The following is a 57082-nucleotide window of genomic DNA, read 5'->3' as shown; positions in this document are numbered from 1 at the left end:
TCTTTCTTGCCTATACTCGCCAGCCTAGAGGTCTCTTCGCTGTTAGTCTTAACGTGACTAAGTTCGGTATATACTTTCTCCAGACTTGCGGTTATGTTTTCTACGAGGCCCAGTATTTCCTGCAGATGGCTTGATTGGTCCGAGGCCCCCGCGGCCACCTGCTGGATGGCCTTGGCCACCTCGCCGGAAGATGAGGCGATCTCTTCTGAAGACGCACTTAGGTTCTCCGAGTTGCTGGCCAGGGTTTTAGCGTCGTCTCTAAGGCCCGAAAGCAGCGGTCTGAGGTTGGCCTGCAGGCGGTCGACGGCCTGGGCCACTTTCCCTATCTCGTCCTTCATGCGGAGGAAATTGTCGGGAACTGTCCGGGTGAAGTCGCCGCTGGCTATGAGCCCCAGAAGGTCAACCGCCAGGATTAGTGGTGTAGTGATGGTTCGAGTAAAGAAATAAGTGATTACGGCCAAAATCAATAAAACAATAATACTTATAGTAACCAAAGAACCGGAGAGTGCCTTCCTGGACTGTGCAATCTCTCGAGCTACATCATTTTTGGCAATTTCTACCATGGATAAATAAGTGCCCGTCCCAACCGCTAACTCGAGGTTACCAAGTTTAAGGGGGGCTATATAAGAGAGTTTTTCCTCTTCTTTGTTAGTTTTAGGGTTGAGCCAAAGGTAAGCAAAAAGAGACCTTACAAAAAATCCCATATATGCCTCGGACCTTTCCCGGCTCTGGAGTATTGTGCAGTAATTCGCTGCGCCTGTCAAGGTTAAAGCCTGCGGCCGCTTACGGCGACCTTGACAGGCTTCGCGAATTACTGCCTGCTCTAATTAAGCCGAATCGGGATCATTATACCATCGGCTTCGATAAATAGTACCGGTACTTTTTTCTTTTTGCCTTGGGGCTCTTCCCCGCTCACGAATAGTTTGTTGCGCAGGGCTTCTTACATTCCTTTTTGCATCCCTGCTTCGGCCATTATTTCCGCTGCCTGCCTGAAGGGTAACCGGGTTGCCAGCGATACGGCTAATTTGAGCAGTCTTCCTGTCAGGCGCTTTCCTTGGCGTAATGTGGCCAGTGTACCGCGTATTACCCCGAGGGACCAGTCCGGCATAGCTTGTCAGTTTTTTGGGAGAAAAGAAGCGCTTGATATCCCCAATTTCAACAAGGATTGTCATTATTAAGGTAGGTGTTGAAGCGTGCCGCCAGGCTTCCTGGGCACATTTGCCAGGAATAACATATTATATAATATGAACAGGAGGTGTTTTCTAAGTATGGCCTTGCAGGAACGGCATGTAGAAAACAACTGGTATTATGTTCCTGATCCTCTGGGGTTAGCTTCCTTACGCAGCCATGGCGGCCAGTTAAGATATATCCTACCTTTCTGGTTTGGCGTAACCGAGACAGGAAGCCTCGTGGATCAAGCCGATACCGAAGGCCTCGCTGCCATCCGGCAATATAATCTCCCTGTGCTGGCCATCGTCCACAACTATTCCAGTCCCCAGTACGGCCCCCTGATACACCGCTTGCTGACTACGCCAAGCTTGCGCCAGACCTTGGTAAACAATATCTTAACCCTCATGTACCGCTGGGGTTTCGCAGGCGTCAATATCGATTTTGAATTTGTGCCTCCGGAGGATCGTCCCTTCTTGACCGGCTTTATGCGTCAGCTCTCCCAAGCCCTCCGCGCGGCAGGCTTTTTAACCACCATTTCCGTACCGGCAGAACTGGAGGATAACCCCCACCACCCCTTCTCGGGCGCTTTTAGTTACCCGGAACTAGGAGCCCTTAGTGACCAGGTCTATATTCTAGCTTACGACGAACATTTCGCTACACCCGGCCCTATCGCTTCCATGGGTTTTGTCCGTCGGGTTCTGGACTATGCTGTAAGCGTTATCCCCCGGGAAAAAATACGCCTCGGTATGGCTGTTTATGGTTACGACTGGGCTGAAGGAGCGTCCATTCCCGTAACCCTCTCCCACAGCCAAGCCGTAGAGCTGGCTCGCCGCGTGGGTGCCACTATCTATTATGACCAGGCGGCCCAGGAATCCACCTTTAGTTATGTAGAGGATAATATTTCCCATGTAGTATGGTTTGAAGATGTGCGGAGCTTTAGCACAAAGCTAGGCCTGGTGTGGGAGTATAACCTCCCTGGCATCGGTGTCTGGCGCCTGGGCCTGGAAGACCCGCGCATCTGGGAACTGCGAGCCGGAGGGTAGAGGCTAGTAACTATCTCCTTCAGTCTCTAGTTTTTTCTATTTTAGCTTTTTCGCGCCTAAGTCTAAAGAATAAATAAAAACCAGAATCTCAGCTACCAGCTGGTACAGTTCGACCGGAATTTCCGAGCCTATATTTATTCTTGCTAATATCTCCGCCAGATAGGCATCCTGATGAACAGGGACGCCAGCTTCCCTGGCAGTGGTAATGATTTTATCAGCTATAGCCCCCCTACCGGAAGCCACTACCCTGGGTGCTTTATCTTGCTCGCTGTTATATCGCAGGGCTACCGCCTTTCTTACCCCTTCCTGCTCCTTCATGGCCGTGCTTTCCCTTTCCCCCGTTCCGTTGAAACAGGTTAAACCCTCTTATCCAGAAAACCGATCTGAAAGCCGGTTTCCCTGGAAGCTGTTTCTAAGGGCAAAAGACACCGGGGTACAATACCTTGTTTCCAGTTATACTCATGCAAATGGTAGCCCAGGCGGGCAAAGGCTTCCTGTAGTGCCGGCCAGGATTCTTTTATCAACCGGCCCACCCATTCTTCTTCCACCTTTCCCTGAACCCTGACCTCCCTCTGCCGGATACTCATTTCCAACAACAGACAGCCCAAACTTTCCGTATTAACCAGGATAGAGATATTAAAATTCTGGCGATCAGGGCTGTTTCCCCTTCCCTCTTTTTTAATCACCAGCTGTCCCCAGGTAGTTACTTCATTGTTTTTCAACATCGGCAGGGTAAAATAAAAGCAGCTTTGAAGTTCATCATTCCTGATGCCACATTGAAAAATCTGCTGCCCGACCAGCTGCCTGGCTATATCTTTGCCTGTCTCCAAAAGTTTGCTGTCTGCAGACTGGCCTGCTTCCCGGTTGCTTTCCTGTATAGCCTGTAAAAGACGCTCCAATTTTTCTATTAAATCATTCAAATAGATGGGCCTTGACGGGACGACTCCATCCCTGGCAGGCAGCTGGGAAGAGATAAGGTTTAGCAACTGCTCCGCTACCTTTTCTACACCTTCCTCCGGATTAAGGACTAACGAAGACACAAAAGTCCTGAGTTCCTGGTAAAGAAGCCTGGCCTCCTCTCCCCTTTTCCCGGATAAACCGTAAATTAAATCTGTCAGGAGAGGGATAAAACGGGCCAGGCGCGTTATACCTGATTGCTCCGGGTTTTTCTCCCCCAGCATAAACTCCTGCAAAGGCTTCAGGGCATCTGTCCGCTGCAAAACTCCCATTTTAATGGCCTGCAGAACCACTTCTATCCCTTCCTTATCCTCACTACCAAGGAGTGCCAGGGCCTGTTTTGCCTGCCCCAATAATTCCTGTTGCAAGGGGAGCCTGTGATCGATAAATTTCTGCACCAGGGAACGTTGCAGGGGCGTGTCTTTAAGGCCCAAACGGGCAAGAATATCTCCAAGTGTGTCATTCGTCGTTAACTCGCCCTCGGAAAGGAGTTTGACCATGTAAAGGTTCCCCTGGCGCTCCTGGACCTGCAGGCGGACCAAATCACCAGGAGATAAGAAAAGGGAAGTACGAGCCAGGATCTCCCGTCCTTCGAGCTCCAGAATGAAACAGCCCGTTCCCCGCTGGCCGAGCACTTTGCCCTGGAGTATCTGTCCTACCTCCCAGTCCAGCTTCTGATTGTCTTTTACAGTCTCTATCCAGCTGGTACCTATGGCTTTGTCGGCCCCGATCCCCAGGTGACTTAAGATCAAATTCAAAGCAAAGTACCCCCAAGTAGTAGATTAGGAACAGGCACTAATCTATCATATCGGAAAAGGGGGCTTGGTTTTTAACCTTAAATAAAGAAATCATCTTTGTTCTCTTGTTCATCCAGAATTGTTAGCTGGGACACCTTATATCCTGTATATTTTGCCGCACTCTCTTCTGGCGGTTCTTCTCTTGATACTTTTAAAATAGTTTTCTTTTTACTGGCCCTACCGTGCTTTTTTACCTCGCTTATCTCCCACTCCAAATTGCTGGCTTCAACACCGACTTAAGCTTCTACTTCAGTACTGGCTCCGGCTTGCTACTTCAGCTTTGACTTCTTCAGTACCTTGGTTAAACTCTGGACTGGTTTCTATTACCGGACTTTCGTTAACCGGCACTTCTTCTACTGGCTGAGATAACTCATTACCCTTGTACCGCCACCTGTTCTTATCCCACTCGCTCAACTCTAGCTTCACCAACTGCGGCGGCTGCGGCTTCCCGTCCACCACAACCTTCACTACCCCGTGGAACGCCGGCATCTCCATCAGGTCGGACACCAATCTTCGCCCCGCGCCCGCCCCATCTACTCTACCGCCCCTTGGCAACCTGGGATTTCTCTTTGTGTTGCCAGCTCATCCGAGCGGTCTAGCGTCGTATGGGGTTCCTTCGGATCCCACCTCGCGATAGGCCCCCTTTTGCCTTTGGCTAGCAGACTGGTGCTGCCTCGCCTGCAGTGGACTTTTTCACCACCAAGTTAACGCCCATGCCGGGCGCACAAAAAAACCGCCCTACTGGGGCGGTTTAATGTTGATGCGCTTCTTTAAGTCGCAGAAGTCAACTGTGGTTAGTCAGTTTATCCGGGACGCCGGCGGAGGGCGCTTCAGGGAGACTTTGATTTTAATCCTTTTTTCCCTTCAACTCCTTCACCGCCGCCACGATGTCTCGTGCTGTCAGGCCGTATTTGGCCATCAGCTCATCGGGTTTGCCGGACTCGCCGAAGGTGTCGCGGATGCCGACCATGGCCATGGGGACGGGCCTCTCCGTGGCCAGGACCTCGGCTACGGCACTCCCCAGGCCGCCGATGACCGTGTGTTCTTCAGCTGTTACCACCGCCCCGGTGGCCGCCGCCGCCAGGACCGCCTCCCGGTCCAGGGGCTTTATGGTCCCCATGTTGACGACCATAACGTCTATTCCTTCCGCCGCCAGTTCCTCGGCAGCCCTCAACGCTTCATGAACCATAACCCCGCAGGCGATGACGGCCGCATCCTTTCCCTGCCTTAAGACATGGGCGCGGCCGATCTGGAATTGGTAATCTTCGCCGTATATCACCGGTACGGCCGGCCGGCCGAGGCGCAGGTATACCGGCCCCTGATGGGCGGCGGCGGCAAAAACGGCCTGCCGGGCTTCTGTGGCGTCTGCCGGAACGATGACCGTCATATTGGGTATGATGCGCATGAGGGCGATGTCTTCGATGGCCTGATGGGATGCCCCATCTTCGCCGACAGTCAGGCCGGCGTGGGTGGCGGCTATCTTTACATTTACCTTGGGATAGGCGATGCCGTTGCGTACCTGGTCGTAGGCCCGGCCGGTGGCAAAGACGGCAAAGGTGCTGGCAAAGGGGATCTTGCCGCTCAAGGCCAGCCCTGCGGCCGTGCCCATCAGGCTCTGCTCGGCAATGCCCATATTGAAAAAGCGCTGGGGAAATTCTTTGGCAAAGTAGGCCGTCATGGTAGACTTGGACAGGTCGGCGTCTAAAACCACTACCTGTTCGTTCTGCCGCCCCAGCTCCACCAGGGCCTTGCCGTAGGCTTCCCGGGTTGCCATTTTGGTCATAGATATCTTCCTTCCAAAAATCGTTCTACTTAAAACGAAAAAATGGTGTCGCCAGCCGGCACCAGGGCGGTTGTTAGCCCCGTGGGGGAGCGATTAGGCCAGCTCGGCCAGGGCTTTTTCTACTTGTTCAGGCCCCGGGGCTTTGCCGTGCCAGCCGGCCTCGTTTTCCATGAAACTTACCCCTTTACCTTTGACGGTTTCGGCGATGATAACTGCCGGCCTGCCCTTCACTTCCCGCGCCCAGGCAAGGGCGTCTAGAATCTGCCCGAAAGCGTGGCCGTCTATGGTCTTTGTTTCCCAGCCGAAGGCGCGGAATTTGTCGGCCACCGGCTCCGGCGACATGACGTCTTCTACGCGGCCGTCAATCTGCAGATGATTGTGGTCGACAATGGCCGTCAGGTTGTCCAGGTGATAATGGGCGGCGGCCATGGCCCCTTCCCACACCATGCCTTCCTGCAGTTCGCCGTCGCCGAGGAGCACGTACACCCGGTAGTCCCGCCCATCCAGGCGTCCAGCCAGGGCCATTCCGTTGGCCACGGCCAGGCCGTGGCCTAGGGAACCGGTGGATACCTCCACCCCCGGCAGGGCTTTACGGTCCGGGTGCCCCTGCAGAGGGCTACCCAGCCGGCGCAAGGTTAAAAGATCGTCTACCGGGAAAAATCCCTTTTCCGCCAGGGCGGCGTAAAGGACGGGCGCCGCGTGTCCTTTGGACAGGACGAACCGATCCCGTTCTGGCCAGTCCGGCCGGGAAGGATCCAGGCGCATTACTTTAAAATACAGGGCCGTGACGATTTCTACCGCCGATAATGAACCGCCCGGGTGTCCCGACCCGGCCGCGCCTACCATCCTGATAATGTGCTGCCGCAGCCGCCGGGCCGTGGCCGTCAATTCTGGATAAGCATCAGACAAGGGTAATCATTCCTCCCGTCGTTTATTAATGATGACGTTGGGCGCCGTCATTCGCGCCACTGACGAAAGCCTTCGCCAAGAACCTCATGGACGTTGCTGACGATGACAAAAGCCTTGGGGTCGATGTCCGCCACCAGGTTTTTCAGGCGGGTGACCTCAGAGCGCTGCACCACCACCAGCAGTATTTCCCTGTTCCTGCCTGTATAAAGGCCGCGGCCGGAAAGGCCCGTCACACCGCGGTCCAGCTTCTCCATTATTTGCCGGGCAATGGTTGCGGCATGATCGGAAATAATGAGCGCCGCCTTGGCGTAGCCGCCGCCCTCCTGGACGGCGTCAATGGCCCGGCTGGTTAAAATAAGTGCCAGCAAGGCGTAGAGGGCCAGTTCTACGTTAAAGGTGAGCCCGGCCAGACCGATCACCAGGGCGTCAACTAAAAGCAAACCCACTCCCGAACTGATATGTAAAAAATGGTTAAACAGGAGGGCGGCAAGGTCGGTACCACCGGTGCTGCCGCCGTAGCGAAAAACCACCCCTAGCCCTACACCGCTCATGAGCCCCCCGTATATAGAGGCCAAGAGGGCGTCGGCGGTGGGCGCGTGGAGCCACAGGGCCAAAGTATCGGTAAAAAAAGAAAGTATGATGGTCCCATATATGGTTTTAAGGCCGAATTGCCATCCTAAAACTTTAAGCCCGGCTAAAAAAAGGGGGATATTGAGGACCAGCATGGTTAAGCCCACCGGCCAACCGAAGACATAATGGAGTACCGTGGCCAAGCCGCTGACGCCGCCGGCGGCGATCTTATTGGGAACCAGGAAAAGAACCAGTCCCAGGGCGGTAATCAAAGTGCCGGCTGTAATTCCCAGGTAGTCTAACCATTCTCTGTGCTTCACCCTTCCTGCCTCCCTGGAACGCTATTACATTTCGCCAGAAAAAGCCATTTTCCTCCCCCGCGATGCTTTAATCCTGCCAAACAATAGCCCCTGCAGGGCAGACCTCCCGGCAACAGCCGCAGCCGTCGCAGGCATCAGTTATCCGAAAAAAGGCGGCCGGACTTCCCGGTGAAGTGTTTCCGGCGGCGGCGTCGTCCTTTCCTTCCCGGAAACCGCCCTTACGTCCAAAGCGCCTGTCTTCCTCCACAATGGCCCGGCACGGGCAAACAACGGTACAGTCGCCGCAGGCAATGCAGGCATCGGTTATCCTGTACGGCATGGCTCATCCCCCGCTTTTACCACCATTGTTCGCCTTTGGCGGCGTCATTATTCAATCGCGGCCGCCCCGCCAGATGGCCGCCAGCAGCCATATAAGCATGAGGCCCGCGGCTCCAAAACCGATTTCTAGGGTGGGCAGGCGGAAAAAGATGCTGTTGCTCGGCGCTCCCAGGGCCGCGCTAATGATCAAACTGGCCATGATAATGCTGAAGGCCAGAAGGACTATGCTGACGGTAAGTTTGTTGACAATACGATCTAAATGGTTAACCAGGGCGCGCAAGTTTTGGTGTTCGACTTTTACGGTCAACCCCCCGCCTTCCAGCCGATCCACAATGTCCTCGAGGCGGCGGGGAAGGTGCTTTAACATATCCCATGTAAGGGACAGGTTGTCAGTCAGGGCTTGACGTAGGGCGCTGGCGCTGAAACGCCGACGCAGGAGCTCACGACCGTAAGGCTCGGCCAGTTCGGCCAGCTCCAGGTCGGGATCCAGTTTTCGCGCCAACCCTTCCAGGGTGATAAGGGTTTTGGCCAGCACGGTCAGCTCCGGGGGCAGGCGTAGGTGATATTTAAAAGCGAGGTGCATCAGTTCCTCCAGGGCCCGTCCGAGATGGATCTGGCTCAAAGGAACGTGATAGTAACGATCGCGCAGGACGTCGAGGTCGTGCCTCAAGGCCCCTTTATCTACCCCCTCGGGGACCATGCCCATGGCCGTAATTGTCCGCAGCACGTCCTGACTGCGCCGGCGGACGATGCCCAGCAGAAGGTCGATGAACTGTTCCCGGCGTTCTTCGCTTAAGATACCCATCAACCCGAAGTCCATAAAAACAATCACGTCTCCCGGCAGTACCGCCAGGTTGCCGGGATGGGGATCGCCGTGGAAAAAACCGTCTATAAATATTTGCTGGTAAACGGCCCGGGCTAAATTTACGGCTATCCGCCGGCGGTTATAACCCTGCCGGTCGATTTCCTCCAGGTCGTTTAATTTTACCGCCTCGACATATTCCTGCGTCAAAACCCTGACGGTGGTATAATCCCAGTAGACTTTGGGGATATAGACCTGAGCGTTGCCGGCCATGTTCTCCCGCAGGCGGTCGGTATTGCGGCCTTCGACGGTATAATCGAGCTCTGCCTCCATGGAGCGGGCAAATTCTTCGACCATGCGGGGAAAATCATAGATGCGGCCGTAAACAGTGTGGTGCCGGGCCAGTCGTGCCAGATCGAAAAGAATTTCCAGATCTATGCGCACCCGTTCGGCAATACCCGGCCGTTGAACCTTAACGACGACCTGCTTATCACCAGGCAGGGCGGCCCGGTGTACCTGGCCGATGGACGCAGCCGCCATGGGCTCGGCGCAAAATTGAAGAAAAACCTCTTCCAGCGGCCGGCCCAGTTCTTTTTCCACCGTATCTTTCACTTCAGCAAAGGAAAAAGGAGGGACGCGATCCTGCAGCCGGGCCAGCTCGGTGACGATGTCGGGAGGTAAAAGGTCGGTACGGGTGCTGAGGAGCTGTCCCAGTTTGATAAAAGTAGGGCCGAGTTCGGCCAGGGCCAGGCGCAGGCGTTCCCCCGCCGATAAAGCAGACTGCTGTCGCTGCCGCTTTAAGATTAGTTCCCCCAGCCCCATCTGATCGAGGAGATAGCCAAAACCGTAACGGGCCAGGACATTGACGATCTGGCGATAACGATTAAGGTGGATATAGCGCCGTCGCAGGGACATGGTCGTCCTCCAATTATTTTAAAAAGCCCGGGCGTCACAGCACCGGGCTTTCCACCTTTTTAATTGCCCGTTCCAGGGCTTCGTGGAGAAATTCAAGGAGTAATTTATGCTCGCCGCCGTTTAAAGCCTCTATCTGCTCCTGAAGGCGGCTCAAATAGGCGGCCAGCTGTCCGGCCAGGCTCCCCTGGGGCCCCATGTTGGCCGCCAGGCCCAGGCCCGTGCCTGTAGCCAAAAGCAGGCCGGCCTCCGGCCGCCGCGCGTTTTTCAGGGCGCCGCGGACCAGATGCAGGGCTTTTTCTCCCAGGGACTTCAAATACACCAGCAGGACCGTCAGGGTATAGGCGCAGGTAATCACGGGATGGGCTTTGCCCGGTATTTCTTCCAGGAGTTCCCGGGCCACCCGTCCCGCTTCCCTGGGCAAAAGGTTGCCCACAGTTTCCAACAACCTGGCGCGGGCTTCCTGCCAGTCAACGGCAAAGTTCCCCTCTCCCGCAGCCAACGGAGTGGGTACGAACATGATCATGGAACGTCCGGGCGTTTTTTCGTTGCTGTTGACTATATATTTTCTTTCCAGGAAACCGTCTTTCTCTAGCTCCTGGAGGATGTCATAGGCCGTCCACTTACTGACCCCCAGGGCCTCGGCCACGGTTATATAATGGACTGGTTCCCCGGTTTCCTGGTATATCTCTTTTATTCTCTCCAGGAACTGGGTCCGGCGTCTGGTAAGCATCGGCGTCCCTCTCCCACAGCTTGCTACCCCCAGCATATCCCTTTATTTCCCGGCTGTCAATTCCTTTTTCTCTGCCACCGGATGGCGTTCCTGCCATATCCTATCGGCCACTACGGCCCAGCGGGCGGAGTTGGCGTCCAGGTAGGCGCCTATCGTGCCGCCGAGGACCGTTTCCGCCCCGGGGTGGGTCGGCCGGGCCCCGGTGGAAGCGATAATTTCCCTTAGAGCCCCGGGTACGTCAATCAGGGGGCAGGGGCGCAACAGATTATCGCTGAAGGGCTGGCGTTCCTGATAGGCACGGAATAGGGGCGACTTGAGGACTTCCATTAAACTTTTATTTTTAATGTTGTCCAGGGAAAAATGGATAAAGGCGCAGGGCTCAACATCTCCGCTGGCGGTTATATGGAAGTAACGGCGGCCGCCGGCGATGCAGCCCAAGGTAAGCTCGCCGTCGTTCCAGAAGTCGGCCAGCTGCAGGCCTTTATGGTTGCGGATGTAAGCCACGCGCTCCACCAGATAGGCCCGCTGCTCCGGGGTAATCATCAATTCAGGCTTGGGTTCGCGGCCGACGGGAACGTAATGGAAACTCCAACCGTAAACGACCCCTTTCTCCATCAGGAAATCAATAAAGGCGTCGCTGGTCACTTCTTCGACGTTTTCCCGGGTAATAGTGAGGGAAACGCCGAAGACCAATCCCCGATCCCGTAAGATCTCCATGGCCTTCATCACCCGGTCAAAGACACCCTTTCCTCTACGGGCGTCGGTGCGCTCCCGCCAACCTTCCAGGCTGATGGCCGGGGTAATGTTACCCACTTCTACCAGGCGGTCGGCCACGGCTTCATCTATTAAAGTGCCGTTTGTGTAAAGCATAAAGGCCATATCCGGATGGCGCTCGGCCAGTTCAAAAAGATGGGGCCAGCGGAAGGGTTCACCCCCCGACATGGCCATCCAGTAAATCCCCACTTCCTTCGCTTCCCGACAGAGGCGGTCGACCAGGTCCAACTCCAGGCTGTCGTGATGGGCATACTCCCCGGCCCAGCAGCCGTGACAGCGCAGGTTGCAGTCGCTGGTGGGGTCTAAAAGGAAAAAGTTAGGAATATGAATACCGGTTTCCTTTTCTACCTGCTGCTGGCGGGGGATACCCAAAAGCATGGCGTTGACGAACCAGTTGTAAATCAGCCTTTGTTTGACGTTGGGGTGGACGTTGAAAAGGCGGTTTACATAGGCATGGATGCTGGGATTTTGCCGGTAGGCTTCCAGAACTTTGGCGATTTGCTGCTTATGTACCTCTTTTCGAGCCAGCATCCGGGCTACCTGCAGCAGGCGCGGAAAATTTTCTTCGGGATTTTTTTCCATATACTCGAAGGCTTCCCGCAGCAATTTTTCGGCCACGTATTTTTTGGCCAGATCCAAATTGGCTCGCACGGCAACCATCCTTGACCTCTCCTTTCCTGATTTTACTTTTAGTAGTGCCCTTAAACCCAAATAATATACCCAAAAGACCCAAATTACCCATTTTTATCGTACACAACGTCCGGCATGATGTCAAGGTAAAAGCCCGGCATAATACCGGGCTTTACCTTTTCTGGCGCCGCTGCCAGTGTAAATAGGCGTGGATGAAGGGATCGATCTGGCCGTCCATGACGGCCTGGATGTTGCCCGTTTCCACCTCGGTACGGTGATCCTTGACCAGGCTGTACGGATGGAAAACGTAAGATCGTATCTGGTTGCCCCAGGCTATCTCCCGCTGCTCGCCCCGGATCCGGGCCAGCTCCTCTTCCTGTTCCTGGCGTTTCAGGGCCGCCAGCTTGGCCTGGAGGATCTTCATGGCCGCAAGACGGTTGGCGTGCTGGGAGCGCTCATTCTGACAGGTAACCACTATGCCCGTGGGCAAATGGGTAATGCGCACCGCCGAATCCGTCTTGTTGACGTGCTGGCCACCTGCCCCCTGGGAGCGGAAGGTATCGATCTTTAAATCGTCGGGATTGATGACCACTTCTTCGTCAGCCGCGACCTCGGGAATGACGTCAACGGAGGCGAAGGAGGTATGCCGCCGGCCGGCAGCGTCGAAGGGGGAAATGCGCACCAGGCGGTGGATACCCTTTTCGGCCTGGAGGTAGCCGTAGGCATTCTCACCTTTTATGAGGAGGGTGGCGCTTTTAATTCCCGCCTCCTCCCCTTCCAGATAATCCAGGATTTCCACCTGGTAGCCGTGATCTTCGGCCCAGCGGGTGTACATCCTGAGGAGCATGGCGGCCCAGTCCTGGGACTCCGTGCCGCCGGCGCCGGGATGCAGGGAGAGGATGGCATTGTTGCCGTCATAGCGGCCGTTTAACAGGGTGGCAAGGAGCTCTTTTTCTACCCGGCCTTCTACGGCCGCCAGTTCCCCGGCGATCTCTTCCTCTAGCGAAGTATCTTCTTCAGCCAGAGCCAGCTGCCAGAGTTCACGGACGTCGGTGTACTTCCTCTCCAGTTCCTGGTACCGGGCCAGTTTCTCTTTCAGGTAGTTGAGGCGTTTACCCACGGTTTCGGCCCGGGCGCGGTCTTCCCAGAAGTCGGGTTGAAGCATTTCCTTTTCCAGGCGCTCTATTTCTTCCTCTGCCGCTTCCAGGTCAAAGGGAGACCCTCAATTCTTCCAGCCGCCGGGCTAAATCCTCCAGGCGGCCTTTATAGTCCTGTAGCATAGTAAAATCACTCCCCAAAAACAACTTCTTTGCGGGCTAGCTTTATTTTCGCTCGCTCCGTGGCCCTTGTGGAGCGGCCTAAGGCTCAGCCTTCGGCTTGGGCGGGGTTCCCGGCCTATTCGGCATCCTTGCCTCAAAGGCCGGCCTCGGACATCCTGTCCTCGGCCCCGCCCTCGCTCTCCGGCTTCGCCAAGGCCGCTTTGCCACTCGGGCCAAGTCGCTCGCTCCAAACTAAAGCCAGCCCTAATTTTCATTGTTTCTAGCGTAGGCATTAGCCACTATAAAAGGTTTCCCCTTACTTCCCCGCCCCGCAGCACTTCTTATATTTTTTGCCGCTGCCGCAGGGGCAGGGGTCGTTGCGGCCGATCTTTTGCTCTCGGCGTACCGGCTGCCGCGGCCGCGCATCTTCGGCATAACGGTTTTCCACCACATGGCGCGGCCGTTCGGCTTCCGGCTGGACCATTTTCACTCGGTAGAGATAGCGTACCACGTCTTCCTGGATGGCGGCGATCATGTCGTTGAACATCTGGTAGGCTTCAAACTTGTAGGCCACCAGGGGATCCTGCTGCCCATAAGCCCGCAGGCCAATGCCGTGGCGCAGCTGATCCATGGCATCCAGGTGGTCCATCCACTTGATGTCCACCACCCTTAAAAGGACCAGGCGTTCTATTGTCCGTAGGTTTTCCGCCCCCAGCTCCTCCTCCCGCCGCCGGTAGGCCTTGAGGGCTTCTTCCCTTAAAAAGCCGTAAACTTCTTCCCTATCCATTTCCCGGATGGCCTGGATTAAAGCCTCGCGGTCGCAGTTGGGTAAAAAGAGCTGTTCGGCGTAGTCCACCATGCCGGCCAGATCCCACTCTTCGGGATACTTGCTCTCGCCGGCAAAGCGGTCCACCGTCCGGTCGACGACGGTGGTAATCATATCTTCAATGGTCGGGCGCAGGTCCGCGCCGGTCAAAACCTCACGCCGCTGGCGGTAGATAATCTCCCGCTGTTTGTTGATGACGTCGTCATACTCCAGAACGTGCTTGCGGATGTCGAAGTTGTGGGCTTCCACCTTTTTCTGGGCCTGCTCCAAAGAGCGGGATACCAGGGGGTGATCGATAGGTGTGGTGTCGTCCATCCCCAAACGGTCGAGGATGCCGGTCAAACTATCAGAGCCGAAGAGGCGCATCAAATCGTCTTCCAGTGAAACGTAAAAGCGGCTGGAACCGGGATCGCCCTGCCGGCCGGCGCGGCCGCGGAGCTGATTGTCAATGCGCCGGCTTTCATGGCGTTCAGTTCCTATTATGTGCAGTCCTCCCAGGGCGACGACCTTTTCCCTCTCGGCTTCCGTCTCCTTCTTAGCTTCCGCCAGGAATTCCTGGTAGGCTCGGCGTGCGGCTTCTACCTCGGGGTCTTCTTCCTCCTGGCCTTTAAAACCGGTTGCGGCGGCAATCAATTCCGGGCTGTAACCGGCCTTCCGCATCCTTTCTTTGGCCAGGGCTTCCGGATTGCCGCCCAGGATGATGTCGGTGCCGCGGCCGGCCATATTGGTGGCAATGGTCACGGCACCCAGCCGGCCGGCCTGGGCTATAATCTCGGCTTCCTTTTCATGATACTTGGCGTTTAAAACCTGGTGGGGTATGCCCCTTTTTTTCAGCATTTCGCTCAGGCGTTCCGACTTTTCTATGGAAATTGTTCCTACCAGCACAGGCTGTCCCTTGGCGTGTCGCTCGCAGATCTCGTTTACCACCGCCTCGAATTTACCCTTTTCCGTACGGTAAATGACGTCGGGGTAATCTTTGCGAATCATGGGCTTATTGGTGGGGATGACCACCACATCCAGGTTGTAAATCTTGCGGAATTCTTCCTCCTCCGTCGCCGCCGTACCGGTCATGCCGGCCAGTTTGCGGTACATCCGGAAGTAGTTCTGGAAGGTAATGGTCGCTAAGGTCTGGGATTCCCGTTCAATTTTGACGCCCTCTTTGGCTTCGATGGCCTGATGTAGGCCCTCGCTGTAGCGCCGCCCGAACATCAGACGGCCGGTAAATTCGTCGACGATGATCACCTGGCCGTCCTTGACCACGTAGTCCCGGTCCCTCTTCATCAGGGTGTGGGCTTTGAGGGCCTGGTTGACGTGGTGGGACAGCTCGATGTTGGCGTCGTCGTATAGGTTTTCTATCCCCAGCATCTCTTCCACCCGAGCCACACCGGCTTCCGTCAGGGTGGCCACTTTGGCCTTTTCATCAACGGTATAATCTATACCCGGCCTTAGGCGGGGTATAATTCTGGCCACGGTGTAGTACATCTCCGTAGGCTTTTCCGCCATACCGGAAATAATCAGGGGCGTACGGGCCTCGTCAATTAAAATGCTGTCGACTTCGTCGATAATGGCGTAATTCAGCTCCCGCTGGACCATCTCCTCCGGGTGGAGGGCCATATTATCCCGCAGGTAATCGAAGCCGAACTCATTGTTGGTGCCGTAGGTTATATCGGCGGCATAGGCTTCCCGCCTGGCAGCGGCGTCCAGGCCGTGAACGATCAGGCCCACCTTCAAACCCAAAAAACGGTAAATGCGGCCCATCCATTCGCTGTCCCGGCGGGCCAGGTAGTCGTTGACGGTGACAATGTGGACCCCCCGTCCCGTAAGGGCGTTGAGGTAGGCCGGCAAGGTTGCTACCAGGGTCTTGCCTTCACCTGTTTTCATTTCGGCGATACGCCCCTGGTGCAATACGATGCCGCCCATGAGTTGGACGTCGAAATGGCGCTGGCCCAGTACCCGCCGGGAAGCTTCCCGGACCACGGCGAAGGCCTCCGGCAGGAGCTCATCCAGGCTGGCGCCGTTGTCCAGGCGGCGGCGGAACTCGGCCGTTTTAGCCTGAAGCTCCGCGTCCGTCAGGGCCTGCACTTCCGGCTCAAGGGCGTTGATGGCCTCCACCTGGCGGCTTAACTTTTTTATTTCCCGGGCATTATCGTCAAGAAGATTACGCAATATTCCCAGCATTATTGATGTCACCTCAATATAAAAGGAACCGTGACGGTTCCTTTCCATAAAGGATAAACCTCAGTCGCTATTATTGTAACATGAATCATGGCGGCGGGCAATTAATGTCTTTTACTGCATTTAAAGGCCTGCAAAATCGTTTCGGCGGCAGCCCTGCGTTCATCCCCTTTGACGAGGGCCGCACCTACCAGATACTCACAGCCCGCCTGATCCAACAGCACAAGCAGGGATACCACGGCCCGCCGCCGGGCCACTTCCACCACCACCAGATCCTCCAGGGCCAGACGCCACATGCCGTATCCCGATTTTTCTATAGCATTGACGGTGGCTTCGGCCACCAGCCGGAGATGCCGCGCCGGTATATTGGGACCGCAGGCATATCCCTGATAGATGTTCCCGCCGAAGACTGCTTCCAGTTCCACCGTTGCCTCGGCTTCAAGGCCGCGGGTGAAAAAGTTTATACTCACGAGCCTTAAAGGTGCGCCCGTCGCCCGATAGGGGACCCTTTTTTCCGCCGTCGCCGCGGGAAGCCCCCCTTCGTCCACCTGCACTACGCTTATTTTTTTACGGTCCACGGCAACTCCCATTTGTACAAGCAGGGCCGATTCGACGTCGCGGACAATCTGCTTAGGGCTGCGTTCCCCCGTCGCCATTATATGTATTTCGCTGATGTTTCCATCCGGGCCCGTTATCAAGCGCGTTCCCAAAACGTCCTTTATCTGGCAAATCACCCTTTCAAAAGCAGCAGCCTCCGGTATTTTATTTTCTTCCGACAAATTCCTCACCTATCTCTCTCTTGTTTACGCTGTAATTTACGCAGTTAAATAATTCGCGGGCAGCTTGCGATTCCCTTCCGTTCTACCGGGAGAGAATAAACAAAAAAGGGAGAAATGGACTTAGTTCATCCATTATCTCCCAAAATCGCCGATTCTTTTATATTATTACCTCAATATTCCGGTTCAATCAAACCGTAGTTGCCGTCCCGGCGGCGGTAAAGGACGTTGACTTCCTCCGTTTCGGCATTGGAAAAGACGAAAAAGTTGTGGCCTAATAAGTTCATCTGCAGGATGGCTTCTTCCACGGCCATGGGTTTAATAGGAAAACGTTTGGTCCTGATTAGTTTCGGTTCGTTTTCTTCTTCCCGGGTTTCGACGGGCGGCTCTTTGATGGTGCCGTTCTTCAGCTTTTTAGCCAACTTTGTTTTATATTTTTCTATCTGCCTTTCCAGCTTCTCAACCACCAGGTCTACGGAACCGTACATGTCCCCGGTGGCCTCTTCGCCCCGCAATAGATAACCATTGAGGGGAATGGTCACCTCCACCACATGGGAATCCCGATTCACCGCCAGATTGACCTGGATTTCCTCCACTCCTTCAAGGTAACGTTCAATCTTGCTCAGCCTCTTGGTAATGTACTGTTTTAGGGCGTCGGTTACCTGGAGGTTTTTACCGCGGATGACAATTTCCATCCTTAAGCAAAGCACCCCTTTCCGGCCGGTATATTTTAATTTTAAAGACCAGCAAGGCCCCGGCACAAGCCGAGGCCTAATTGTAGGCTTACAGTTTAATCACATTGGCCGCCTGGGGACCACGGGGGCCTTCCACAATATCGAACTCCACCGCTTGGCCTTCGACCAGGGTTTTAAAACCCTCACCCTGGATGGCGGAAAAATGCACGAAAACGTCGCTTCCGTCTTCTTTTTCAATAAACCCGTAGCCTTTTTCCGGACTGAACCATTTTACTTTACCGAACATGCTGTAAAAATTCCTCCTAAAGTTTTCTCCCTTGAGGTCGGGAGGATCCTCAAGCAAGTCCATCATATCATGGTTATTGTTGCCTGTCAAATGACCAATGGATGTTAACAATGATTGCCATTTTTTGGTATTTGCAAGGCCATTTTGTAAGCCCCCAATTCCCGTCCGTTAGCTGTGGATAAAGTGGATAAGCCTGTTAATAAGTTGAGATTCCTGCCCTATAAATGTGGATTTAGATGTGGACGGCCCAAAATTTTGTCGAGGGGTCCATCATTTGTGAGATTTATGTAGAAAAATAAAAAGATTTTTCGATGCCGGTGGCCAGGGTAACTACCGCCACACCCGTAGTCCCGCCTTTCATAAGGACCCCGGTACAGGCGCAGGCGGTTGCGCCGGTGGTCAGGACATCGTCCACCAAAAGAAGACGTCGTCCTTTAGTTTTCTCCGGTACCGTTATTTGAAAGGCCCCGGCCAGGTTTTGCCAGCGTTTCTCCCGCGAAAGGTTGATCTGGGGGGCCGTCTCCTTTGTCCTGGAAATTATACTTCCATCAAACGCCAGTCCCAGTTCCGCGGCCAGGGAGCGGCCTAGGAGTTCAGCTTGATTAAAGGAACGGGCCTTTAGCCTTCCCGGCGTGAGGGGAACGGGTACAACCAGTTCGGGGCGCCAGCTCCCCATTTCCGCGACAACGACCTGAGCCAGCAGACGTCCCAGGGGGGCGGCCAGGGAGAGGCGACCCTGATATTTAAAGGCCCAAATCATCTCTTTAAGTAGCCCCTGGTAGGGGCCTGCCGCCCGGGCCATGGTAAAAGGGGGTGGCTTCTGCCGGCAATGGCCGCATATCTTCTCCCCTTCCTTGGGCAGAAGACGGCCGCAGTAAAGGCATGGACGGTAAAATTCTTGCCAACCTTTAAGCTGCTGTCGGCAGGCGCTGCAAAAGTCGTGTCCCGGGGCCGGACGCCCGCACCAAACGCAGGTACTGGGCCGAGGGAACAGCCACTTCATTCTTTCCCCTCCACCAGATACCCCCGCCGCCGGGCCATACTATTAAATTCACGAATCCGGTATCGGGCCGCGGCCATGGCCGGGCTGACGCGCCTGGCCAAAAACCAAACCCTGCCCTTGGGATAGGAGGCCGCCCGCCCGGCCCGTCCGGCCATCTGGATCAGGGCGTTCTCTGTAAAAACCCTTTCTTCATCGGCATAAAGGACCAGGACGTTTAGACGGGGAATGGTGATGCCCCGTTCCATAACGGTCGTTGCCACCAGCACCGGAAAATCTCCGCGGCGGAAGGCGTCTATTACTTCATCGCGCTGGGGGTGGGAGGCGGTAACGCCCCTCACCCAGACCCGGCAGGTCTCCTCTCCCGAACGTTCCCGCAAAAGCCAGGTAACAACTTCGTCTACCAGCCTGACGGCGGGAACAAATATAAGCAGCCGTGCCCTTTCGGCCATGGTCTGTTCCAGACAGGCAATCAGTAACCGCGGAAGGGGCCCGGCGCCAGGGGGTGCTAAAAACGGGTCCCGTAAAACTTCCGGCTCCGGCAGGGGGCGACCGTGGTGCCTCGCCGGCAGGTATATAACCTTTATTCGGCGGCCCTTTGCCCGGGCCACCAGGGCGGGGGGCGGCGTGGCCGTCATAAAGAGGATCTGCCCGTCTTCCCGGCGGGCCCGTTCCACGGCATAGTAAAGCATGGGGTCCTCAGAAAGGGGAAAGGCGTCGACTTCATCAAGGATGACGAGATCGAAGCGGCGGTAAAAACGCAGGGCCTGGTGGGTCGTCGCCAGGGTAATATCGGCGCGGCCGTATTTGCCGGTGCTGCCGCCATAAAGGGCCAAAACCTCCAGCTCCGGCCAAAAAGATCTGAGCCTTACCTGCAGCTCCCGGACGACCTCTCGCCGGGGACAGGCGTAAAGAACCGTTTTCCCGAGGCCCAGGGCAGCGGCAATGGGACCGCATGCCACCTCCGTCTTGCCGGCGCCGCAGGCGGCCCACAGAAGGCATTCTTTGTCCCGCCCCTTTAAGACGAATTCCGCCGCTTCCTGGTAGGCATCCCTTTGGGCGGGGCTTAGTTCATACTTCAGTCGGGGCTCTACCTGCCGGAGAGCCTTTACCTCCAGCCGCCGTTCCTCCGCAGGGCGGGCGTAAAGGGGTCGACAGCGGCGGGACTGCCCCATGGTGAGGCATTTTTCGCATATGAGGCAGTCGCTGCTGCCGCAGGCGGCGCACGCCACCGTCAACAGACGGGTCGTTTGACCGCAGCGCCGGCAGCGCGGTTCGCCGTCATCTCCGTAACCGACCCCCGGGATTACTTCCGCCTGTCCGGCCAGATAGAGCCAGTGCAGGATATCTTCAAGGGGCGTCGTGACCCCCATCTTACTTTCGGCCAAGGCTTCCTCAATTTCCTCCAGCCAGAGGATTCGCCCCGACAGTATTTTCCGCACCAGGGCCAGCTCCAGCGGGGGCGGGGCCGGCAGGGCCTCGGGAAAGGGGGTAACGGTAAAAGGCCCGGGCGGCAGGCCAAGCCTTGCCCGGGCCTTGTTTAACAGATTCCTGACGACGGTAAAAGAAGGCCCGGCACTACCGGAAAGGTGGCGTCGAAGATATTCTTGTAAAAAAAAGGCCGTACCCAAGGGTAAAGGCGGCGTCAACAGCGCAAAATGACGATAACCCTTTCGCAGCCAAAAAGCATGATCCAGCCCGGGTTTATGGCTGAGCCCCACCTTAAGACCCCGGTCGCCCCATACCAGATAAACGAACCCCCGCCAACAAAACCTGGGCGCGTAGCTCAACAACAATCCTTTACCCTCCCCCGGTTTCTTCCTTGACCTGGCGATAGGGACAGACGCTGTTGCGCCCCATGATTTTGGCGCGGTAAAGGGCAAAGTCGGCCCGGGCTACCAACTCTTCTTTATTAGTTCCATCTTCCGGCCAGACGACAATACCCGCACTTACCGTCAGTCGTACGGTTTTCCCGCCTTCATTAAAATGGTACCCGGCCACGGCCCGGCGAATCCTTTCCGCTACCTGCATGGCACCCTGATAGCCCGTACCCGGCAAAATTATGGCAAATTCCTCCCCGCCGAACCGGGTCACTATGTCCTGCTCCCGGGTGTGTTCCTTTAAAATGGTCGCCAGTTCCTTCAACACCCGATTGCCCACCAGATGGCCGCATTGATCGTTAATCTCCTTAAAATGATCGACATCCAGCATCACCAACGCCAGGTGGTTCAGGGCGTGGTACGAATTGAGCAGCCGTTCCAGGCTTTGCTCAAAATAACGAAAATTGAAAAGGCCTGTCAAATCATCCGTTAAGGCTAATTGTTCCACCGTCGCCAAAATGGACCGGGTTAAATCGTATTCCCGTCGCCAGCGCTCTATTTCGGCCATAAGGGAGGGAACCCTGGCCGCTTCCCCCGCTACCTTGTTCCAGGCCAGGTAAAAGAAAACTCCTAAGAGCAGCCAACCGCACCCAAGATATACCTTATGAAGGTTAAAGGCCAAACCTCCCTGCAAATCCCAGAGGACCATCAGACCGAAGGCCATTATCAAGCCCAAAACGACGGCCTTCCTCCGGCCCAGATAAAGTGGAACCCAAAGGGGCATAAAGAAAAAAAAGGGCAAAGCAGTAATTTCGATAACCTCTCCCAGCGCCACCCAGCTGCCGGCTATGATTAAATTCAGGATTAATAAGAGATACTGCCACTCCCTCTTTTTCCGGAAGGCTTCAACCGCCAGCACCGCACCATTTAAAACGCTCCAAATTAAACCCGCCCAGACAGCCGGGCCCTGGATGCCGGCCAAGGTTAGCAAAATACCTCCGACCGTCAAGATTAAACCTGCCAACCAACCCTCCCGGCTGCGCCGTTCCACCATGTATCCGCTCTCCTTAAGCTGGACTCTGGCAGTCTATTTCGCCATCAAAATTGTTTTTTCCTCCCGGTGATTTATATTTTAAAATAGTTTTGGCAGAGCGCCGCCCAAGCGGAATTTAAGTCCCTTTCTTTTCTGATATCTACCAGAAAAATTCCCTCTTCATGAAAATTTTCCCCGGAAGAATACAGAAACGGTGGAGGATAGGGATAAAAAAAACGGCGCAAGATATCAAGGGATGCCCGGGTTTCACAGTCGCCGATTACGGCCATTCTCCCGGGGTATCCGTGCCAGTAACACCACCTAATATACCGCCGCAGGAGGCCTTCTAAAAATTCCTCCCGGCCGTTAAGGTAGAGGACCGGTAAAGAATGGTCTGCATGGATAAACTGCCGCCGCCAGAAGTGCCTGTAAAAAATATATAAGACAATCACGATAAAAAACAGGAACACCGGCGCCTGGTAGCCCATGCTGCTCACCCCCTATATCCTATGCGGCGGGCCTTCCTTGAGGTGAAAAAGGAGGTGAAGGTTATGCCGGACGCCAGTGATGCCTGTCTGCGTTGCGGCGCCTCATTAAGCTTCATGGAGCGCCTGGGCCTGGAAAACGCCGTTGAAGTTCCCGGTAAAGGGGCCCTGTGTCCCAACTGTTACCGGGAACTTTCGGCCGAAGAGTACAACAGGTATTTTAAAGCCTGAGGATAGACCGCATGTCTTCCTGGAGGAGTTGGAGGCGCCCTTCATCGGGCGCCTCTACATACAGCCGCAGTAGCGGCTCGGTGCCCGACGGCCGCAGCAAGACCCAGCTGCCGTCCTCCAGGAGAAATTTGACGCCGTCCACGGTAAGGCGCCCGGTGACCGGTACGCCGCCGATCTTAGCGGGGCTTAAGGAAGGAAGTTGATTTAAAATCCTGTCTTTAACTTCGGGAGTCACCTCCAGGTCCAACCTGCGGCTCACCAGGCGGTCGTAGCGTCTTTGTAAATCCAAAAGAATGTTTTTTAAGCCGCGCCCGGTGACTGCCAGAAGCTCGGCAACGAGGGCCGTGGCCAGGATCCCGTCTTTTTCCGGAATATGGCCCCTGATACTTAACCCACCGCTTTCTTCGCCGCCCAGGATGCACTGGTGCATCCGCAAAGCCTCGCCGATGTATTTAAAGCCTACCGGCGTTTCGATAACCCTTAAATCATGGGCGGCAGCAAGGCGGTCAAGGTTGTGGGTGGTGGCTACCGTCCGCGCGACAGGACCCCGAAAACGCCGGTATTCAAGAAGGTGGGCCAGGACCAGGTAAAGCACTTCATTGGCCGTGAGGAAGGTGCCGTCTCCATCGACGACCCCGAAGCGGTCGGCATCGCCATCCAGGGCCAGCCCCACTTCGGCACCCGTATCTCGTACCTGCCACGCTAAATCTTTTAAACCGTTGACGCCGGGGTCGGGCAGGCCTCCGCCGAACAAAGGGTCGCGGTGGTTATGAATGGTATGTACCTGGCAGCCTGCCCGTTGCAGAAACTCATCCAGGTAATCGATGCCCGCACCATAAAGGGGATCGACTACCACCTTAAGCCGCGCCTTTTTTATAGCGTCGACATCAATAATCCCCTCCAGGTAGGTCAAATAGTCTTCCCTGGGATCAAGTTCCTTTATGAGGCCCCTTTGCCGCGCCTTGCCCAGCTCTATGGAATCGATTTTCTCCTTACCAGTCACCGCGGCGATTTCATTTTCAATGGCCGCGGTAATCGCCGGCACGGCCGGTCCGGCGTAATCGGGTATGAATTTGAACCCTGCGTAAACGGGAGGATTGTGGCTGGCCGTAAGCATCACGGCGCCCAGCGCCCTGTATTTTTTCACGGCCCAGGCCGTCACCGGCGTCGGCACCGCCCTCTCCGGCAGGTATACGGTGAAACCGTTACCCGCCAGCACTTCCGCCACTGCGGCCGCAAACTCCGGGGCAAGGAAGCGATTATCATAACCGATTATGACTTCCCCTGTTCCCCTGGCGTTGCGTAAATAGTTGGCAACGGCCTGGGTGACCAGGCGGACGTTGGCGAAGGTAAACTCCTCCGCTATAACGGCCCGCCACCCGTCGGTGCCAAATTTTATAGCCATTCTAACCACCTCCAAATATAAATTGACTAATTGTTATTTGTCTTTTTTATGGGATTTTCCGGAGCATCCGTAATGTCCACCGGATTAACGAGATTGTCCTGCTTTAAATTAATATACAGGGAGCCGTCGCTCCTTAATACGGCGTAATCCACCTGGCTGAGGTCCTGGACCCCCTGGGACTGAAGCTGCTGGATGAGCCACTTTTCATCCAGGTTGTTTTGTTTAAGGTTTTGGAAAAGGACCTCGCCATCCATAACCAGTTCTGTCGGTATCCCCTCATACTGGGTAGGCAGCTGGAGGTCGGCAGGCGTCAGGGGGCGTTTCTGGGACTTCAATAAAACGCTGAGGTCGCCGTCGGGTTCCAGGATGGCGTACTCGACATCGGCGATATCAAAGACATTTTTCTGCCGCAGCTGCATGGCCAGCTCATCAAAATTATACCGCATTTTTTTCATATTTCCTTCCAGGATTTTACCGTTATGCACCACTACCGTGGGCTCGCCGGAAATCAGCTTACGGGCCGGGCGACTGACCAGGGCAATATAGCCGGCCGCCCACGTCAAGAAGGCAAAGAGGGTGAGGCCGAGAAAATGCAGACCCGTACTTTTGGGGCTTATGTCCGTGGCCAAAACGGCGGCGATGCTGCCGAAGGTGATGCCGTTAATGTACTCAAAAAAAGTAAGCTGACCTATCTGCTGCTTACCCAGAATCCGGGTGTAAATAAGGATGGCGGCAAAGGCCAGGATAGTCTGGAGAAAAACCTCGATGTAATCCAAGATACTACCCTCCCAGGTCCTTTTTATAGTAATTCCCGATTGTGCAGGTAAAAGAGGAGGCCGATTCCGGCCAAAATAAAAGCCAGTATCAAAAGCCCTTCGAGAAACAATTCCTTCATTTTCCATTCCCCCGTCATCCCAAGACTTCATTTTCGTATTATCTCCTATTAAGCTCCATAAATACAAAAAGGCCGCAGGCTTAAAAGCCCGCGACCTTACTAAAGCTACGTCAAAGCATGGGCAAAGAATTATGTCGCGTTTTGATCCGGGGAACGCGCCTTTTGCCAAGGACGCCCAGCCTGTCGCACCCCAACAGGATCAACACCGCCAGACCGACCAGGATAAGGACGCCCTGATCCGTCGTCAACCGCGTCAGGAGCACGGCGCTGGCCCCGAGGCAAGCGTTGACCAAATAAATGACAGCGACGGCCTGGCGCTGGGTCAACCCCTGGGCCAATAGGCAGTGATGCAGGTGCCCTTTATCGGGCGCAAAGATAGGTCGATGATTATAGAGGCGCCGCACAATGGCCAAAAAGGTATCGAGGATGGGAAGGCCCAGGATAACCACCGGAATAAAAAGGGAAATCACCGTAGCGCTCTTGGTAAGGCCGATTACGGCCAGGGACGCCAGGTTAAAGCCTAAAAACATAGAACCGCAATCGCCCATAAAGGTGCGCGCCGGATGGAAGTTGAAGGGCAGAAAGCCCAGGACGCTGGCCGCCAGGGCCAGGGATAAAAGGGCGACCTCCCCTTCCCCGTTCAGCCAGGCCACTACGGCTATGGTAACGGCGGCAATAAAGGAAGTGCCTGCAGCCAGACCATCAAGGCCGTCCACCAGGTTTAAAGCATTGGTGACGCCTACTATCCAAAAAATAGTAACCGGGACGGCCAGTTTTCCCAGCATGAGGAGGCCGTCAAAGGGGTTGGTGAGAAACTCCACCCTCACGCCGAAGGCCACCAGAAGGGCCGCCGCGGCGATCTGACCCAATAATTTCAGCCGCGGGCTAATGTTTTTAATGTCATCAACCAGCCCCACCAGCATAATCAAGGTGCCGCCTAAAAAAAGGCCGGTATATTCGCTCTCCCGGTAGCCGAGAAAACAAAAGGCCGCCACAAACCCGGCGTATATGGCCACCCCCCCCAGACGGGGCATAAGCCCGCGGTGAATTTTACGGGCGTCGGGTTTATCTACGGCCCCCAGGCGCGGAGCTAGTCGGCAGAGCAATGGCGTAAGGCCAAAACTAACCGCCCCCGCTAAGATTAGGGCCAGAACATGCACCGCCGGTTCCTCCTCTCAAAGGTATCTTTAATCCGGCAACTTTTCACCTACGGCAAAAAGCAGTTCTCCTTCGGCCGCCAGTTCATTTTCCACCCAAGCGCGACCGTATCCCTTGCCTACGCGCCCCTTAAGCTTGATAATCTCCGTTTCCAAACGCAGGACGTCTCCGGGGATGACCTGGCGGCGGAAACGAACCCCGTCCATACCGCCAAAAAGGACGACCCGTCCCCGAAAATCCGGCACGCTCAAAAGGGCCACCGCCCCGACCTGGGCCAGGGCTTCTATAATCAACACCCCGGGCATTACCGGCCTTCCGGGAAAATGACCGCTAAAATACCATTCGTTGCCGCTGACGTTTTTCTGGCCCACGGCCCTCCGGCCGGCCTCTACCTCCAGAATGCGGTCCACCAGTAAAAAGGGATAACGGTGGGGTAAAATCTCCTGGATGGCAACCAGATCCATACAAACATTCCCTTCATTCCAGCCAATACTATGTGATATTCGCCGTTAATTCCCATATTCCTGCTTGTCTACCCGAGGCGGCGCAGGCGGCGTCGGAGCATGGCGGTAACATAATCGACTTCTTCTATCCGCAAGAGCAGGGCCATAACCCAGAAGGTAAGTACTCCGGCCGCTATCAACGCCGCCGTACCCGTCAGCAAACCCAGGGTAGATTGGGTCGAGGACTGAAGGCCCAGCCACCCGGAGGCTGTACCGATTAAAATTCCCATGACTGCGGCCGCCAGGCAGGTGCGCGCCAAATTGCCCAGCAAAGGCCTTGCCCCAAGCTCGGGTAAACGGCGGTAGAGGATAATATAGAGCATAAAAGCATAGATAGAAGCCGCCAGAGAATTGGCCAGGGCCAGACCGCCGTGGCCCAGAAAAGGCACCAACAGGCAGCTGAAAAGAAAGTTTAAGGCTACCGACAGAAGTCCCGTCGTCACCGGTACGGTTACCTCCTGCAGGGCATAAAAGGCCCGCGTGAGGATAGGATGCATGGCCTGGGCCAGGAGACCGAGGGAATAAAAGAAAACCGCCGTAGCCGTCATGGCCGAGGCCCGGGTTTCAAAGGCGCCCCGCTCAAAGAGCAGGCGCACCAGGGGTTCCCGCAGAAAGATAAGACCGGCGGCCGCCGGAATAATAGTTATAACTACCAAACCCAGTCCCCGATCGATCAGATGGGCCATTTCCCGGCGGTTCTGCCGGGCCGCCTGTTCCGCCAGGGATGGGAAGATGGCCGTGGTGACGCTAGCCACAAAAATCCCCAGAGGCAAAGTTACCAGGCGATTGCCGAAATCAAGGGCAGTTATGCTACCGGCCACCAAATGGGAGGCAAAAAAGCGATTGGTAGCCAGATAAACTTGCGTCACCGCCAGGCTCAGGGAAACCGGTAAAAGATGGCGTCCCACCTGACGGATGGCAGGATGCCAGGAGAGCAGATGCAACTTGTAACGAAAACCTATACGCGGTAAATCGGGAAGCTGAATCACCATGAAGGCGACGAAACTCAGCACCGTACCTGCGGCCAGACCGGTGATGCCGAAAACACGCCCCGCCAGCAGAGCGGTGGCGATGATAATGATATTGCTTACCGCCGGGGCCAGGGCCGGTGACGTAAAAATATAACCGGCATTTAAAATCCCGCTGACAAGCATGCCCGTGCCCATAAAAGGCAGGGAGAGAAACATGATCCGGGTTAATTGCACCGTCAGGTTATAAACGGGCCCGTTAAATCCCGGGGCCAAGATCTTGACGAGCCAGGGAGCCGAGAGGATCCCCCCCAGGGCCAGCAGTGTCATTAGCAAAAACGTCCAGTTGCCGGCGGCGCTGGCAACATCCCAGGCCTCCCCGCGGTCGCCCTGCACCAGATAGGCCGTAATCACCGGTACTAAAACGGTAACAAAGGCCATACCCAGGATGGTCTGGAGGAAATAGGGAATGGTGTAGGCCACCAGGTAGGCGTCGGTCGCCGGTCCGGCGCCGAAACAGGCAGCAATGCTTGCGTCACGGGCAAAACCCAGTACACGGCTCAATAAATTTAATATAAGGACGATACCGGCCGCCCGGGCCATACGGGCCACAGGGGTTCCGGCAGGCCGGGCAACTTTAACGTCGTTTTTGGCTGTCATCTTCCCGGCCTTCAATCCTCCGCAACAATTTTCTTCAAATATTCCACCACCAGGCGGGCATTGTCCAGGGCCCTGGGCCGCAGCTCGACAGCCGCCGCCCTCACACGTTCTGCATGCTCATCCCGCTGCGCCAGGGCTTCCTGTACCGCCGCCGTTAATCCCTGGCAGGTTATGCCGGCCAGGGTTGTCGTTGAAGGTTGTTCCACCGTTCGGGCAAAGGCCGCTACTTTCGGATCATAGGGCAGGGCTAAAAAAGGAATGCCCATAACCGCCGCCAGGATTAAGGCATGCAGACGCATGCCGATTAAAAACTGCATCCGACCGATCAGCCCCATTATAGTTTTAAAATCCATATTCTCCTTTATAACGACAGAACGGTTTTGCATCAGCCTGGCTACCTGACGGCAGGCTTCGACGTCGCCTGGAAACTGAAAGGGGATAAAAACAACCTGCCAGCCCTCGTCTACCAGCTTATCGGCCACTCTGGCCAGTACCGGCCAGCAGCCTTCAGTTCCCGGCCAGGTGCGCACGGAGATGCCAATTACCGGTCCGGTCAAGCCTAAATCATGCCATTTTTTCTCGCCGGAACTTAAATCGAGGTCACCAGGTTCTAAGCCCAGAACCGGATCGGCAGTGACATAAACCTGGGGGCGCCTTACATTTAGTTCCTCCAACAACTTTCTTGAATCGCTGTCCCTTAGGGTTATTAACTGTACCATGTTTAAAACCTTGCCCGTCAGCCAGCGGCTGAAAGTCTGCTTTAAGGGGCCCAGCCCCTGGGCATAGATGACCACCGGCTTGCGCAATAGTCGGGCCAGAAGGACAATGCCCAGATAATAAAACAGGCTTTTCCAACCTGTTACATTCTGAAAGAGGCTGCCGCCGCCGCTGATCACCAGATCGGCCCGCCGCAAGGCTTTAAATACCGCCATGGGCTGCCACCGGTTTACCCCTTCAACATTTAAACTGGTTGCCGTTTGACGCGGCGCATTGGATAAAACGCTAATTTCCAGGCCCGGCAGAAAGGAACGCAGGGCCTTTACCATGCTGTACAGTACGGCCTCATCTCCGGCATTCTGAAAACCGTAATAGCCGGAGATAACTACCCTGGCCATGCCTCTTTCCTCCTTAAATAAGCCCGCAGCGAGTTAACCGCAGTTACCAGCACCAAGCCCAGGAACAACCCCAGCCACAGGCCGTTGAAGGTCCGCAATAACGAAATGAGGAAGGGAATATGGATATGGGAGAAGGTGTTGACAAGGGAAATCTGTCCCACCAGGCCTAAAAGCCAAAAAAGCAAAAAGCGATGCCGGTAACCGAGGCTAAGGCTTAACAGCAAAAAGGGATAGCCGAGGAGAAATTCCTTTGTTCGCGGCCGGGCAAATAAAACATCTGTAAGGAAAGAGCGCATCTGTCCTTCCAGGGGTAAAAGGCCCACCCCTTCATTGCCGCTCCGGCTGAGGTAAAGGAGGCCGCCCACGGCCACTACCGCGGCCAAAAGCACCAGCTTTACTGTGAGGTTGGCGTCCAGCCAGCCGCGAATGGTGGCCCCGGCTTTTTCCCCTTCCTGCCGCAAAATTGCGGCCGCCGTAAAAATCAATAAGGGAGCGACGAAGGCCACTTTAACGCCGCTGAACTCGTTTATTTTTAAGATGAAAGTATTATCGGCCAGGATTGCCGCTATATACAGGGCGCCCAAAAAGGAAATAAGGGTTGTGCGTAAGGTGACGGCCAGGGCCGCCTTTAAACTGCGGGGTGATGGTGACATGGCGGTAATTACCGCCAAGGCGGGAAAGACGACGGCCGCCCCCAACGCCATAACCTTGCGCATAAAGAGGAGCTGGATGTTCAGACCCACAACCCCCGTCCAGGCGCCAAGACCTAACAAACCCAACAACACGCCCGCGCCGGACAGGCCCACGGCGGCCAGCAGGAGAACTCCCGCCGCCAGGACGCCGAGGCCGATTAAATATATCCACAGGCGGGAAAAAGGCAGGGGAGCAAAGGGTACGGCATGTCCGATGACCAGGCCGTCGTTCATAAGGGCAGTCCTAAATTTACCTACAAAGGCAAGGCTGTCATTAAGCCAATCGTTCGATGCGGGTGCTAAATTAAAACGGACTATAAGAAGACGGTTGTTCCTTTCCCTGGCCGCCAGCTCCAGGCGTTCCAGGGCCGCCGCCGGTGTTAATGACATTATTTCGTCACTGCCGATGCTATGGACGCGTACGACCTTTTTATCCAGAAGCAGGGCTAATTGGTTTAGACCTTGTTGCGGAAAAAACTCAATCAGCCCCACGGGTACCTGGAGTTCCTCCACCAGGGCGGCCAGGTCGGACAGGTACAGGGGATAACCGGGAAGTCTTTTGTCGTTAAAAAGCAGGGCTACGATGTCGTCCCGATACGCCTCTAGGGACTTTAAGACGGCGGCCAGGGAGTTGGCGTTGACGCCATACCATGATCTAACCTGTGGTACGATTAAAAGGCCAGCATCCCGGGCCACCGCCATTTCCTTTTCCGGAAAACCGAGGCCGACATCCTTTAGCTCCTCCGGAGAAAGGGGAACGCCCAGAGCGGTAAAGCCGTCGCCCGCCAGGACCTGCACCCCTCCCGGAATCTTATTTTGCAGATGTAAGGCCAGGCGTGCGGCCAGGGACGCATCCCCGGTGAAAAGATAGGTGTATCCCGGGCGCACTCTGCCCCGTTCGGAAGCCGGCAGGGACACGACCGCCTGATCCGCTGGCTGCAGCCACACCTGCTGCTTTAGATCATCAATGGTCTGCTCTTTAAATAAGACGGCGTTTATTCCCCGTTGCTTAAAGCGTTGCAGAACTTCCCCGGTAGTCAAACCACTCCACCGGGCTATTTTTTGCACCTGCTGGAAGTCGACGGCCAGGGTAACCGTACGGTTGGCCTCTTCCAGACGCACCCGGTTTGTAATTACCACCCCGGCGGACAGGGCGGCGATAATTATTAAAGCCCAGAGAACTCGCTGGTAGTGCCAGCGCGACAAAAATATCCCTTCTTCCCTTGAGGTTACAAAAGGGATATATTCGCCAAAAGCTGACCGAATCCTTCATGGGAAGCCCTATTTTATTCTCCTTCCCCCCTTTCTTCCCCCGCGGGGAAAAGATGGGTTAGGACGATTATTATAGCCATAAAAAGGAGAATAACTCCGAACATGGCGGGCAGGGCCATGGCCATCAGCTTCAAAGCCAGTCCAACATTCGTCATTTCCATCCCACCCCCTATTTTAGCAATGCAGGTACGAGGGCCAAAACAAGGCCGCCGGCTATAATCGACCCGATCTGCCCGGAAGTGTTGGCGCCGATGGCGTGCATGATGACAAAATTGTTGGGATCATCCTTCAAAACCAGCTTGGCTATTACCCGGGCAGACATGGGAAAGGCGGATATGCCGCAGGCGCCTATGGCGGGATTGATCTTTTCTTTAAGGAAAAGGTTGAGGAATTTGGCCAGCAGGACGCCGCCGACGGTGTCAAATACGAAGGCCAGCAACCCCAGGCCCATGACCATGAGGGTCTTCATGTTTAAAAAAGCATTAGCCTCCATGGTAGACCCAATTGTTATTCCCAATAGCAAGGTTACAAGATTGGCAAGCTCGTTTTCGGCCGCTTTGGCCAGCCGTTCCACTACTCCGGCCTCCCGCAGCAGGTTGCCGAACATGAGGGAGCCGATCAGGGCTACGCTGATGGGAGCGATGATACCCGCCACAATGGTGACGACAATGGGAAAGAGTATCCGGACGGTTTTGGCAACCGGCTGCCCTTCCCGATAGGGCATGCGGATCATCCGTTCCTTCTTGCTGGTCAAAAGTTTAATCACCGGCGGCTGGATGATGGGCACCAACGACATGTAGGAATACGCGGCCACGGAAAGGGGGCCCAAAAGCCCTTGGGCGAACTTCGTGGCCACGTAGATAGTTGTGGGGCCGTCTGCCGCGCCTATGATACCTATGGCGGCCGCCTCTTTAAGATCGAACCCTAACAGGGTGGCTATTACTATGGTGGCAAAAAAGCCGAACTGCGCCGCCGCCCCGAAGATCATCACGAGGGGATTGCGTAAAAGGGGAGTGAAGTCGCACATGGCCCCTACGGCTATGAAAATGAGGATGGGGAAAAGCTCTGTAATTATGCCGGCATGCAGCAAAATAGTCAGGAACCCTTCTTCGCCTATGGCAGAAGAAAAGGGGATGTTGGTAAGAATAGCGCCAAAACCCATGGGCAGAAGCAACAGGGGTTCGTAGTCTTTGGCTATGGCCAGGTAGATCAAGATACCGCCGATGACAAACATAACGACCTGCTGGGGTGTAAGTCCCCTTATCCCCATCAAGAGCTCTTGCATGGCGCTCCCCCCAATCCTTAGGTAAACTGTTTGTTTTAGGAGCCCGGGCGGGGCGGTCCACCAGCCCCGCCCGGTACCGGCCTTTTATGCCTTACTCGCCCTCATTCCTTCTTCGCCTTGGGCGTTATCACTCCTTCGGCTTCCAGCTCTTTAAGCTGGGATTCGCTGTATCCCATCTCCCGGAGTATTGCGTAAGTGTCCTGTCCCAGGGTGGGAGCAGGCCGCGCTATTTTCCCCGGTGTCCGGGAGAGTTTCAACGGCGTACCCGCCATCCATAAGGACCCGGCCACAGGGTGCTCTATCGGCAGCACCATCTCCCGGTGGCGTATCTGGGGGTCGTGGAAGAGCTGTCCGACATCCTGCAGCGGTCCGCAGGGTACCCCCGCCGCCTCCATGACGGCCAGCGCTTCCTCTGAAGTATATTCGCTGAAGATGGAGCACAAGATGGGATAGAGCTCGTCCCAATTCTGGGTCCGTAGAGGGTTGGTCTTAAACCGCGGATCGTCAATAAGGTCCGGTCGCTTAACTGCCTCGCAGAATTTGCGCCACAGGTTGTCGTTGCCCACGGCAATGACTATATATCCGTCCCGCGTCCTCAGGGTGGTAAAGGGAGTGATGGAGGGATGGCGGTTGCCTATGGGCTTCGGCACTTCGCCCGCCACGCTGTAGCGCGCTATGGCGTTCTCCAGTATCGCCACCTGGCAGTCCAGCATGCTGATGTCTATATACTGTCCCTTCCCGCTCCGCTCCCGCTCGGCCAGGGCGGCCAGGATGCCTATTACGGTAAACAGCGCCGCCGTTATGTCGCCTATTGAAGCCCCTACCCTCGTCGGTTCGCCGCCGGGCTGGCCGGTTATGCTCATGATTCCCCCCATTGCCTGGATGATGATATCATAGGCAGGCCGCCCCCGGTAGGGCCCGGTCTGGCCAAACCCCGAGCAGGAAGCATAGATCAAACGCGGGTTAAGGGGGTATAGTTCTTCATAGCTAATACCCAGCTTGGCCGTCGTCCCCGGTCGAAAGTTCTCTACCAGCACGTCCGCCTGCCGGACCAGTTCCTTGAGGATCTCCCTTCCCCTGGGATCCTTAAGGTTTAAAACCATGCTCCTTTTGTTGCGGTTGATGCTCATGAAATAGGCGCTTTCCCCTTTGACGAAGGGACCGAAGTTTCTGGCTTCATCCCCCTCCGGAGCTTCGATTTTAATTACGTCCGCCCCTAAATCTCCCAGTATCATGGTACAAAAGGGACCCGCCAGGACCCGGGTAAGATCGATGACTTTTATTCCGTTTAACGAGCCGCTCATGTTCTTCCTCCCCGCATTTACGGTTTTCTCGTTTACTCTACCTTCAATAAGGGTTGCCCCACATTGACGCTGGAACCCTCGCCCACATAAATCTCCGCAACTTTACCATCGGCAGCCGCAACGATCTCATTCTCCATTTTCATGGCTTCTAATACCATTAATACCTGCCCTTTCCTTACCGGGGCTCCCGCCTTCACTTTCACACTCACTACCTTGCCCGGCAGGGGAGCGGTAACGATATTACCGTTGCCTGCCGCGGCTTTGCTCGAAGAAGGCGGCCCCTGGACCGCGGCCGGCGGCTCCGAAGGCATAGGGATCGCCGTTACAGGCGCGGCTTCTTTTCTCACCGCCGGCCCCTCTTTCTTCTCCTCCACAGTTACTTCGAAACGCTGGCCGTTGACGTGGATGATGTAGGTTTTCATTATACTCCCGACCTCCATCTCAGGTTAACCGGTTGATTATTATGAAGCTCCCGGCGCCCGCTCAGGACCCAGGGATTAACTCCTCCCCGCGTCCAAACGACCTGGGCCCTTTCCTCCTGATGGGCGGCTACGGCCGCGGCTATTACGGCTATAAGCCGGGAATCCAGGCCCAGGGTCTGCGTTGGCTCTCCTGCATGACCATCTTCCCCCATTTCCTTCCGCCCTTCCACCTGCGGCGTCTGCCGCTGCCGCCACATTCCGAACAAAATCCCTATTACCGCAACGGCTATCAGGGTCATAAGTCCTGCATAGGGCATATTCCCACCTCACAGTGGTATGTTGCTGTGCTTTTTGGCCGGCCGCGTTTCCCTCTTGGTGGCCGTAAGTTCTAAGGCCTGCACCAGATACCGCCGCGTCAGCCGGGGATCGATAACGGCGTCAATGTAGCCCCGCTGGGCGGCTACATACGGATTGGCAAAAAAACGCCGGTACTCGGCAATCTTCTCCTCCCGCGCCTTTTTAGGGTCGAAGGATGCCTCGATCTCTTTGCGAAAAATAATGTTGGCCGCCCCCTCCGGCCCCATCACCGCTATTTCCGCACACGGCCAGGCATATACCAGGTCCGCCCCCAGATCGCGACTGCACATGGCCAAATATGCCCCTCCATAGGCCTTGCGCACTATAAGGGTAATCTTTGGGACCGTAGCCTCCGCGTAGGCGTGCAGCATTTTGGCCCCATGCCGGATTATGCCGCCGTATTCCTGGTTGGTCCCGGGTAAAAAGCCCGGTACATCTACATAGTTGACCAGGGGAATGTTGAAGGCGTCACAAAATCTTATAAACCGCGCTGCTTTCTCGGAACAATTGATGTCCAAACACCCGGCCATAAAGGCCGGCTGGTTGGCTATAATGCCTATTACTCTACCGTTCAGTCTGGCAAAGGCGGTGATGATGTTGGGGGCGTAAAGGGGTTGGACTTCAAAAAAGCTGCCTGCATCAACCGTCCGGATGACGACCTCCCGCATGTCGTAGGCCTTGTTGGGATCTTCGGGTACTATTTCTAGCAGGGCTGCCTCCTCCCGTCCCGGATCGTCGCCGGTATCTACTATGGGGGGATCTTCCATATTGTTGCTCGGTAAATAGCCAAGGAGGGTCCGGATGGAGGCGAGGCATTCTTCTTCACTTGCTGCAGCAAAATGGGCTACACCGCTAATCTGGTTGTGGGTCAGGGCCCCTCCCAGCTGCTGGGCGCTTACCTCCTCCCCAGTAACCGCTTTTATTACCTGGGGGCCGGTGATAAACATTTCACTGCTGCCCTGTACCATGAAGATGAAATCCATAAGGGCCGGTGAGTATACCGCTCCACCGGCGCATGGACCCATGATGGCCGCTATCTGGGGCACCACCCCGGAAGCCAGGGTGTTGCGGTAGAAGATGTGGCCATAGCCGCTTAAAGCATCTACCCCCTCCTGGATCCGGGCGCCTCCCGAATCGTTCAGCCCTATTATCGGCATGCCGAGTTTCATGGCCAGGTCCATTACTTTACATATTTTTTGGGCGTGCATCTCCCCCAGCGACCCGCCCAATACGGTAAAATCCTGGGCGTATACGGCAACAGGCCGCCCCTCGACGGTCCCGACCCCGGTCACTACCCCTTCTCCGGGCGCTTCGATTTTATCCATACCAAAAAGGGTGCAGCGATGGCTTACAAAGGCGTCCAATTCTTGAAAACTCCCGGGGTCTAACAACAGCTCAATCCGCTCCCGCGCCGTCTTCTTGCCCTGCTCGCGCTGCTTGGCTACCCGTGCTTCACCGCCACCGGCCTCAACCTTTTTAATACGCTCTTCTAGCTTTTCTAAAAGCTCCTCCATCGGCATTTACCCATACACCTCGCCTTCCTTCGTATCAAAAAAATAAAAGCCTCTAAATTGGACATTACTCCAATTTAAAGGCTTCCCTTTACGCTTATTCCCTGGGGAAGGGCCCCCGCCTTTTTTGTTATAATAGTTTATCGCATCCCTCAGATCGCTCAAACGCTCATCTTACAAATGCATTATACCCAGTCCGGCCCGCTCATGGTTGGTAGAGGGATATGCGGCGCTCATGCCAAACATTCCGACTGCCAGCCATTTATCATCTGCCACTATGGAAAGTTTTACTTTTAAGCTGGGGTTGGCCATTGATAATAATTCAATGCCACAAAGGGCCTCTAAAGCTGCGTGGACTACACTGTGAATCTTTTCGGGTTCATTGTCGATTACCCCGGTATTTAAAGCTGCCGTTACTGCGTTTTTGACTACCTTTTGTTTAAACTCAGACAGGGTGCCGGATACTTCGGTGGCGACCGCTTTGGGATATCCCATTAAACCCAGCCACTTTTTTACTTCCTCTTCGCGTTCGCGATTTTCCGTCATCGCCAGGATTAAAGCCGCCCGCCCCAAAGAAATCTCTTTCATGCCCCGGCCGTATATCACAATTTGTACTCCATACCCCTTCCAGCCATTCCTGAATTGAGTTATTTATTCGACATAGAGCCAAAGATTCCTGCAGCAAATTCCGGTCACAATGGGTGGTTGTAAATGGTAAACTGTTCCCTTGACAAATCTGCCTTCCTGGCGTATAACCAAAACTAGATCCATAATCAGACAAGCGGAGGTGGGAACGATGCCGATCTACGAATATAAATGTGCCAAATGCGGTGTATTTGAACAGGAACAGCGCATTACCGCGCCTCCTCTGGAGAAATGCCCTACCTGCGGAGGGCCTGTACACCGGCTGATCGGGCATAATATCAGCGTAATCTACAAGGCCGGCGGTTTCTATACTACAGAAAACCGCAGCCAGGAATATAAGGAAAAAGCTAAAGAGGAAAGCAAGGAAAGCAAGGCCAGCTAAAAAGCCGGGCCGGTCCCTGAATCTTCCCGGGAACCGGCCTCTTATTTTTCACCGGTCAATCGAAACCCATTTAACATATACTGGCAGCAAAGGAGGTGTTTCCTTTGTTGCCCGAACCCCATCCGAACGTCGATGAGGTTGAACTCCACGTCGACAATACCGTCATTCGCTTAATCCGCCGTTTAACCTACGACCTCCCCCACGAAGTCTCCGCCTTTATCCCCAGGGCCGAAATCCGCCGCCGCCGCTACGAAAACGGCCAGCTGGTCTGGGAAGAAGAAGTAATCTTAAACAGCCTGACCGTCGTCCACTCACCCCAGCGCCCGCCCACCGGCGAGAGGCCACCGGCGGCCGGCCCCGATATAGCGGCGGGTTCAAAGGCCGCCGTCCGCCTAAATTATACTTCCGGGAAAGGCATCGGTTGCTAAGAGCAGCAAAAGCAGGATTAAAAAAAGCGTGAAAGGGTCCCGATCCTGCATATCCCCCTTCTTGTCTCCCTTTTTCCCTTCCTTAACCATCTGGAGGGTCAATTTGTAATCCTGCCGTAGGCTCTCCAGCTTGGTCTTGACCTGCCTTACTTGTTCGCTGGTCAAAACATCCAGCAACGTTTCTGCCACTTCGGTGCACTGCCGCGCCCGTTCGCTCATATAAGGCTTTAAACTTTGAACTACCGTTAAAAAATTAGGATCAATAATATAATCGGCCATGAGACTCCCTCCTGCCGGTACAATTAAACCCTCTTTAAGTTAAAAATATGCAGACAAAACAATTTTGGTGCGGCCCTTTATATTACGGCGCATATATTACATATAAGGGTTTACGGAGGTGGTAGCGATGGAAAAAAGTGAAAAAAAAGACGCTTTTGGCGGAATCCTTCAGCTTCTTGACCCGCAGCAGCAAAACCTGAAATTCAATGAGCTTGCCGCCCTGCTGGGGTTACTGGATCTCTGGGCCATCTTAAACCTGCTGCAGGGGAACGTACCCCTTGCAACCCGGACCGATGCCGGCAATATCGTGCAGGAAGCTTTATCCGCCGTCCTCGGCCAGAGCGGCGGCGGCAGCGTTAAGCCGCCCCCCGACCTGATGGGCGTCTTAACTAAGAACCCGGCTTTACTCACCGGCCTCATGAATCTGCTTATGGGGGCAAAGGAGCCCAAAGTGATAAAAGATAAAAATGAGGGCGGAGAACTCCCATCCGAACGGGAAAATTCCAATCCCCAAAGTATTCGCAGCAACCGCATACGCGGAAATTGAAAAGGTGCCTTAAGGCACCTTTTCACGTATAACCCTCCGGTTACCCATCCACACTAAAGGCGTAATAAAGATACGAGGAGGAAAATCTATGCATCCCTTCCGCCGTCGATTAATCATTCCATTACTTTTAATGGTTATTTTACTGGGCGCCGCCCTGTGGCAGTTTTACCATGAAGGACATCTTCCCCGCATCCTGCCCACCCAGGCAGGGGTACCGGTCGCCGTGGGCGATGAGGTCAACCTCCTGGCCAGGTTAATCGCCGCCGAAGCCGGCAACGAGCCATACGAGGGCCAGGTGGCCGTAGGCGCCGTAGTTTTAAACCGGGTGCGCAGTCCCCTTTTCCCATCCACCATCAGCGGCGTTATCTACGAACCGTGGGCTTTTGAAAGCGTGGCCAACGGCCTAATCTGGCAGGTAAGCAACTTGTCTACGGCGACGGCGGCCGCCGCCGACGCTCTAAACGGCTGGGACCCTACTTACGGCGCCCTTTTCTTCTGGAATCCGGCCAAACCCGTCAGCCCCTGGATTTGGACGCGTTCCATCATCACCCAGATCGGAAACCATGTATTCGCCCGTTAAAACCCTGAAAGGATGGTGTTTGTTTTGATCCGCAAAATAACCACCCTCGTCCTCGCTCTAGCCTTAATGCTGGCCGTAGGCTGGGGTCTCTGGGAAAGGGCCAACCGTCTTAGTTTGGCCAACGCTGTGGAAGCCGGCGGCCAGCGTGACTTTTATAACCTTTTAAGTTACGTGGAGCAATCCCAGGTGAGCATGGGAAAGTTTTTAGCCAGCAGTTCGCCGCGGCAGCAGGCCGTTCACCTTACAGAGGCCTGGAACCAAGCGGCCGCCGCCCAGCATGCCTTGAGTCAGTTGCCCACACCGGGAATAAAGCCCATCAACACCAGCAAGTTTTTAGCCCAAACCAGCGACTACAGCAACTACCTGGCCCAGAAACTGGCCCGTGGGGAAGAAGTCACTCCCCAGGAAAGGGAACAGCTGGTGCGGCTACGGGAAGAAATGAAACGCCTGGCGGCAGATCTCCGCCAGACGGAAAATCAGGTGGCCGCCAAAAATTTACGCTGGAGCAGCTTCTACAGCACACGCATGCCCCAGCCATTAAAAACCATTGCTCGTTTCGCCGTTCCCGCCCAGGCCCAACCTTCACCCCTGGACGGTTTTGTTAACGCCGATCGGCGCCTGCAGACCCTGCCCAGCCTGAATTACGACGGTCCTTTTTCCGATCACCTCGAAAAACCCCGTCCTTTAGGCCTAAAAGGCGGTGAGGTCGCGCAAAACGTGGCGGAACAAAAGGCCTTGACCTTTGCCGGCGATGCCAGCGGCGGCGGCAGTTACCGCGTTCAGACCGTTCGCACCAGCAACGGGCTTCTGCCCACCTATGCCGTTAACCTGGTAGACGACCGGCGCGCCGGCGTAACGGTAAACGTAGACGTCAGCAAACAAGGAGGCGAAATCGTTTCCCTCCTCAATACCCGTTCGGTAGATGCTCCCACCCTGGATGGGGCCCAGGCCCTGGACCGCGCCGCGGCTTTCTTAAAAAGCCACGGTTTTGCAGACATGCAGCCCACCTATACCGTACGCAGCGGCAACAGCCAGGTGATCACCTTTGCCGCCAAAAAGGATGACGTCATCCTTTATCCCGATCAGGTAAAAGTCAAGGTCGCCCTGGACAACGGGGAAATAATCGGGTGGGATGCCACGCCCTACTATATGGCCCATCACGACCGCCAGTTCCCCCGGCCGAAACTCACCCCGGACGAAGCCCGGGCCAAGATCAATTCCGGCCTTAAGGTCGAAGGCGTGCGCCTGGCCCTGATACCCCTGCCGGGGAGCATAGAAAAACTAACCTATGAAGTCAAAACAAAGCTTGACGATACCCATTATCTTGTCTATATTAACGCCTTGACGGGAGAAGAAGAAAAGGTCCTCCAGATCATCGACGTTCCCGGAGGTCAACTGACAATGTAATTAAAGCTCTACATCCAGCGCCTCTAAAACGTTCTGGATTCTGTTACCGACGGTGGTCTGGTCCGAACCGGCAAAAAGGAGGCCGACGGCATAGTTTTCCTTATCAAGGATAAGGGAACCGCTGTCTCCCGGCTGGGCAAGGGGACCGGTAACAAACTGGTCGCTGAACATCCCGGTCACCCCTTCCTCCAAAACTACCTTGACGGTGGCCTGGAGGACTTTAATGGTGGAACGGGTGATGCCGCTGGAGCGCCCGCTTTTTGCCACTTCCATACCCAGTTCTGGTTCGCGAACGCCCTTTACCGGGCCCAGTTCGAGGATTTCAGGCCGAATAGCGTCTTTGCTGATAGGCCGGGCCACGGCGCAGTCGACGATGTTAGCGGCGGCCGTCACCTTGTTGAGGCGTACCTGATAATAAGGCCGCACCAGGCGAACGAGGCGGTTGAGGACGGCCTGAAAACGCAGAGCCCGGCTGCAGGTAACTTCCTGAACCATGGGATTAATGGGAACAAAACGTTCCAGATAACCGATAATCTGCTCCCGAGAGCCGCCGTCATAGGGGCCGGGCTGGAGGATGGGGTCGCCGATGCTGGCGCGGCCGTCGCGGCCATTGGTGATATTTGCTAAAACATGGTTGTTGGATAAAATGAGGGGTTCTCCCGTCCGCCGGTCTTTCACCACCGCCCCGAAAGTGCCGGCGGTTATTTTATAATGGCCGATGCTCATGCCGGGCTGGGCCGGGCGCTGGTAATCAGTACGACCGAGGAGGCGCAGTTCCCCTACCTCCAGGACATCGGTGTCCGCTTCATCCAGTACCCTGGGTATCCTGTGGCCCCGCTCCAGCTTGGCCGGGGGCAATTTCTCCTTCACCAGGACGATTAACGCCGGTTTGGAGGTTAACTCTCCCCGGACGCTCTTAAACCCCTTGCCCGCCCCTACCACGTTGGGTAAATTCAAAAGATCGTTGCAGTATCGCTGTAAAGCCCTTTCTATCCTTTGCATGGGCGTCACTCCCCGTAAGGTGACGATTTTACTTTAAAATATGCCGCCTGTACGGGAGTGGTGCCGAAGTCCTTTATCTCGCCTGCTTTTGTTGTATAATAAAGGAAACAACCTTATATCAAGGGAGGACCTAGAACTTTTGCCATCCTTTATTTATTTGGACAACAGCGCTACAACACCCGTGCTGCCCGAAATTGCAGCTACAGTACATAAAATGCTTACGGAAAACTTCGGCAACCCTTCCTCCCTGCACGGCTTGGGTATCGCCGCCGAAAGGGTCCTGACCGGCGCCCGGCGCCAGGTAGCCGCCCTCATCAATGCCCAACCGGATGAAATTTACTTTACCTCCGGGGGTACCGAAGCCAACAACTGGGCCATATGGGGAGTTAGCCGCACCCGCCGGCGCCAGGGGAAACATATCATCACCACCGCCGTTGAGCATTCCTCTTTACTGGCGGCCTGCCAGCGGCTGGAAAGGGAGGGTTACGAAGTAACCTACCTGCCGGTGGATTCCCGGGGTGTCATCCGCCTGGACGACCTGGAGGCCGCCCTGCGGGAAGATACCATCCTGGTAAGCATCATGAGCGTCAATAACGAAACGGGCGCCATTGAGCCCGTGGCGGAGGCGGCCCGCATTGTCCACAGCAAAAGCCGGGCCCTCTTCCACGTGGACCATATCCAGGGTTACGGGAAAGTAGCCCTGGACTGCCGGACAATGGGTATTGACCTCATGTCCCTGAGCGCCCATAAAATCCACGGCCCCAAAGGGGTGGGAGCCCTGTATATTAAAAGAGGGGTTCCCTTAGAACCCCTCCTGGTAGGCGGTAATCAGGAAGCCGGCCGCCGCGCAGGGACGGAAAACACGGCCGGCATTGCCGCCTTCGGCCTGGCCGCCGACCTCGCCTCGGCCAACATGGAAGCGCGGGTGGCCACAATGCGGCGAATAAAAACGGAGCTAGCCGCAAGGCTTTTGCAGGCCATACCCGAGGCCCGGATTAACGGCCCCCTTGCAGAAGAAGGCGCCCCCCATATTTTAAATGTTTCCTTTCCGGGAGTCCGGGCGGAAGTCCTTGTCCACATGCTGGAAGAGAAAGGCATATTTGTTTCCACCGGTTCGGCCTGTCATTCCCGCAAACAGGAAGCCAGCCACGTTTTAAAAGCTCTTAACCTGGAACCCTGGCGTTTGGAAGGGGCCATCCGCATCAGCCTGGGAGCCCTGAACACCCTCGACGAGGTAGAACCGGTAGTTGCCGCCGTCAAAGAATGCGTAATGGAATTATGGTCGTTGACCAAATAGCCACGTTACGGAGGCATTGACATGTATTCAACACTGCTTGTGCGTTACGGTGAAATCAGCCTGAAAGGCAACAATCGCTCCTATTTTGAGGACAAACTCCTGGCCAACATGCGCCGGGTCCTGGGCGACCTGGCGGCCCTCCGCATGCACAAAACCTACGGCCGCGTTTTCGTCGACTTAAAGGGCATTGACGCTGAAGTTGTTGCCGAACGCCTTAAAAAAGTTTTCGGCATCGTCTCCATGAGTCCGGCAGTATCGACCCCATTAGATCTGGAAGCCATCAAAAAGGCGGCCCTGGAGGTTTTAATGGAGTCTCCCGGCACGACCTTTAAGGTTCAGGCCCAGCGGCCCAATAAACGCTTTCCTCTCACTTCACCGGAATTGAACCAGGTGTTGGGCGCTTATCTCTTAACCCACACCCCCAATCAGCGGGTGGACGTCCACCACCCCGACAGGGTCGTCCATGTCGAAATTAGAGATGAAGGGGCATATGTCTACTCCCGGATCATCCCCGGACCCGGTGGCCTGCCCGTAGGCGTCACCGGCCGGGCCCTCCTCCTCATCTCCGGCGGGATAGATAGCCCGGTGGCCGGGTTTCTCGGCATGAAACGGGGCCTGGAGCTCACGGGCCTGCATTTCTACAGCTTTCCCTTTACCAGCGAGCGCTCCAAAGAAAAGGTCATCGATCTCTGTCGGGTCCTGGCAGGCTACGGCGGCTCCATCCGCCTGGTCATCGCCCCCTTTACCGAGATCCAAAAGGCCATCCGCCGTAACTGCCCGGAGGAATTCTACGTCACTATCATGCGGCGGATGATGTTCCGCATTGCCAGGGCCGTAGCCGAACGGGAAGGCGCCCTGGCCCTTCTAACCGGTGAAAGCCTGGGCCAGGTGGCCAGCCAGACCCTGCACAGCATGGCCGTAATCAACAGGGTAGTCGAACTGCCGGTATTGAGGCCCCTGGTGGCCTGGGACAAAAGCGAGATTATCGACCTGGCGCGCAGCATCGGCACCTACGACATTTCCATCCGGCCCTATGAAGACTGCTGCACCCTCTTCGTACCCAAACACCCGGCCACTAAACCGCGTTTAGAGCGGGTGGAGGCTGCCGAAAGCAAACTAGCCGTATCGGAACTTTTAAAGGATTGCCTGGAAAACCTTGAGATCCTGACGCTCTATCCGGATGATTTAAGCTAGGTACGGAGGAGGTCATTTTTTGCGTGTCCTGTTAACCACCCTAAACGCCAAATACATCCATGTTAACCTGGCCCTGCGCTACCTGCGCGCCTGCTGCCGCGATCTGGGCCATACTTTTATCCTGGACGAGTTCACCATCAACGACCGGCCGGAACATATCGCCGCCGCCATTTACCACCGCCGGCCCGACCTAGCGGCCTTCTCCTGTTATATCTGGAACATCGAACCCACCCTGACCGTGATCCGCATTCTCAAAACCGTCCGCCCGGAACTAATCGTCCTCTGCGGCGGGCCGGAAGTTTCCTTTGATGTGGAAGACTTTTTAGAGCACCACCCGGAAGTCGATATGGTCGTCGGCGGTGAAGGAGAAATGCCTTTCCGGGCCCTTATGGAGCGGCTGGCCGAAAATGCTGTCCTGTGGCTCCCGGACGAAGGCCGCCCCGGCACGGCCGGGCCGCCAGGAGGAAAATACATCCACTCCGTCTCCCCGGGCGGGACCCGCCTCGATCCCCGTTTGCTGGCCGCCGTCCCCGGCCTTGCCTGGCGGCAGAAGGGCCGTATCCGCATCAACCCGCAGCCGGACCTGACCCCCATGGCGACCCCCGCCTTTACCTCTCCTTCGGCCGGAGATGCAACAAAAGGCCTGCCTCTATCAGCCGGGCAGGCAGCCGGAGAAACCTGGGCCCTGGGCGGCGACCTGGACGCCATCCCTTTTCCCTACGCAGAAGACCTGGCCGCCGGCGCCGGGAACTTAAGCCAGCGCACCGTCTATTACGAAACCTCCCGCGGCTGCCCCTTTGCCTGCGGCTTTTGCCTCTCTTCCACCACAACGGGACTGCGTTATTTTTCCCTGGAGCGCGTAAAAGACGACCTGCGGAAACTGCTGGCGGCAGGTGTGCGAGAAATCAAATTTGTGGACCGCACCTTTAACGCCCATAAAAAAAGGGCCCTGGCCATCTGGGAATTCCTCGTCTCCCTCAAGCCCCGCGCCCGTTTTTACTTTGAAATCGCCGCCGACCGCCTGGACGAGGATATGCTATCCTTCCTCCGCCGGGTGCCGGCGGGGCTCTTCCAGTTCGAAATCGGGGTTCAGACCATTAACCCTGAGGTAAACGACCGCTGCAACCGCCGCCAGGACTGGGAGCGCCTTTCAGCCAACGTCCGCCGCCTGCGGGAAATGGGTAACATCCGCCTGCACCTTGACCTCATCGCCGGCCTGCCAGGCGAAACATATGCCGGTGTAGGTAAAAGCTTTGACGCCGTGGCCGCTATAAAACCCCACGAGATCCAGCTCGGTTTTTTAAAGCTACTTAAGGGTACCCCTTTGCGCGCCCGGGCGAAAGACTTCGGCTACCTATTCCTGGAACGGCCCCCTTACGAGGTCCTGGCCAGCAGCGCCATCTCTTACGAGGAAATGCTGCGCCTCCACAGCATGGAAAACATGCTTCAGCTTTACGGCAACAGCCACCTGGCCGACCACGCCCTCGGTTACCTGGTGCAGCAGGCCTTCGGCGGTAGCCACTTTAAATGTTACGAAGCCCTGGCCGCCTGGTGGGAGGAACAGGAGCTGTTTCGCCGCGGTCACAGCCAGCGCGACCTCTTTAACCATCTGGCCGCCTTTGCCGCAAGCCTTGGAAACAGCGGCTGTCCGTCCATCCCTGCTGCGGCTGAAAAGATCGCCATGAGTGAAACAGGCGGCCAGGCGGCCCCCTCCTTAGTGTCACCGCCCCCGGCCGGCAGGGAAAGGCCGGGAGGACGTTTCCGCCCCCTTGCTCCTTTCGGGCTGGAGCGCTTCTACCAGCTGTTAAAATTCGACTTCCTCTGCCGCGACCGCAGCCGGAACTTCCCGGGCTGGATGCCGCCCTCGACCTTGAGCGAGTTAGAGCGTTCCGACATTCTGGCCCGGATAGCCGACCCCGCGTTCAGAGAAAAATATATGCCGGGGCTTAAGCAAGAAGCACCGGCCAACATCCGCCGTCACGGCTTTATTGAGTTCTTCCCCTGCCACCCGGAGAGACCGGAAGCCGATGCAGCGACCCTGGTGTTTTTTTACTACGGCCCCGGGAATTTTAAAGCAGAGGTCTATTATTTACAGGCGCCCTTTAAGAGCCCATAGCAAAGTTTTCCTTCCTGCGGCCGTTCTCACGCCTCCCCGTCGTTGTTCACCTGGCTGTGGAAGATATCCTTGAGGCTCATGTCTTCTTCCCCAATTTTCACCCGGCTCACCACACCGGTCACACCCCGGGCCTTGGCTATCGCCTCCCGGGCTGCTTCCACTTCGGCAGGGTCGTCGGTGCGGCCCTTCAAAACCACCGTGCCGTGGCCGTCGACGCTCTCCGCGCCGATATGGCGCAGGTCGACACGCGGGTCCTGGGCCAGCTCCTCATTGACTTCCATGGTCACGTCTTCACCCCGGATAGCGCCGTCGGTACTGATGGCCACGGCATTGGCCACGCCTTTTACTCCCGGAACCTGCCGCACCAGCCTTTCGGCCCGCTCTTTCTCCTTCAGAGTATCGACGATTCCCTGGAGCTGGACCTCCCCCGCCACCACGTCGGCGTTGAGGCCGTAACCGCGCAGGTCCTTGTCCTCGCGCAAAATCTGCCGCACCTTTTCCCGTAAAGAAACATCGTCCATCATGCCCACTCCCTTGCTGTCAGTCACATCTAGTATACCCCGGCAACAGCAAGTTCATGGGTAGAAGCCGCCATTTAGAGCGCTTCCGCACCCCGCTCACCGGTGCGGATTCTCATCGCATCTGCAACGGGGCAGATAAAAATTTTGCCGTCGCCGATGTTGCCGGTACGGGCCTCGCGGGCGATAATAGCCACCACATCGTCAACGTATCTATCTTCCAGGACGATCTCCACCTTGACCTTGGGCAAGAGGTCGATGGTATAAGCCGTGCCCCGGTAGACCTCGGTTTTGCCCTTCTGCTGGCCGCAGCCTAGGGTGTGGGTTACGGTCATACCATGGATGCCGTAGCGACCCAGGGCTTCCTTGACGGCCTCGAATTTTTCCGGCCGGATAATGGCCTCGATTTTATACACAAGCTCAACCCCCGTTCCATTTAAAGCCATAATTTAACCGCCTCTCTGCTGCCGCGGTGACCAGTTAAGTCTATTTTAGCCTGTACCAGCAGGAGCCGTCAAAAGTTTTTAGCTTGACGCGGCATGGAGCTTGAGGTAAAATAAATTATAAATTTGCTTCGTGGTTACAAGGGTGTAACCAGTGTGTCGCCAAAGAAGGCACAGGAGATAACCTGTCTCCTGTGCCTTCTTTATTTCAGAATGAAGGAGGGCAATGGTATTGAAGCAAAGGAATGTCAGCAACGTAAGGGGCAGGTCAAACATCCTGCTCCGGCCTGTAGTAACAGCACTTTTACTATTATTATTCCTGGCCGCCGAGACCGTCCTGGCCCGGCCGGCGCTGGCGGCAGCCGGGAACGCGGTTGATACCGGCGATACCGCTTTTCTCTTAGTAGCCAGCGCCCTGGTCATGTTGATGACCCCTGGCCTGGCCTTCTTTTACGGCGGTATGGTCCGCCAGAAAAACGTCTTGGGTGTCATCATGCAGTGCCTGGCCGCCATGGCCCTTATTTCCGTCCAGTGGGTCCTGTGGGGCTATTCCCTGGCCTTCGGTCCCGACCACCTCCACCTGCTGGGGGGGCTGGACTGGGCGGGGTTCCGGGGCGTCGGCCTGGAACCCAATCCCCTTTACGCCGCCACCATCCCCCACCAGGTATTTGCCATGTTCCAGCTCATGTTCGCAATAATCACCCCGGCCCTGATAACCGGTGCCTTTGCCGAGCGCATGCGCTTCCCGGCCTTCCTGCTCTTTACGTTAATGTGGGCTACCCTGGTCTATGACCCCCTGGCCCACTGGGTGTGGGGCGCGGGGGGCTGGCTGCGGGAACTCGGCGCCCTGGACTTTGCCGGCGGCACAGTGGTGCATATCAGCGCCGGCGTGGCCGGGCTGATCTGCGCCCTGGTCCTGGGACGCCGGCGGGATTACGGCCGGATCCCCCTGCCGCCCCACAACCTCCCCATGACTGTTCTGGGCGCCGCGCTGTTATGGTTCGGCTGGTTCGGTTTTAATGCCGGCAGCGCCCTGGGGGCCAACGGTCTGGCCGGTAACGCCTTTGTCACGACCAATACGGCTGCCGGGGCCGCCATCCTGGGCTGGCTGGCGGTAGAGTGGCTGCTCCACGGCAAACCCACCGCCCTGGGAGCGGCCAGTGGCGCGGTAGCAGGCCTGGTCTCCATCACCCCGGCGGCCGGTTTCGTCACTCCCCCGGCGGCCCTGGTAATAGGTGCTATCGGCGGCGCCCTTTGTTGCCTGTCAGTGGCCGTGGCCAAGGTCAAACTGGGCTACGACGATTCCCTGGACGCCTTTGGCTGCCACGGCGTCGGCGGCACCTGGGGGGCCGTTGCCACCGGCATCTTTGCCACCAAAGCCGTGAACCCCGCCGGGGCCGACGGCCTGCTATACGGCAACGCCCATTTGCTGGGGGTACAGGTGGTAGGCGTAGCGGCGGCCTGGATCTTTACCGCCGCAGTGACCTACGGCATTCTCAAGGTCGTCTCCCTGCTGACACCTTTACGGGTCACAGCCGAGGAAGAGGAAGCCGGCCTGGATCTATCCCAGCACGGCGAAAGCGCCTATCCCGACACCGGCCTGGCAGCCCTGGATGTGGCACAAGGTAAAAGGGTTACCGCCCCGGGAGAGCTGGCGGTAAATTGGATGGCGAGTCAGGGTAACCCGGCCGGAGCCGGCCTTTTCCGTCAGGAATAAACGGACAACATAGCGTCGCGGCCCGGTAATCGAACACAGTGCGGCTACCTCCCCCGGGAAGTCTTTCCCGGGTTTACTTTCGGAAACAGGTCTTGCCAAAAGCACGGTGGTAGATTATATTAATAATTGACAACCATATATGAAAAAATGGACAGGTGCCCCCGGGAGGGGGAGAATAGGGAAGTCCGGTAACCGCCTTTTCAGGCGGCGATCCGGCGCGGTCCCGCCACTGTGAGCGTGGAGTTGGCGATATAACGCCACTGGGATAGTTCCCGGGAAGGCATCGCCAAACGAGGAAGCGCGAGCCAGGAGACCTGCCTGTCCATACGACCTCTCACCTTCGCCAGGAAAGGGGAGAAGCAACCGGGGATGATGGCAAAGTCCCCAGCCGAAGACGGCTGGGGACTTTTTTGTTACGGGTGGCCCGGCCCCTTTTCGCCCCTGACAAAGTCTTCTTTAGAAAGGAGAAGCAAACATGGCAAAACCGGAACTTTCCTCCCCGGCCGTTAAGGCAAGCCGCTGGACGGCCAGACGCCTGGCGACCCTGGCCATGCTCATCGCCCTGTCAACTGTGGGCGCCAATCTAAAAATACCCAGCATCACCGGCACCCCGGCCTTCGATTCTTTTCCCGGCTTTCTCGGAGCCCTCATCCTGGGTCCCGCCGACGGGGCTCTCATAGCTTCCCTGGGGCACCTGCTCACCGCCTTTACCGCCGGGTTCCCCCTCACCCTGCCCCTCCACCTGGTAATCGCCGCCGGCATGGCCGCCGTCGTCGCCCTTTTTGCCCTCTTCTACCCCTTTTCCCCCTGGCTGGGGATCGCAGCGGGAATAGCCCTCAACGGCCTGTTACTCCCGGCGCTGTTTATCCCCCTGCCGGGGTTCGGCAAAGCATTCTTCCTGGCCATGGTGGTGCCCTTATTGATCGCTTCCGCCCTGAACATCGTCCTGGCCGCGACAGCCTTCACCAGCCTGCGCCGGGTATTTCCCACCAGCTATGCCGCCGGCCGGGGGAAAGGTGAAGGTAAATGACCCCGCCCGCCCTTTTCCCCCGCCGCTACCGGGATTTGACCATCCTGGACCTGGAGGCGCAAAGATCCCTGGTGATCGCCTGCGATTCCGCCGGCGCCATCGGCCCCAAGGAAGCCGACGTGGTGCGAGTGCCGGGATACGTCCTGGGCCGCTTCACCGCCAGGGTAGCCTTGATGGAAGTCCTGGCGGTAGGCGCCTGGCCGGTCTGCATCGTCAACACCCTCTGCGTGGAACCGGAACCTGCAGGCGCGGCCATCCGGGAGGGGGTGGCCGACGAGGTCCGCTCGCTGGGTATCGACCCGGAGAAGGCCCTCACCGGCAGCAGTGAAAAAAACGTCCCCACTATCCAGTCGGGGATAGGGATCACCGTCATCGGCCTGGCGACTACCGCAGAGCTGCTAATAGGGCGCCTGGCCGCCGGCGACGCCCTGGCCCTTTTCGGGCGGCCCAAGGTCGGAACCGAGGTCTTCCTCGACGATCCGGAAATCGCAGACCTGCAAACCGTGCGCTTGCTCCTCGACCAGCCGGGCATCCGGGAAATCGTTCCCGCCGGTTCCAGGGGCATCCTGGCCGAGGCCCGGGATCTGGCCGCTTTATACAGGCTGCAGATCAACTGGCGGCCGGGCTTATCGGAGCTGGACTTGCACAAATCGGCCGGCCCCGCCACCTGCATCCTCGCCGCCGGCGAGCGGCCCGCCCTAGAGGCTGCAGGGCTCCGGGCGGGAAAACCCTTCTGCCTCCTGGGGACCCTGGAAAAACAGTCCCCTGGCGGTGGAAATAAATAAATTGCCCGTTACAGCAAAAGAGAAAGCACCCGCTGCGCGCGAGTGCTTGTAAGGGTCTACCCTGCCCCGGATTAAGCCGCTTTCTCCAGGACAATTTTGCCGTCCCGGGCGACGGCCCGGACTTTGTCGCCGGGAGCAATTTTCCCGGCCAGCATCTCGTCGGAGAGCTGATCCTCGATGAGGGTTTGAATGGCACGGCGCAGGGGCCGGGCGCCAAAGGCTTCATCGAAGCCTTCTTTAATAAGGATTTCCTTGGCTTCGTCGGTCACTTCCACCGTCAGCTTGTTGTCTTCCAGGCGCCGGTTGAGGTCGGCCAGCATCAAATCGACGATCTTCCTGATATCTTCCTTGGAAAGGGCGTGGAAGACGATTATTTCGTCGATGCGGTTTAAGAACTCGGGCCGGAAGGTCCGCCGCAGTTCTTCCATGATGTGCTTTTTCATTTTTTCATAAGACTCGGCGGCCACTTCGCTGGTGGAAGCCTTAAAGCCCAGGCTTTCCCTCTTGATGGTCCCGGCGCCGATGTTGGAGGTCATGATAATTACCGTGTTGCGGAAATCCACGGTGCGACCCTTGGCGTCCGTAAGCCTGCCGTCGTCCAGCACCTGGAGCAGCACGTTAAAGATGTCCGGGTGGGCCTTTTCAATCTCGTCAAAGAGCACGACGCTGTAGGGCCGGCGTCGGACGGCCTCCGTCAACTGACCGCTCTCTTCATAACCGACGTAGCCGGGCGGGGCGCCGACAAGCCGCGATACGGTGTGCTTCTCCATGTACTCCGACATGTCGAAGCGGATCATGGCGTCTTCGTCCCCAAAGAGGGCCTCGGCCAGGGCGCGGGCCAGCTCGGTCTTACCCACACCCGTTGGTCCCAGGAAGATGAAGGAACCGATGGGCCGCTTGGGGTCTTTAAGCCCCGCCCGGGCACGGCGCACGGCCCGGGCCACAGCGCGGACGGCCTCATCCTGGCCGATAACCCGCTGGTGCAGGATTTCTTCTAGACGAAGGAGCCGCTCGCTCTCCTCCTGGGCCAGCTGGGTGACGGGGATGCCCGTCCAGCTGGAAACGATTTGGGCGATGTCCTCCGCCGTCACCACGGATTTTTCTAGCCCTTTTTCCTTCTGCCACTCGCCTTTTTTGGCCTCTAATTCTTCCTTAATCTTCTTTTCTTCATCCCGCAAGGCCGCCGCCTTTTCAAATTCCTGGGCGTGAACGGCCGCCGCCTTTTCCTTCTCGAGTTCTTCCAGGCGCGCTTCCAGTTTTTTGACGTCGTCCGGCGCCGTATAGACCTTAAGACGCACCCGGGAAGCGGCCTCGTCTACCAAATCGATGGCCTTGTCCGGCAGGTAGCGGTCGGTGATATAGCGGTCGGAAAGCCGCGCCGCCGCCTCCAGGGCCTCGTCGGAAATCTTCACCCGGTGATGGGCTTCATAACGATCCCGCAGGCCCTTCAAAATGGCAATGGTTTCTTCAACCGTGGGCTCGCCGACCATCACCGCCTGGAAGCGTCGTTCCAGGGCGGCGTCCTTCTCAATGTGCTTGCGGTACTCGTCAATGGTCGTGGCGCCGATGGTCTGCAGCTCGCCCCGGGCCAGGGCGGGTTTTAAAATATTCGCGGCGTCAATCGCCCCTTCGGCGGCACCGGCGCCGATCAAGGTATGCAGCTCGTCAATAAAGAGGATGACGTTGCCGGCGGCCCGCACTTCGTCCATAACCCTTTTGAAGCGCTCTTCAAATTCGCCCCGGTACTTGGTGCCGGCCACCATACCGGACATATCCAGGGCCACCACCCTTTTGTCCCGCAGGACTTCCGGCACCTGGTTCTGAACGATCCTCTGGGCCAGACCTTCGACGATGGCGGTTTTGCCAACCCCGGGATCACCGATTAAAACAGGATTGTTTTTCGTACGACGGCTCAAAATCTGGATGACGCGCTCGATTTCCTTTTCCCTGCCGATTACCGGATCAAGTTTATCCTCCCGGGCCAGGCGGGTAAGGTCCCGGCTGAACTGGTCCAGAGTGGGCGTCTGGCCCGCCCGCACCGGACCCTTGGCCGCGGCCGGCGCCCCTCCCGGCTGGAAACCGACCCCGCCGGGAAAACCGCCCATACCGAAAGGCAGGTTGCCGAAAACCATGGTCCAGCCGCCGGCCTGGGGCTGTCCCCCGGCACCCCCCAGCAGGGCCATAACCTGCTGGCGAATTTTATCGGCACTCAATCCCAGGCCGCTCAAGACCTGGGCTGCCAGGCCCTCGCCTTCTTCTAGCAGACCTAAGAGGATATGTTCCGTGCCTACATAGTTTACACCCTGACGCCTTGCTTCTTCATTGGCCAGCTCCAGAACCCTCTTGGCCCGAGGCGTCAGGCCGATTTCGCTTGCGCCCGGAGTATCTCCAGGACGGATAATTTTTCGCACCTCGTCGCGGACGGCCCTGACATCAACTCCCAAACTGGCCAGAGCCCGGGCGGCGACGCTATCACCTTCCCTTAAAATGCCCAGCAAGATATGTTCCGTGCCGACGGCCGGATGGCGCAAAGCCTTGGCTTCTTCCTGGGCCAGGCGCAAGGCCCGATTGGCCCTTTCCGTAAAACGAGGAGACATTGTTTCATCCACCTCCTGTCGATTTTTAACCTGCTAAAAGTTCACGAACCATGGCTGCACGGTGCACGTCACGTTCAAAGGGCGTCATCTCCCTGCCGGCGGCAAACTGGAGATAAGCCGGCTGGATGCGCACCATGAGCTGGTTGATCAACCGCTGATCGATGCCGCGTAAAATTTTCATTTCCACACCCAGACGCACGTCGGAAAGGAGCTGCAGGGCTTCCTGGGAACTCAAAATACGGGCATTGGTAAGGAGCCCGTACGCCCGGCCAACACGATCTTCCAGCTGCCACCGGCTCTGCTTGCGCAGTAGTTCCCGTGCTTCCCTTTCCTGATCGGCCAGGCGTACCGTGACGGCCGAAAGGTTGTTGATAATTTCTTCTTCCGAACGACCCAGGGTAATCTGGTTAGATACCTGGAATATATTTCCTTGGGCCTCAGTTCCTTCGCCATACAAACCGCGCACGGCAACGCCCACCTTGGTAAGGGCCGTCAGGATTTCCCCTGCCTGCCTGGTGAGCACCAGGGCCGGCAGATGGAGCATCGTAGAAGCCCTTAAACCGGTACCCACATTGGTGGGACAGGCAGTGAGATATCCTTTATCTTGATCAAAGGCATAATCCAATTCGCTTTCCAGGGCATCGTCGGCGGCATCGGCCAGACGCCAGGCCTCATGGAGCATCAAGGCCGGTAAGAGGCACTGCAGGCGCAGGTGATCCTCTTCATTGACCATAATGCTCAAGGCCTCATCATCCCTTAAGACTACGGCTTTTTCTCCTTTTCCTTCCGCCAGATCAGGACTGATGAGGTGTTTCTCCACTAGTATTTGCCGCTCCACCGGCGACAATTCCCTTAAAGGCATAAGCTTTAACTCGCCGACGGCTTGAAAAACTCCCGGCGTCCTGATGGCCTGCCCCACCAATTGGATCACTTTGGCTTCCTGGGCTTCATTCATGAGATTGGGAAAGGGCATCCCCTTCAAGTTACGGGCGAGCCGGATGCGGCTGGAAATGACAATGTCAGCCTGGGGACCGGAACCTTCCATCCATTTACTGTTGCGCTCTAAATTCAGGCTCATTGTCCGCCCCCCTGTTCACCAAGGCTATTTTCCAGTTCCCTGATGCGGTCCCGTACCTGGGCTGCCTTTTCAAATTCCTCCTGCTCGACCAACTGCTGTAACTGCGCCCTTAATTTTTCAATCTCCCGGCGCACCCGCAGGTTCCCCCCGGCCCGGCGGGGGACCTTGCCGCGGTGCTGGCTGCTGCCCTGAATACGCCGGATCAAGGGTTCCAACCTGCCTGCCAGGTAATGATAGCAGGCGGGACAGCCCAGCCGACCTGTTTGCTGAAATTGTTCATAACTCATGCCGCATTCCCGGCAGTGCTCTACAATGGTTTGAGTTTTAATGCCCGGACCGGGTTCGTAATCAAAAAGCCCGGCTAAAAATTTGGGAATGGAAAAATTAAGCTGGGGCTGCATGTCGCGGGCACATTCCTGGCATAGGTAGAGTTCTGTTTTTTCACCGTTGATAATCCTGGTTACATGAACGCTGGCCGGCCTTTGCTGACAACGCTCACAAAGCATTTTCCCGCTCCCTTCTACCCCGCGTCGGGGAAGTCTTCACGCATTAAGGTTAAAATAACGGCTTTCATAATACAGGCCCGGACCTGATCGCGCACGGGTAGTTCTAGAGGTAAAGACTGGCGATTAATTACCGCCGTCAGGAGTATCTGTTCTCGCCGTGTCAATAACCCCTCTTCCTCCAGACGGCTGAGGAGCTCCACGGCCGCTTCCTGGGTTAAGTATTCGCCCAAGGCTTCCTGCACCCAGGCCTTAAACCTTGTGTCGGCATTTAAAGGCACCCTGGCGATGCGAATATAACCGCCGCCGCCGCGGCGGCTTTCCACCAGGTATCCCCTTTCAATGGTGAAACGAGTACTCAATACGTAGCTTATCTGGGATGGGACGCAGGTAAAACGCTCGGCCAGCTCCTGGCGTTGCAGCTCCACAACGCCATCGGTGCTTCTATTTAATAGCCATTTAATATAGCTTTCAATGCGATCGGCCAGAGTCTTACCTTCCATCCAGGCCCTCACCTCGACGTATGCCTTTGACTTTATTTTTCCTTTTGACTTTCCTTGACTATTTTATACTGCAAAAATTTCCCTTTGGCAATGGCAGTTTATATTTATTTTATCCAGTTTTCGCCTTTTTAGCGTTTCTTTCGCGACCATACCAGCTATTTCTCATTCTTTCTTATCAACGCATCGACCGGATATGGCTATAAAATCTTATTCTGGCAGCCATACTAGATCCGTCTGTATACCAATTGCTGGTACCTTAATAATACTAATACCTAAGGAGAAGATGATATTGGTCGGCAGTGAAATACAGGCTGTTCTCAGTAAGACCCTTTGGGCTGCTGAACCGACTTTAAACTCGATATTAAATCATGCCCTCGCGGGGGGTAAAGGTCTGCGGCCTACTTTAGTGTTATTATGTGCCCGTTTCGGAATGCATGATACCCTGGAAGTTCGCCAGGTTGCGGCAGCCATTGAACTCATCCATCTGGCCTCCTTAATCCATGACGACGTCCTGGACGGAGCAACTATTCGCCGCAACTTGCCTGCCCTCCACTGCGTCTATGGCACCGTACCCGCCATCCTCACCGGCGACTATCTCTTTGCCACCGCCTTTAATTTACTGACCGACAGCAAAAAGGCCGTCTTAAAGACCGTTACAGAGGCCATTCGCTCCATGTGCAGCGGGGAAATCCGCCAGCTTACCTCGGGGTCCCCGAATGTAGAGGCTTATTTCAACTATATAGGACAAAAAACGGCCGTACTCTTCAGTGCCGCCTGCCGTTGTGGTGCCATCCTGTGCCGTCTAAAACGTTCGCAGCAAATTAATTTAGCACGTTTTGGTTGGCATCTGGGCCTGGCCTACCAGATAATCGACGATTACCTGGATCTTTTCGGTTCTCCCCGGCTGATGGGCAAACCCAACCGCCAGGACCTGACCCGCGGCATAATCACCCTGCCTGTGCTGCGTTTTTTGGAGCGCGCGCCGAATGCGGAAGATTGGCAGGTAAAAATTCAACGCGGCCTAAAACCGGCAGAAATAGAAGAACTGGTGCGCGCCGCACGGGAACTCAATTGTGACATTGAGACGGCCGACGTTGCCAGGGAACAGGTAACCCTGGCCCTGGAAGCCCTGGACAGATTACCCCCGAACCCCGTCCAGGAGGAATTGGTATTATTGGCCTTAAAAATCCTGTCTCCTTTAAATCACGCCGATCCTGCGGAGGAACCTGCAGAGGAGGAAGAGCTGTTGAGAAAAGGCCCCGGCCTCCTGGAGAATAACCTTACATGTCGATAAATACCCGGGATCCCTGGCCTTGAAATCGGATAAATATAAAGCAGGCAGACCCTTTACTACCAGAAGATGGAATCCCGGTTCAGGCAGGCCGGCAGCTTTGTCTTTAGCCTGCCTAAGAAAAAGTTTAAAGCGCGCGGCTGCTTCGTCCTGACTGCAATAAAAGGAACAAAAATTTAAGTCACCACCACGACGGTCTTCCTGCTGGTCGATAAAATAGTCCAGGAGAATATGTAAGCCGCCGATCCAGGGAAAATAAGTTTCCTTCAGGGCGGCCGCCCTATCTTTTGATCCATCATCGGCCGCGGCGGCCATCAGGGCGAAAATTCCAAGGGTGGAGCCCGTCGCTGCCGCCAGTTCCCACCAGTAAAGGCCATATTTTTGTGCTAAAGGCTCAAGCCTTTTTTTAAGGATTGCCTCCCTTTTACCTTCCTCAAGGTGCTTGACGATCTGCAGGTGGCAGTACAGATGGGCCAGCTCCATAATATGTCCTTGCATTTTTTTATAACCAGGCAGGTCGGCCAGGGCCTGCCGGCAGGTTTTTACCAGAGCGGCAAGATAACCGCCGTCGCGAAAATAGGGATAACATGAATAATAATCATGATCCCGGCCTTCGGGAGTAAGGGCATCGGTAAAGGCAAGGTGCAGCTGGCGAAAGGCATCTTCATTCACAATACCGCTACGATCGGAGAGGTTGTCCAGATAATCGCTTATGGTCTGCAGGGACACAATGGCCTTTAGGAGTTGTCGCCGCAGCGACTTTGCGGGGGATAAAGTGGCATAAACACTTCCTCCCTGGCAGTGAAACTTTTTTTCCCGTAGGCTGTCCAGTGCCTGCTTTCTCAACTCCGGTTGGGGTATTAAAGAGGCAACATTCCTCCAGTTGCTG

The 57082-nt window shown here is 56.1% G+C and carries 58 protein-coding genes, 1 pseudogene and 1 riboswitch (2 of these 60 cut by a window edge); of the genes and pseudogenes, 14 read left to right on the top strand and 45 right to left on the bottom strand.

What is annotated here, in order from left to right; genetic code table 11:
• Positions 1–494, bottom strand: partial view of a methyl-accepting chemotaxis protein gene (locus MHFGQ_RS01200; RefSeq protein WP_343105515.1) — the 5' portion only. Its footprint begins 652 nt before the window's first position; 494 of the gene's 1146 nt are visible here — the first part of the coding sequence; the start codon lies at positions 492–494; the stop codon falls past the left edge of the window.
• A gap of 338 nt (positions 495–832) precedes the next feature.
• Positions 833–1063, bottom strand: a pseudogene (locus MHFGQ_RS01195) (ISLre2-like element ISMoth2 family transposase); the annotation flags it as partial.
• Between the two features lie 205 nt (positions 1064–1268).
• Between MHFGQ_RS01195 and MHFGQ_RS01190 the strand changes: the two are divergent.
• Positions 1269–2213, top strand: coding sequence for a glycosyl hydrolase family 18 protein (locus MHFGQ_RS01190; protein WP_106005229.1), 945 nt, complete (start codon positions 1269–1271; stop codon positions 2211–2213).
• A 36-nt stretch (positions 2214–2249) separates the two neighbouring features.
• Here MHFGQ_RS01190 and MHFGQ_RS01185 read toward each other — a convergent pair whose 3' ends face one another.
• From MHFGQ_RS01185 to MHFGQ_RS01090, 20 genes are all read right to left on the bottom strand, one after another.
• Entirely contained in the window at positions 2250–2531 is a 282-nt protein-coding gene (locus MHFGQ_RS01185; RefSeq protein WP_106005230.1) for an EscU/YscU/HrcU family type III secretion system export apparatus switch protein, read from the bottom strand.
• A gap of 38 nt (positions 2532–2569) precedes the next feature.
• Positions 2570–3928: a hypothetical protein gene (locus MHFGQ_RS01180; protein WP_106005231.1), complete on the bottom strand. Its 1359-nt coding sequence runs from the start codon at positions 3926–3928 to the stop codon at positions 2570–2572.
• A 77-nt stretch (positions 3929–4005) separates the two neighbouring features.
• Positions 4006–4182, bottom strand: coding sequence for a hypothetical protein (locus MHFGQ_RS01175; RefSeq protein WP_170066242.1), 177 nt, complete (start codon positions 4180–4182; stop codon positions 4006–4008).
• Positions 4183–4216: 34 nt separating this feature from the next.
• Positions 4217–4522 (bottom strand): hypothetical protein, encoded by a 306-nt coding sequence (locus tag MHFGQ_RS01170; RefSeq protein ID WP_146127132.1) that lies wholly within the window; start codon positions 4520–4522, stop codon positions 4217–4219.
• Between the two features lie 292 nt (positions 4523–4814).
• The gene (locus MHFGQ_RS01165) at positions 4815–5750 is read right to left on the bottom strand and encodes a transketolase family protein (RefSeq protein WP_106005233.1); all 936 of its coding nucleotides are present in this window, start codon (positions 5748–5750) and stop codon (positions 4815–4817) included.
• A gap of 93 nt (positions 5751–5843) precedes the next feature.
• Entirely contained in the window at positions 5844–6659 is an 816-nt protein-coding gene (locus tag MHFGQ_RS01160; RefSeq protein WP_106005234.1) for a transketolase, read from the bottom strand.
• A gap of 47 nt (positions 6660–6706) precedes the next feature.
• Positions 6707–7549: a YitT family protein gene (locus tag MHFGQ_RS01155; RefSeq protein WP_106005235.1), complete on the bottom strand. Its 843-nt coding sequence runs from the start codon at positions 7547–7549 to the stop codon at positions 6707–6709.
• A 67-nt stretch (positions 7550–7616) separates the two neighbouring features.
• Complete coding sequence (locus MHFGQ_RS01150) at positions 7617–7868, bottom strand: 4Fe-4S binding protein (RefSeq protein ID WP_106005236.1); 252 nt, start codon at positions 7866–7868, stop codon at positions 7617–7619.
• A 51-nt stretch (positions 7869–7919) separates the two neighbouring features.
• Positions 7920–9584: an ABC1 kinase family protein gene (locus MHFGQ_RS01145; RefSeq protein WP_106005237.1), complete on the bottom strand. Its 1665-nt coding sequence runs from the start codon at positions 9582–9584 to the stop codon at positions 7920–7922.
• 34 nt (positions 9585–9618) lie between these two features.
• Positions 9619–10314 carry a LexA family protein gene (locus MHFGQ_RS01140; protein WP_106005238.1) on the bottom strand — a complete coding sequence of 232 codons (696 nt, stop codon included), beginning with the start codon at positions 10312–10314 and terminating at the stop codon, positions 9619–9621.
• Between the two features lie 42 nt (positions 10315–10356).
• Entirely contained in the window at positions 10357–11748 is a 1392-nt protein-coding gene (locus MHFGQ_RS01135) for a radical SAM protein (RefSeq protein ID WP_106005239.1), read from the bottom strand.
• A gap of 142 nt (positions 11749–11890) precedes the next feature.
• Positions 11891–12998 (bottom strand): peptide chain release factor 2 gene (gene prfB, locus MHFGQ_RS01130; protein WP_211292883.1). Its coding sequence is split into 2 segments (ribosomal slippage): positions 11891–12928 and positions 12930–12998, totalling 1107 coding nucleotides; the frame shifts between segments, so codons are not numbered across the junction.
• 295 nt (positions 12999–13293) lie between these two features.
• Positions 13294–15981: a preprotein translocase subunit SecA gene (gene secA / locus MHFGQ_RS01125; protein WP_170066243.1), complete on the bottom strand. Its 2688-nt coding sequence runs from the start codon at positions 15979–15981 to the stop codon at positions 13294–13296.
• A gap of 101 nt (positions 15982–16082) precedes the next feature.
• Positions 16083–16766, bottom strand: coding sequence for a hypothetical protein (locus MHFGQ_RS01120; RefSeq protein ID WP_170066244.1), 684 nt, complete (start codon positions 16764–16766; stop codon positions 16083–16085).
• 161 nt (positions 16767–16927) lie between these two features.
• Entirely contained in the window at positions 16928–17449 is a 522-nt protein-coding gene (gene hpf / locus MHFGQ_RS01115) for a ribosome hibernation-promoting factor, HPF/YfiA family (RefSeq protein WP_106005242.1), read from the bottom strand.
• An 88-nt stretch (positions 17450–17537) separates the two neighbouring features.
• Positions 17538–17735 carry a cold-shock protein gene (locus tag MHFGQ_RS01110; protein WP_106005243.1) on the bottom strand — a complete coding sequence of 66 codons (198 nt, stop codon included), beginning with the start codon at positions 17733–17735 and terminating at the stop codon, positions 17538–17540.
• A 283-nt stretch (positions 17736–18018) separates the two neighbouring features.
• Positions 18019–18738: a ComF family protein gene (locus MHFGQ_RS01105; protein WP_170066245.1), complete on the bottom strand. Its 720-nt coding sequence runs from the start codon at positions 18736–18738 to the stop codon at positions 18019–18021.
• Entirely contained in the window at positions 18735–20531 is a 1797-nt protein-coding gene (locus MHFGQ_RS01100; RefSeq protein WP_170066246.1) for a helicase-related protein, read from the bottom strand. Before MHFGQ_RS01100 ends, MHFGQ_RS01105 begins: the two co-directional genes overlap by 4 nt.
• A gap of 4 nt (positions 20532–20535) precedes the next feature.
• The gene (locus tag MHFGQ_RS01095) at positions 20536–21609 is read right to left on the bottom strand and encodes a GGDEF domain-containing protein (RefSeq protein WP_106005244.1); all 1074 of its coding nucleotides are present in this window, start codon (positions 21607–21609) and stop codon (positions 20536–20538) included.
• Between the two features lie 71 nt (positions 21610–21680).
• Positions 21681–22076, bottom strand: a complete 396-nt coding sequence (locus MHFGQ_RS01090) for a hypothetical protein (RefSeq protein WP_106005245.1) — start codon at positions 22074–22076, stop codon at positions 21681–21683.
• Between the two features lie 63 nt (positions 22077–22139).
• On the opposite strand from MHFGQ_RS01090, the gene MHFGQ_RS01085 reads away from it, so the two are divergent.
• Positions 22140–22304: a hypothetical protein gene (locus tag MHFGQ_RS01085; protein ID WP_170066247.1), complete on the top strand. Its 165-nt coding sequence runs from the start codon at positions 22140–22142 to the stop codon at positions 22302–22304.
• Here the strand turns inward: MHFGQ_RS01085 and MHFGQ_RS01080 are convergent.
• The 14 genes from MHFGQ_RS01080 to MHFGQ_RS01015 all read right to left on the bottom strand — a co-directional run bounded on the left by MHFGQ_RS01080 (position 22294) and on the right by MHFGQ_RS01015 (position 36457).
• The gene (locus tag MHFGQ_RS01080; protein ID WP_106005246.1) at positions 22294–23709 is read right to left on the bottom strand and encodes a phosphoglucomutase/phosphomannomutase family protein; all 1416 of its coding nucleotides are present in this window, start codon (positions 23707–23709) and stop codon (positions 22294–22296) included. The two genes, MHFGQ_RS01085 and MHFGQ_RS01080, sit on opposite strands and share 11 nt — an antisense overlap.
• A gap of 26 nt (positions 23710–23735) precedes the next feature.
• Positions 23736–24485: a DUF421 domain-containing protein gene (locus MHFGQ_RS01075; RefSeq protein WP_106005247.1), complete on the bottom strand. Its 750-nt coding sequence runs from the start codon at positions 24483–24485 to the stop codon at positions 23736–23738.
• Between the two features lie 229 nt (positions 24486–24714).
• A complete protein-coding gene (locus MHFGQ_RS01070) occupies positions 24715–25764 on the bottom strand; it encodes a glycosyltransferase family 4 protein (RefSeq protein ID WP_106005248.1) in 1050 nt (349 codons plus the stop codon).
• Positions 25765–25791: 27 nt separating this feature from the next.
• The gene (fabZ, locus tag MHFGQ_RS01065; protein WP_106005249.1) at positions 25792–26226 is read right to left on the bottom strand and encodes a 3-hydroxyacyl-ACP dehydratase FabZ; all 435 of its coding nucleotides are present in this window, start codon (positions 26224–26226) and stop codon (positions 25792–25794) included.
• 68 nt (positions 26227–26294) lie between these two features.
• Positions 26295–27893, bottom strand: a complete 1599-nt coding sequence (murJ, locus tag MHFGQ_RS01060) for a murein biosynthesis integral membrane protein MurJ (RefSeq protein WP_106005277.1) — start codon at positions 27891–27893, stop codon at positions 26295–26297.
• A gap of 11 nt (positions 27894–27904) precedes the next feature.
• On the bottom strand, positions 27905–29008 hold the full coding sequence (gene csaB, locus MHFGQ_RS01055) for a polysaccharide pyruvyl transferase CsaB (protein ID WP_106005250.1): 1104 nt from the start codon (positions 29006–29008) through the stop codon (positions 27905–27907).
• Complete coding sequence (locus tag MHFGQ_RS01050) at positions 28996–30906, bottom strand: DUF5693 family protein (RefSeq protein ID WP_106005251.1); 1911 nt, start codon at positions 30904–30906, stop codon at positions 28996–28998. Before MHFGQ_RS01050 ends, csaB begins: the two co-directional genes overlap by 13 nt.
• Positions 30907–30986: 80 nt before the next feature.
• Positions 30987–31127 carry a hypothetical protein gene (locus MHFGQ_RS01045; RefSeq protein ID WP_170066248.1) on the bottom strand — a complete coding sequence of 47 codons (141 nt, stop codon included), beginning with the start codon at positions 31125–31127 and terminating at the stop codon, positions 30987–30989.
• 14 nt (positions 31128–31141) lie between these two features.
• Complete coding sequence (locus tag MHFGQ_RS01040) at positions 31142–32257, bottom strand: sodium ion-translocating decarboxylase subunit beta (RefSeq protein WP_106005252.1); 1116 nt, start codon at positions 32255–32257, stop codon at positions 31142–31144.
• Positions 32258–32358: 101 nt separating this feature from the next.
• Positions 32359–33561 (bottom strand): CaiB/BaiF CoA transferase family protein, encoded by a 1203-nt coding sequence (locus MHFGQ_RS01035; RefSeq protein WP_106005253.1) that lies wholly within the window; start codon positions 33559–33561, stop codon positions 32359–32361.
• Positions 33562–33593: 32 nt separating this feature from the next.
• Positions 33594–33983 carry a biotin/lipoyl-containing protein gene (locus MHFGQ_RS01030; protein WP_106005254.1) on the bottom strand — a complete coding sequence of 130 codons (390 nt, stop codon included), beginning with the start codon at positions 33981–33983 and terminating at the stop codon, positions 33594–33596.
• On the bottom strand, positions 33983–34300 hold the full coding sequence (locus tag MHFGQ_RS01025; RefSeq protein ID WP_106005255.1) for a hypothetical protein: 318 nt from the start codon (positions 34298–34300) through the stop codon (positions 33983–33985). The genes MHFGQ_RS01030 and MHFGQ_RS01025 overlap by 1 nt, the downstream gene beginning before the upstream one ends.
• A 9-nt stretch (positions 34301–34309) precedes the next feature.
• Positions 34310–35860 (bottom strand): acyl-CoA carboxylase subunit beta, encoded by a 1551-nt coding sequence (locus MHFGQ_RS01020; protein ID WP_106005256.1) that lies wholly within the window; start codon positions 35858–35860, stop codon positions 34310–34312.
• A gap of 165 nt (positions 35861–36025) precedes the next feature.
• Positions 36026–36457, bottom strand: a complete 432-nt coding sequence (locus MHFGQ_RS01015) for a HutP family protein (protein WP_106005257.1) — start codon at positions 36455–36457, stop codon at positions 36026–36028.
• Positions 36458–36647: 190 nt separating this feature from the next.
• On the opposite strand from MHFGQ_RS01015, the gene MHFGQ_RS01010 reads away from it, so the two are divergent.
• Positions 36648–36878, top strand: a complete 231-nt coding sequence (locus tag MHFGQ_RS01010) for an FmdB family zinc ribbon protein (RefSeq protein WP_106005258.1) — start codon at positions 36648–36650, stop codon at positions 36876–36878.
• Positions 36879–36982: 104 nt separating this feature from the next.
• Positions 36983–37306 (top strand): hypothetical protein, encoded by a 324-nt coding sequence (locus MHFGQ_RS01005; protein WP_170066249.1) that lies wholly within the window; start codon positions 36983–36985, stop codon positions 37304–37306.
• Here MHFGQ_RS01005 and MHFGQ_RS01000 read toward each other — a convergent pair.
• On the bottom strand, positions 37271–37585 hold the full coding sequence (locus tag MHFGQ_RS01000; protein ID WP_170066250.1) for a hypothetical protein: 315 nt from the start codon (positions 37583–37585) through the stop codon (positions 37271–37273). The two genes, MHFGQ_RS01005 and MHFGQ_RS01000, sit on opposite strands and share 36 nt — an antisense overlap.
• Positions 37586–37712: 127 nt before the next feature.
• Here MHFGQ_RS01000 and MHFGQ_RS00995 point away from each other — a divergent pair, with 127 nt between their 5' ends.
• The 3 genes from MHFGQ_RS00995 (at position 37713) to ypeB (ending at position 40119) form a co-directional block, all read left to right on the top strand.
• The gene (locus tag MHFGQ_RS00995; protein WP_106005259.1) at positions 37713–38132 is read left to right on the top strand and encodes a hypothetical protein; all 420 of its coding nucleotides are present in this window, start codon (positions 37713–37715) and stop codon (positions 38130–38132) included.
• Positions 38133–38220: 88 nt separating this feature from the next.
• The gene (locus MHFGQ_RS00990; protein ID WP_106005260.1) at positions 38221–38712 is read left to right on the top strand and encodes a cell wall hydrolase; all 492 of its coding nucleotides are present in this window, start codon (positions 38221–38223) and stop codon (positions 38710–38712) included.
• Positions 38713–38736: 24 nt separating this feature from the next.
• Entirely contained in the window at positions 38737–40119 is a 1383-nt protein-coding gene (ypeB, locus tag MHFGQ_RS00985) for a germination protein YpeB (protein WP_106005261.1), read from the top strand.
• Here the strand turns inward: ypeB and MHFGQ_RS00980 are convergent, their stop codons facing one another.
• Positions 40120–41121: a hypothetical protein gene (locus tag MHFGQ_RS00980; protein ID WP_106005262.1), complete on the bottom strand. Its 1002-nt coding sequence runs from the start codon at positions 41119–41121 to the stop codon at positions 40120–40122.
• 139 nt (positions 41122–41260) lie between these two features.
• Here MHFGQ_RS00980 and MHFGQ_RS00975 point away from each other — a divergent pair, with 139 nt between their 5' ends.
• The 3 genes from MHFGQ_RS00975 to MHFGQ_RS00965 are packed head-to-tail and all read left to right on the top strand — an operon-like array spanning position 41261 to position 45728.
• Positions 41261–42418 (top strand): cysteine desulfurase family protein, encoded by a 1158-nt coding sequence (locus MHFGQ_RS00975; RefSeq protein ID WP_245907823.1) that lies wholly within the window; start codon positions 41261–41263, stop codon positions 42416–42418.
• A 21-nt stretch (positions 42419–42439) separates the two neighbouring features.
• Positions 42440–43612, top strand: coding sequence for a tRNA uracil 4-sulfurtransferase ThiI (gene thiI, locus MHFGQ_RS00970; RefSeq protein WP_106005264.1), 1173 nt, complete (start codon positions 42440–42442; stop codon positions 43610–43612).
• Positions 43613–43631: 19 nt separating this feature from the next.
• Positions 43632–45728: a B12-binding domain-containing radical SAM protein gene (locus MHFGQ_RS00965; RefSeq protein WP_106005265.1), complete on the top strand. Its 2097-nt coding sequence runs from the start codon at positions 43632–43634 to the stop codon at positions 45726–45728.
• Positions 45729–45754: 26 nt separating this feature from the next.
• Here MHFGQ_RS00965 and MHFGQ_RS00960 read toward each other — a convergent pair whose 3' ends face one another.
• Both MHFGQ_RS00960 and MHFGQ_RS00955 read right to left on the bottom strand, forming a co-directional pair.
• The gene (locus tag MHFGQ_RS00960) at positions 45755–46276 is read right to left on the bottom strand and encodes a BON domain-containing protein (RefSeq protein WP_106005266.1); all 522 of its coding nucleotides are present in this window, start codon (positions 46274–46276) and stop codon (positions 45755–45757) included.
• Positions 46277–46323: 47 nt separating this feature from the next.
• Positions 46324–46662, bottom strand: coding sequence for a P-II family nitrogen regulator (locus MHFGQ_RS00955; protein ID WP_106005278.1), 339 nt, complete (start codon positions 46660–46662; stop codon positions 46324–46326).
• A gap of 346 nt (positions 46663–47008) precedes the next feature.
• Here MHFGQ_RS00955 and MHFGQ_RS00950 point away from each other — a divergent pair, with 346 nt between their 5' ends.
• The 3 genes from MHFGQ_RS00950 to MHFGQ_RS00940 all read left to right on the top strand — a co-directional run bounded on the left by MHFGQ_RS00950 (position 47009) and on the right by MHFGQ_RS00940 (position 50221).
• Complete coding sequence (locus MHFGQ_RS00950; protein ID WP_211292884.1) at positions 47009–48406, top strand: ammonium transporter; 1398 nt, start codon at positions 47009–47011, stop codon at positions 48404–48406.
• Between the two features lie 136 nt (positions 48407–48542).
• A riboswitch (cobalamin riboswitch) is annotated at positions 48543–48742 on the top strand.
• A gap of 139 nt (positions 48743–48881) precedes the next feature.
• Positions 48882–49436, top strand: a complete 555-nt coding sequence (locus MHFGQ_RS00945; RefSeq protein WP_106005267.1) for an ECF transporter S component — start codon at positions 48882–48884, stop codon at positions 49434–49436.
• A complete protein-coding gene (locus MHFGQ_RS00940) occupies positions 49433–50221 on the top strand; it encodes an AIR synthase related protein (RefSeq protein ID WP_106005268.1) in 789 nt (262 codons plus the stop codon). The genes MHFGQ_RS00945 and MHFGQ_RS00940 overlap by 4 nt, the downstream gene beginning before the upstream one ends.
• A gap of 71 nt (positions 50222–50292) precedes the next feature.
• On the opposite strand, the gene MHFGQ_RS00935 is transcribed toward MHFGQ_RS00940, so the two are convergent.
• From MHFGQ_RS00935 to MHFGQ_RS00920, 4 genes are read right to left on the bottom strand one after another with little or no spacing between them, the layout of a single operon-like run.
• Positions 50293–52818, bottom strand: a complete 2526-nt coding sequence (locus MHFGQ_RS00935) for an ATP-dependent Clp protease ATP-binding subunit (RefSeq protein WP_106005269.1) — start codon at positions 52816–52818, stop codon at positions 50293–50295.
• Positions 52819–52843: 25 nt separating this feature from the next.
• The gene (locus tag MHFGQ_RS00930) at positions 52844–53896 is read right to left on the bottom strand and encodes a protein arginine kinase (protein WP_106005270.1); all 1053 of its coding nucleotides are present in this window, start codon (positions 53894–53896) and stop codon (positions 52844–52846) included.
• A complete protein-coding gene (locus tag MHFGQ_RS00925) occupies positions 53893–54402 on the bottom strand; it encodes a UvrB/UvrC motif-containing protein (RefSeq protein WP_106005271.1) in 510 nt (169 codons plus the stop codon). Before MHFGQ_RS00925 ends, MHFGQ_RS00930 begins: the two co-directional genes overlap by 4 nt.
• 14 nt (positions 54403–54416) lie before the next feature.
• Positions 54417–54902, bottom strand: coding sequence for a CtsR family transcriptional regulator (locus MHFGQ_RS00920; RefSeq protein ID WP_106005272.1), 486 nt, complete (start codon positions 54900–54902; stop codon positions 54417–54419).
• Positions 54903–55191: 289 nt separating this feature from the next.
• On the opposite strand from MHFGQ_RS00920, the gene MHFGQ_RS00915 reads away from it, so the two are divergent.
• Positions 55192–56196, top strand: coding sequence for a polyprenyl synthetase family protein (locus MHFGQ_RS00915; protein WP_106005273.1), 1005 nt, complete (start codon positions 55192–55194; stop codon positions 56194–56196).
• Here the strand turns inward: MHFGQ_RS00915 and MHFGQ_RS00910 are convergent.
• A protein-coding gene (locus tag MHFGQ_RS00910) for a tetraprenyl-beta-curcumene synthase family protein (RefSeq protein ID WP_245907824.1) crosses the window boundary here: on the bottom strand, positions 56101–57082 show its 3' portion. 77 nt of this gene lie beyond the right edge of the window; the window shows 982 of its 1059 coding nt (coding positions 78–1059); its start codon lies off the right edge, out of view — the gene reads right to left on this strand; its stop codon occupies positions 56101–56103. The two genes, MHFGQ_RS00915 and MHFGQ_RS00910, sit on opposite strands and share 96 nt — an antisense overlap.

Source organism: Moorella humiferrea (assembly GCF_039233145.1).
Classification (GTDB): domain Bacteria; phylum Bacillota; class DSM-521; order Neomoorellales; family Neomoorellaceae; genus Neomoorella; species Neomoorella humiferrea.
The sequence above is the reverse complement of the archived record's forward strand: the minus strand, read 5'-3'. Positions and strand labels throughout refer to the sequence as shown.

Coding starts and splice junctions, on each gene's coding strand:
- MHFGQ_RS01190 (WP_106005229.1), top strand. CDS start 1,269: ATGGCCTTGCAGGAACGGCATGTAGAAAACAACTGGTATTATGTTCCT.
- MHFGQ_RS01185 (WP_106005230.1), bottom strand. CDS start 2,531: ATGAAGGAGCAGGAAGGGGTAAGAAAGGCGGTAGCCCTGCGATATAAC.
- MHFGQ_RS01165 (WP_106005233.1), bottom strand. CDS start 5,750: ATGACCAAAATGGCAACCCGGGAAGCCTACGGCAAGGCCCTGGTGGAG.
- MHFGQ_RS01150 (WP_106005236.1), bottom strand. CDS start 7,868: ATGCCGTACAGGATAACCGATGCCTGCATTGCCTGCGGCGACTGTACC.
- MHFGQ_RS01145 (WP_106005237.1), bottom strand. CDS start 9,584: ATGTCCCTGCGACGGCGCTATATCCACCTTAATCGTTATCGCCAGATC.
- MHFGQ_RS01140 (WP_106005238.1), bottom strand. CDS start 10,314: ATGCTTACCAGACGCCGGACCCAGTTCCTGGAGAGAATAAAAGAGATA.
- MHFGQ_RS01135 (WP_106005239.1), bottom strand. CDS start 11,748: ATGGTTGCCGTGCGAGCCAATTTGGATCTGGCCAAAAAATACGTGGCC.
- secA (WP_170066243.1), bottom strand. CDS start 15,981: ATGCTGGGAATATTGCGTAATCTTCTTGACGATAATGCCCGGGAAATA.
- hpf (WP_106005242.1), bottom strand. CDS start 17,449: ATGGAAATTGTCATCCGCGGTAAAAACCTCCAGGTAACCGACGCCCTA.
- MHFGQ_RS01110 (WP_106005243.1), bottom strand. CDS start 17,735: ATGTTCGGTAAAGTAAAATGGTTCAGTCCGGAAAAAGGCTACGGGTTT.
- MHFGQ_RS01105 (WP_170066245.1), bottom strand. CDS start 18,738: ATGAAGTGGCTGTTCCCTCGGCCCAGTACCTGCGTTTGGTGCGGGCGT.
- MHFGQ_RS01095 (WP_106005244.1), bottom strand. CDS start 21,609: ATGGTGGAACGGCGCAGCCGGGAGGGTTGGTTGGCAGGTTTAATCTTG.
- MHFGQ_RS01090 (WP_106005245.1), bottom strand. CDS start 22,076: ATGGGCTACCAGGCGCCGGTGTTCCTGTTTTTTATCGTGATTGTCTTA.
- MHFGQ_RS01085 (WP_170066247.1), top strand. CDS start 22,140: ATGCCGGACGCCAGTGATGCCTGTCTGCGTTGCGGCGCCTCATTAAGC.
- MHFGQ_RS01080 (WP_106005246.1), bottom strand. CDS start 23,709: ATGGCTATAAAATTTGGCACCGACGGGTGGCGGGCCGTTATAGCGGAG.
- fabZ (WP_106005249.1), bottom strand. CDS start 26,226: ATGGATCTGGTTGCCATCCAGGAGATTTTACCCCACCGTTATCCCTTT.
- murJ (WP_106005277.1), bottom strand. CDS start 27,893: ATGACAGCCAAAAACGACGTTAAAGTTGCCCGGCCTGCCGGAACCCCT.
- csaB (WP_106005250.1), bottom strand. CDS start 29,008: ATGGCCAGGGTAGTTATCTCCGGCTATTACGGTTTTCAGAATGCCGGA.
- MHFGQ_RS01045 (WP_170066248.1), bottom strand. CDS start 31,127: ATGACGAATGTTGGACTGGCTTTGAAGCTGATGGCCATGGCCCTGCCC.
- MHFGQ_RS01040 (WP_106005252.1), bottom strand. CDS start 32,257: ATGCAAGAGCTCTTGATGGGGATAAGGGGACTTACACCCCAGCAGGTC.
- MHFGQ_RS01035 (WP_106005253.1), bottom strand. CDS start 33,561: ATGAGCGGCTCGTTAAACGGAATAAAAGTCATCGATCTTACCCGGGTC.
- MHFGQ_RS01030 (WP_106005254.1), bottom strand. CDS start 33,983: ATGAAAACCTACATCATCCACGTCAACGGCCAGCGTTTCGAAGTAACT.
- MHFGQ_RS01025 (WP_106005255.1), bottom strand. CDS start 34,300: ATGCCCTATGCAGGACTTATGACCCTGATAGCCGTTGCGGTAATAGGG.
- MHFGQ_RS01020 (WP_106005256.1), bottom strand. CDS start 35,860: ATGCCGATGGAGGAGCTTTTAGAAAAGCTAGAAGAGCGTATTAAAAAG.
- MHFGQ_RS01010 (WP_106005258.1), top strand. CDS start 36,648: ATGCCGATCTACGAATATAAATGTGCCAAATGCGGTGTATTTGAACAG.
- MHFGQ_RS01000 (WP_170066250.1), bottom strand. CDS start 37,585: ATGGCCGATTATATTATTGATCCTAATTTTTTAACGGTAGTTCAAAGT.
- MHFGQ_RS00995 (WP_106005259.1), top strand. CDS start 37,713: ATGGAAAAAAGTGAAAAAAAAGACGCTTTTGGCGGAATCCTTCAGCTT.
- MHFGQ_RS00990 (WP_106005260.1), top strand. CDS start 38,221: ATGCATCCCTTCCGCCGTCGATTAATCATTCCATTACTTTTAATGGTT.
- MHFGQ_RS00980 (WP_106005262.1), bottom strand. CDS start 41,121: ATGCAAAGGATAGAAAGGGCTTTACAGCGATACTGCAACGATCTTTTG.
- thiI (WP_106005264.1), top strand. CDS start 42,440: ATGTATTCAACACTGCTTGTGCGTTACGGTGAAATCAGCCTGAAAGGC.
- MHFGQ_RS00945 (WP_106005267.1), top strand. CDS start 48,882: ATGGCAAAACCGGAACTTTCCTCCCCGGCCGTTAAGGCAAGCCGCTGG.
- MHFGQ_RS00940 (WP_106005268.1), top strand. CDS start 49,433: ATGACCCCGCCCGCCCTTTTCCCCCGCCGCTACCGGGATTTGACCATC.
- MHFGQ_RS00935 (WP_106005269.1), bottom strand. CDS start 52,818: ATGTCTCCTCGTTTTACGGAAAGGGCCAATCGGGCCTTGCGCCTGGCC.
- MHFGQ_RS00930 (WP_106005270.1), bottom strand. CDS start 53,896: ATGAGCCTGAATTTAGAGCGCAACAGTAAATGGATGGAAGGTTCCGGT.
- MHFGQ_RS00925 (WP_106005271.1), bottom strand. CDS start 54,402: ATGCTTTGTGAGCGTTGTCAGCAAAGGCCGGCCAGCGTTCATGTAACC.
- MHFGQ_RS00920 (WP_106005272.1), bottom strand. CDS start 54,902: ATGGAAGGTAAGACTCTGGCCGATCGCATTGAAAGCTATATTAAATGG.